Origin of the sequence: Wenzhouxiangella psychrophila (genome assembly GCF_042310375.1) — a bacterium.
Classification (GTDB): domain Bacteria; phylum Pseudomonadota; class Gammaproteobacteria; order Xanthomonadales; family Wenzhouxiangellaceae; genus Wenzhouxiangella.
The window spans coordinates 1-57,671 of the sequence record NZ_JBHJMQ010000007.1 but is presented as its reverse complement, the minus strand read 5'-3'; the positions used below and the strand labels follow the sequence as shown (position 1 = coordinate 57,671).

Genomic DNA, 57,671 nt, shown 5'->3' with positions numbered 1-57,671 from the left:
GCCCGAATTGCCGATTTCATCGAGTCCTCTCCCGCGGGATACGACGCACGCGTTGGCGAGCGAGGCATTCAACTTTCTGGTGGTCAGCGCCAGCGAATCGGCATTGCCCGGGCACTCTACCGTGACGCTGACGTCCTGATATTTGACGAAGCTAGCAGTGCACTTGACTCGGATACGGAATCTGCTGTCATGGATGCGATCAATGGCCTTTCACCTGATCTTACTATGGTTCTTATCGCCCACAGAGTTGCAACCCTGAAGGACTGCAATCTGGTCATTCGGCTTGATTCAGGCCAGATCTTAGAAAGGGGCAATCATTCGGCGGCAGCAACCTGATCAGGTCGCAATTGAAGTAAGGACTACCAAGGTCCTTCAAAACTTCGCCAGCTTCATGCCATCTGTTGATTAAGACCAAATGCGACGACGAGCAATACCGGTGAGGGCCCTCGTAGTTGCAGATCTATTCGAGGTCCACCTTTCGCTGTAAGTGCTACAGTAACGTACATGAAAAAAATGACAGGCAGAAAACACAGACAATGATCTATCTTGAAGACCCTAATATTCTTTTTCTTAAACCATTCAAAGTCGCAGGAACGTCTTTCGAAATCGCACTCTCAAAATTTGCTGGCGCCAACGATATCATCTCGCAGCTCCGTAAAGACAATCACATTCGTCGCAATCTGGGGCTTCAAGACGGGTCTAATTACAAGTATTCATGGCGCGAACGATTATCAATGCACCCCAGGCGGCAACTCAAGCTTCTGTACTATAAGCATAAACGGATCAAGTTTCCTCAACACACGAGCGCAAAGATGGCTCGCAACCTCCTTGGCGAGGAGGCCTTCAGCAAGGTATTCAAGATCTCGATCGTTCGGGATCCTTTCGATTACCTCATTTCCTACTACTTCTGGCGCAATAGAGAGCACGTAAAACCCAGGCCGACATTTGCTTCGTGGATTAGACGGAACCCATGGGTGCTTACCCATAACCATCAGTTCTACTACCTCAATGGTCAGGATATCATTGACTATTATGTGCGGTTCGAAAACCTACTGGAAGATACCAAAAAGCTTGAAAAGATGAAACCCGAGCTCGAAGGGTTGACTCAGACTTTCAGCGAAATCTCTGCGAAATCCAGCATTCGACCAAGTGACGCGACCCGTGAAACCATGTTCAAGGATCAACCGCTGCTAGTAGAAGTGGTAAGGTTCTTCCAGGGCGACCACATGGAACGATTCGGTTACCATGCGCCTCCGGCCACGACAGCCGCCCAGCGCACAACAGATTGAGTCTTTCATCCAGGCTCTGCATCTAAGCAGTCGACTACTGTCAACTGAATGGCTGCCGCCAGGCTAAAACTTGTAATTTGCGAAACTCTCCCGCGGTTCGAGTTTCCTTACGTTCAATGAAAGTTCGGGACCCTGCAGGGTTGCAATCTGATTCTTCGGCTAGACTAGGGTCAGACTTCCGAGCAGAATCCCAATGCAGTGGTTATTGATTGACCGGCTATCATAGAGTCGGGTTTGACCTGCCTTCGATGAAGGCTCGTTGAGATCAAATCCTTGCTTGAATAAAGTAGATCGTGGTACGCCCACAACGCGCAACTCGTCATTCGCTCGAATTCCGACTAAAGTGGAGGGCTTAGGAAGGCGATGTCACAAAGCAATACGAGCAGCACCGCCGAATGGCAAGCCTCAGACCTGATTTTGCGCACCAGACTTACGTCATTCCTCAGCGCACAACATCTTTTCGATATATGGCAGAAAGCAGAATGAACATTTTTGTTGTGGGCTCCAAGCCGGATGCGGTTTTTCCAAACGTCCAACCTGACAGGGTATACGCTGTGAACGGTGCCATCGCCCGCCTCGAGAATATTTCTGAAACGACAGAATCAATCGGCGTGATCAGTTGGAGTGTGATTTTTTCTGACGAGCCACAGGATGTGGAGACCCGGCGCCAATGGTCGGGAAGGCATGTAGACAGGCTGATTATTTCGGGCCAAGGCGCTAACTTCGAACAGGAAGCGCCCGAGCTGGAGGTGAGGTTGCGGGATCTGGGTTTGCGCTTCGCGCGTCTCTCGGCAGTCGGCAAGCAGTGCAAAAGGATTGTAGTCAAGAGCAGGCGCAAAAACCGACTGTTGATGGAGGTAGCGATTCGGCTTCGATCCGCTTGGCCCAGTTCCCTACTGCTGGAACTGAAGCGAACCAAGTTGCTACCTGAAATTGGCATTTCAGGAGGTGTTCGTACGCTGGTCATCGCCAACCAAGAAGCGCCGCCTGGCGCCAAACTCTACTTGATCGGCGTCGGCGCCCGAAAATCCAGGGGGCATTTCTATGACTCTGAGGCGGCGTTCGACAAACACGCTCTCCAAGACCGCAACTTTCTCATTGATTTCAGCCGGAAGAATCCGGGACGTCTAATTGCGACAGATCCAGTTCTCTGGAGATTTCTCGAGAGATATGCGGCACCCTAGTGATTGGACCGCTGATCAAGCGGCCTGCAAATGGAAGTTACCGAGAAATTGCTCGTGGCATACTGACCTGAAAGACACGCCCAGACTAAAGAGCTGTCAGCTACAGCCATCTAGTCTCCTTAAAAGTTGGAGTTCCCTTTCGGTCCGTGTAGGTTTAATCTGAAAGTAACTAATGATTTCTAATCTGAAAAGAATGATAACCAATCGGCTTCTGTGGAACTGCAAGAACCAAGGAGATTTCGCCCATCGCGCGACTGCTCTGTGCAAACTTAAGAAGCGCTCTACGCGAGTTTCATGGGACGAAGAAAAGAGCCTTTTTCTCGTGTGGAGTAGTACTGTTCCTCCAATTTATGTCGCGCGTCGCAATCGGGTGAAAGAGAAGTATCTCCGTGACGTTGACCGACCACGGGAGATATTCGAAAAGTACCTTTTACCCCAAGTGCCGTTTCAAAAAGATGACATTATTATTGACGTTGGAGCAAACATTGGCGAACTCGCACTTCACCTTGCAAGGACTTTCGATGTCCGGGCTATTTGCCTGGAGCCTGATCCCGTTGAATTTGCCTGTCTGCGAGCGAATATGCAGGACCCCAAAGCAACTCTCATCAATGGCGCCCTCTGGAACACGAAGACCCGATTAGAGTTCTCAATGTCCAATGACAGCGGTGACTCCAGCCTTCTACCCTCTAATGACCGGTCTCCGAGGATGGAGATCGAAACCTCTACACTTGACGATATCGGCCATGATCTGGGGCTTCTGATTCCGAACAGTACAGTTAAGCTCCTGAAGCTTGAAGCCGAGGGGGCAGAACCTGAGATCCTGGAGGGTGGTGCGTCATTGCTGCGTAATGTTCAATTTGTATCTGCGGACCTTGGACCGGAACGCGGAACAGATAAACAGCACACCATTTGCGAGTGTGTAAATCTGCTAACCCAAACCGGCTTCAAGCTTGCTGGAGTAAACTTCAGAACGCATGTCTATCTATTCAGGAACGAATCATTAGTACCCACCGAGTGAAACCAGACTTTTACCAAGAAGGGTTGTAATGAAAACTGCGTCAGACCGTCAACTTATCGATAGCGTGAGGGTCCTGAAGGGAGAATTTCCGTCTTCGGAGATCTGCGTCTTCTCAATAATGAAAGATGAGATGTTCTTTTTGAGGTCCTTTCTGGATTACTATCGAAGCCTTGGAGTTGATGAGTTTCTGATTCTTGAAGATGGCTCCCATGATGGGACGCTGGAGTTTTTGCTCGAACAACCGGATGTCACAGTTTTGAAAAGCAGCTTTTCTTATGGAGAAGAGTTTCGACGCCGCTCAAGGCTTCCGTGGCGGTTGAGCAGGATGCGGGCCGGAATACGACTCAAGACGTTGATTCCAGATGCATATCTTCGTCGAAGATGGTGCCTCTGTGCAGATGCTGATGAATATTTGATTCTTCCACCTCAATTCACTCAGCTGTCAGAGCTAACACAAGAACTGGAGGCTCTTGACATACCAGTTCTCATTGGCTCTTTGATTGAAACCTACCCTCGAACTTTCGCGGATTTAGCAACCCCGGTCCCCGCACCAAGGGATTTCTCGGAACTGATTTCGTTGAGCCCTTATTTCGATGATGTTAAGTTGCTTGAGGTCAAGGATTCCGGCGACATCTTCAGGCTGAACCCTTCGGCATCTGGTCGCTTGTTTTCTGCTTACAATATTCCGTTCGGATCTAAACAGGAAGTCGCTACCGTCGAAGAGGTTGTTGCTTCTGGACGCAGGAAGAATCTTGCTATTGGATCTGCGATTCATAAAATGCCATTGATACGCCCAAGTCGCAAGATTAGATACACATCAAGTCACTTTGCTAGCTCCAAGCCGACGCCCGCCGCTGGAGTCGCGCTTCTTCACTTCAAATTCACGGTTGATCTTCTGAGGCGTTTGGACCTAGCAATTCGCTCAAAGGCCTGGAGCGGCGGCAGCAAAAAGTATTCAAAATACGAATGGCTTTTGTCCAGAATGAAATCCGCGGACGGAACGTTTCTGGGCCCGAACTCAGCCATCTACCAGTCTGCTAGGCAGCTTGTTAACTCCGGCAATCTGTGGTGGGATCTAGATAAAAGCTTATAGTTCCCCTAGCCTTTTGGAGCTGATCATCTCATTAACTTATAGCCACAAAATTTTGATCCTAGAGCGTTCTGATTCGCGGCTGTCTCCTGTAGTGCCGCTCTTATCGAACGCCATAGCGTTGCATTCCAATCATGAGTAGAGTTTCAGTCTATGTCCCGTCGCGAAACTACGGTCGTTTCCTGCGCCAGGCCCTCGAAAGCGTCTTTGGCCAGACTTTTACAGAATGGGAACTGCTCGTTTTTAACGAGGGCTCTGATGACCAGACCTCGACGATTGCGCGTGAGTTCGTTATGCGTGCGCCCGACCGAGTCCGCTTGGTGGAGCACGAGCGAGCTCTGGGCCTGCGGGCCTGCGCGAACGAAGCACTGGATCTGGCACGTGGCGAGTACATCATTCGCCTGGACGCAGACGACTATTTCGACCCCAGCGCACTACTAGTGCTTTCGGACTACCTGGATCGGCACCCGGAAGTTGGACTGGTCTACCCTAACTGGATTTATATAACGGAGTTCGGCGACGTGATCGGCGTCGAGCGTCGAAAGCAGATTAATGATGAGGTCGAGGTTCTCGATCTGCCTGCGCATGGCGCCTGCACCATGATCCGAAAACGAGTTTTGAAGGCGGTCGGTGGGTACGATACCGACTTCGACTCACAGGACGGACATGAGTTGTGGCTGAAAGCCTTGCACCGGTTCAAACCGGGTAACGTCCAGACCCCGCTCTTCTATTACCGCAAGCACACCGCTTCAATGTCGACTGACTTCGATGGGCTACTCGAGGCTCGCCGCAAGATCAAGAAGAAGGTGGCGGGGGCATATACGGGCCCCGTGCGGCCGAGAATTGTGGCCATTGTACCGGTCAAGAATACCTACGAGCACATGCCCAACATCGCACTGGAACCCTTGGCCGAACGCCCCTTGGTCGACTACACGCTGGACTGCGCGCGTGCCTGTGACGCTTTCGATCTGATCTATGTTACTACCGACGATCGGGCGGTCGTTGATTATTGTGCTGAGCAGGAGGGCGTCGTTGCCCATCTGCGAGATATGCGCCTTTCCGATCCTGACGTGCAGCTTCAGACCGTCATCGAAGACGCCCTGAGCCATCTGGAGGACGAGATGGCATTCTTTCCTGATATCGTGGCCATTCTCAATGTGCATGCCCCCTTGCGGCGTGTGGCGCACGTTCAGGAAGCACTGGATACCTTGCTGGTATATGAAGTGGATCAGGTGCTCAGCACGTACGAGGATACCGACCTGCACTTCCGGCACGGCCGTCGTGGGCTGGAGCCACTGAATTTTGGCGCGACCAAGACACTCAGGCTCGAGCGCGAGGCACTGTTCGCTTGGAATGGCGCTGTACACGTGTTCTGGCGCGACGTGTTGCGCACCGAGGCACTTTATTCAGGTCGGGTAGGACACATCATCATGCCGCGGATCGACAGCGTACAGGTCAAGTATCCGGAAGCGCGACAGCGCGTCGAGAACATCATGCGAGAACGCGGTGACATCAGCTAGCGCTACCGATAGTCCCGCATGGTCTGTCAGGTCACGACCTGTGATGATTGCCGAGATCGGCGGCAATCACGAGGGCGACTTCGACTACGCCGTAAGGCTGTGCGACCTGGCGATCGGCTCCGGCGCCGACTATGTCAAGTTCCAGCTCTACACAGGCGACAGCCTGGTGAGCCCGGTCGAGTCGCCGGACCGTCACGAGCATTTTCGGGGCTTCGAATTGACCCGGGACCAGCATCTGGAGCTGGGCCAGCGTTGCCGTGCCGCCGGCGTCGGTTACCTCGCATCGGTCTGGCACCCCGACATGCTCGATTGGATTGACGACTATTTGGACTTCTACAAGATCGGTTCCGGTGACCTTACCGCCTGGCCGGTCCTCGAGAAATTCGCTGAGCGCGGCAAGCCAATGCTTCTTTCGACCGGATTGGCGACCCTGGAGGAGACGCTGGCGACCATTTCATTTCTGGAGCAGTGCAATCCAGTCTATCGCGCAGCCGAACAGATCGCCCTGATGCAGTGCACGGCCATGTACCCCATCGAAGAACGTGATGCACACCTGCGGGTGATGGATACACTTCGCACTACTACCGGACGTCCTGTCGGCTACTCCGACCACACCCGGGATACTCTGGCGCTGGAAGTCGCGGCCGCCCGGGGTGCGCAGGTGCTGGAGTTTCATTTTACCGATACTCGAAAGGGCAAGACATTTCGCGATCACAAGGTTTCGCTGACGCGAGAGGAAGTGATGGCCTTGAGAGCGCGACTCGACCGTATTCAGGAACTACTCGGAGATTCCGACAAGCGTCCGCTGGAATGCGAGATTGAGACTGGACACGTCACCAGCTTTCGCCGCGGCCTCTACTCTCGCGTTGACCTCAAGGCCGGCGATCAAATACAGCCGGAGCACCTCGTCGCCCTGCGCCCCAATCACGGCATCGACGCCAGGCGATACCGCGACATCGTCGGCAAGCGAGTCAAACGCGACACCCGCGCATTCCAGGCACTGGAGCTGGAAAAATGAGTCTTACCGGAACCCGGAAACAGGAAACCGGAAACCGTTGTTTAATCCCCCAGACCAACCTGCAGCTCTTTCGGCAGATGCTTTCGCTCGGATACGATGAATCGAGTGTTGAACTAGCGAACCGGGCTTACCTGTTTGCAGCGCATCAGACCTGCAGAATTCTGAGAGGTTCCGGAAAGCCCTTCGTCTGTCACCTGGTTGGCACGGCCGGCATTCTAGTCGAGGCTGGTCAGGACGCAGATTGCATCGGAGCGGCCCTGATGCATGCCATGTATCAGGACCGAATTCCATTTCCGGACGACCGAGATTTGAAGCTGCGCCGCGAATACATCCGGCAGCACTTCGGAAAGAGCGTCGAATCCTTGGTCCACGACTACCATAATTTCGAAGTTGTGCGCCTGGACCAATTCAGCCTCGAGCAACTACGTAAACGGCGCACCGTGGTCATGATGCGCCTGGCCGACGAACTCGAGGACTTGCTCGACCACGGGGTGGCCATGCACGGCCAGCCGGAAGACGACGAAACGGTCGGCGGTAGCGCCGCCAGCCGCCGGGTCCAGAAAATGCAACTAGCCTCGGAATATCAACGCGCCGCACGCGCCATCGGGGTGAGCACTATTGAACAACATCTCGAGTACTGGCTGGAACAAACCGCCAGCCCCCAATGGCCCAGGTCGCTACGAACCGGGGCCTATTCGAGTTATGAAGTTTCCGGTCACAATGAAGATCGCCCTGCTTAACGACACTGAATGTTTCGAGAACATCGGGTCTCAGCTGACCAGTGGCTGCCTCAAACGTGCAGTCCTTGAAGCTTTCTCGCACCAGGCCTCCGAGGTTGCAATGGAAAGTTGGCCGTGGAAATGGGGGAAGCATTCAGCGCGCATACGCTCGTTTCTGACCTCCCTACCCTTCTTCCTGGGCGGAAAAAGAAATGATGCTTCGTTCCTGCGATGGCTAAAGGTGCTGTCCAGAAATGAATATGGTCGGGCCGCTTACGGTTCCGCCTTGAGCTCCGACGTCGTGATATTTCAGCCCGAAGGCAGCTTTTATGAATGCGATGACATACACAAGCTTACGTCAATCCTTTCTCTCCCAACTCTTTGTCAAAGACTTGGAAAGCCAGTAGTTTGCTTGAATGGAACGTTTCCCGAGTATCGCGATTCAAGGGCTATTTTGATCAGCTCTTTTCTTCGTGAATGTCGATGGGTTGCCCTACGAGATCGATGGTCTGCCGAATACTACAAAGCCGACTTCATTCCAGATCTTGCCTTTTCCTACCGCCCTCAGATACCAAACTCGGGGCGGGCCACACGCCGATCGAACTCTGTCCTGATTACAACCGGTGCAAGGTTCAGCAAGAAACGAAACATGGAGTTAACGCGAGTCGCACTGGACTTCTGTCGCAAAGAAGACTTGCAGCCACTGGTTTTGACCAAGCTAGGATTTCATGTTGAGGGACTACGTTCAGAGATCGAATCTATGAATGGACGCTTGATCCTCCGCTCCAACCTATCAGATGCAGCGACATTAGTAGATCAATGTTGTTTGCACATAGGCGGAAGGTATCACATGGCCATCCTTGCGCTTACGCTTTCCATACCAAGCGTACTGGTTCGAACAAATACCCACAAGAACGAGTGGCTATCCAGTGAGATCACAGGAATCGAGCTCGCACAAACTGAAGCACAGATACCCAAATTGGGGAAAAGGCTCCTGAACCAGTCACATCGATTCAAAGCTGACATTTCGAAAGACCTTGAACGAATGAGGTCAGCCATAGCAATCAATATGCCGCACCTTCGCGCACAACTGCGGAATGACGGCACGGAACACCATGAAGCTGTGACGTTGAATGACGGCCGGAGCCTCGAAGAACAATTGGAGCTTTCGACTCTGGCTGGCGCCCTTGTCAGGGATCAGAAGATGCGTCTGCACAAGACGTTTCGCCATCTTCGCATGAAAGTTTTATTGGCCAAAAGAAAGGTTGTGCCATTTTCAATCTTTCGGGCTGGGCAGGCCTGAACCGATGGCTTCAACCGGAATTTCCAGTCTGAGATTGGTCAAGCGGTGTCCGCTTTGCGGCTCTACAGACCGTAGGCAGCACTCCATTCCAGAACATAATTTGTATTCCGAGAAGCTGACTGAACAATTGGCGTGTGATCCTCACGCATTATTGCAAGCAATGCGCAATTTTCAATGCTGGAATTGCGACTTGATCTACAAATCCAGATGGTTTTCTCGCGAGTCCCTGACGACGCTTTTTTCCAGACAAGTGCCCGCCCACCCCAAAGGATGGGATGTTCTGTCGAATCGTTTTTCTCCTGAGAACTTTGAGGCCGATACCGAGGCATATAGCAAGGCCCTGCAACAAAGCGACACGAGCCAGATCAATCGCTATCGACGAGCGTTGTCGTCCATCATTGACTCGATACCCGAGCTGGAGGGTTCGCAGGAAGAGAAGGACCTACTGGAAGCCATAGAATCTGGCGACATAGAGACACTGCGAGAAGCCACCCCTCTGCTATGGCGTGTAATTGGCGAACCCACGCCTTACAAGCGGTTCTCGGGCTTCTCCGCCGAAGGGCTTTGGCAATACATCAACACCACTCTGGGCAACCTGCACTCCTGGGCCGAAGTCGGTTGCCCGCTCTGGGGCCTTCTCTCCCGCGCGAAGCGGAATGGCGTCGATGCGACCTATCTAGAAAGATCGGAGCCCAACTATTGGTCAACTGGCTGTCGCAACAATGGCACCCACTGCATCGACCATCTTGTCCGGACCACCGGAGTCAGGGTCGCCAACTGGAGCGACCAGCCGCAAAAAATCTGGGACGCCATCGGCGCCTTCCAGTACCTCGACCACCTCGAGAATCCCCTGGAGTTCATGGACGAGCTATTCACCCGCGCCCGCTCCTGCGCGCTGATCCTGGATGATTTCAGCCAGCCCACCGCCATCCAGCATTTCACGGGCTGGACACCGGAAGCAGTCGAGTTTCTGGCCGAAAAGTTCGCGAAGCGTGTCGATGACGGATTCGAGCCGATTCGTGCCTCCGGAAATCGCCTCTACCTTTTGCACGAGTGAACGGGTTCCGGGCGACAGGAGTCAGGCGACAGGAGACAGGAGACAGGCAATGGGTGTGCGGACAGCAAAGGAGCTTACGGTCTATGAAAAGGCCTATAAATTATCCATGGACATTTTTCGAGTAAGTCAGTCGTTTCCAATTGAGGAGCGCTACGCATTGACAAGCCAGATTCGACGGTCATCTCGGTCGGTTTGCATGAACCTCCGAGAAGCCTGGGCAAAGCGTCGATACGAGGCCAACTTCATATCGAAATTGACTGATTGCGATGGAGAAGTAAACGAAACCGATACGTCTCTAGACTATGCACTGGATTGCGGTTACATGACGAATGAGCAACACCAGGATTTTGCGACGAGATGTAGCGAAGTCGGAGCAATGCTCGGCCCCATGATCAGAAATCCGCAGCCGTTTTTGACTTCTGACTCCTGACTCCTGTTTCCTGTCATTTGGCAGCAGATCTTTGCTCCCTGACTACTGGCCCCTGTTCCCTGGGTCCTGTTTCCTGGCCCCTGCCCCCTGTTTCCTTACCTTTAACTCCCATGCCACCTTGACTAAGAACGACAAAAATCAACCAATCGGCGAACAGATCCACGCCCTCGCCCGCAGGCTGTGGCCGATCAATCGGTCCATATCGGGAGCGGGATTGCGCGAGACCTTGCGCATCATTCAGGAACTGCTCCCCGACCTGAGGCTCATCGAGGTCCCGTCAGGCAAACAGGTGCTTGACTGGATCGTCCCTGAGGAGTGGGAAATTCGCGAAGCCTGGCTCGAGGGGCCGGACGGCGAGCGAGTTGTCGACTTTTTCGACAACAACCTGCACGTCATTGGCTACTCCGAAGCGGTCGATCGCGAAATGAGCCTGGAGGAGCTGCAGGGGCACCTACACTCTCTGCCCGACCAGCCTGATGCCGTTCCCTACGTGACGTCCTATTACAACCGCACCTGGGGCTTCTGCATGTCCGATCAGCAGCGCCAGACCCTGAAGGATGGGACGTATCGGGCCTATATCGATGCGCGGCACTTTGAAGGCAGCATTACGCTCGGAGAACTGATCATTCCGGGCGAATCCGAGCAGGAAGTCCTGCTGTCGACTTATTGCTGCCATCCATCGATGGGGAACAACGAACTTTCGGGGCCCTGTCTGACTACCTACCTCGCCCGCTGGCTCCAGTCCAGCAAGCGCCGCCACACCTACCGAATTGTTTTCGTGCCGGAGATGATTGGCTCTATCGCCTACCTTGACAGTAATCTTGATGCCATGAAGGATCGAACCATCGCGGGCTTCAATATCACCTGCGTGGGCGACGAACGGGCCTGGTCCTTCCTGCCGTCCCGCAAGGGCGACACCAAGGCCGATCGAGTTGCCCTTCATGCCCTGCAACACGCAACCGACGGCTTTGAAGAATATTCCTGGCGAGACCGCGCAAGCGACGAGAGCAACTACTGCGCGCCGGGCATTGATTTGCCGGTCACCAGCGTCATGCGCTCCAAGTACGGCGAGTACCCCGAGTACCACACGTCACTGGACGACCTGGAGCGAGTCGTTACTCCGCGGGGATTTGCCGAATCCTTTTCGCTGTACCAGAAGATGATCGAACTGATCGAGAACGGCTGCCGGCCGCGCACTCGAGTCCTGGGCGAGCCCCAACTGGGCCGTCGTGGCCTGTATCCGTCGATCAGCAAGAAGGGCAGCACGCGCGACGTTCGCACCATGCTCGACCTGATCAGCTGGGCCGATGGGGACCATTCCCTTCTGGAGATTGCGGAACTCTGCGGAGTGCCCGCCTGGCAGCTCCTGCCAATCCTTGACACCCTCTGCGACGCAGGCGTTCTGGAACGGGGACGGCTGCAGTGAAGCCGCGGACCGGCATCATCGTATTTGCGCGCATGAGTTCCTCCCGGCTGCCCGGCAAAATGCTGCGCGATCTGGGCGGTCGAACCCTGCTCGAGCGTGTCATCGAGCGCGCGCGCTGTGTTCATCCGGATGTTGTGCTTGCCACCTCGCAGCGTCCCGACGACGACGCACTCGCCGATGCAGCCGAGAAGCTCGGCGTACCGCACTTCCGGGGCAGCCTCGACGACGTTATGGGCCGAGCAGTTCGGGCGGCACGAGAGCATGGTTTCGAGGCCTTTGCCCGACTCTGCGGAGATCGGCCCCTGTTCCCGCTCGACGACATGCGCCGCGGACTCGCCCTGATGGAAGAATCGATGGCATCTGGCCAGCTGACCGATCTGATCACCACGCATGCGCCAAGACCGGTTCCGGCCGGACTCACGACCGAGATCATCCGTACCGAAGCGCTGACAGACGCACGATCACAGACCGAGGATGCACGCGACCTGGAGCACGTCACGACGTATTTCTACGACCATCCAGAACGCTTCGAGATCGTGAACTTGGAAACCAGGATGCGCGACTTTTCCGGCCTCCACTTCTCGATCGACCAATCGGAAGATGCCCGACGCATCGGATTGGTATTCGAGAAACATCCGGAAGTTGACCTTCCGGTAGAGCTTGCGGCGTCGGTTCTCAGCGGTGCCAGCAAACAGGCGAACGAAGCAAATGCCTGAAGATCGCCACTTCCTGGGTGGGCCTGTCATCGACCCGATCGACTACAGCAAGCTTCGGGACAACTCGGCAAGCATAAGGTTTGACGACCTTGGTCGTCCGATCGGCTTGTTCTTCAGCTCCGGAATTTCGATCGAAGCGCGTGACGAAGAGAGTTTCTCGGCGGCCGTGGAACGATTTTCGAAAAAGACAACGCCGTCCCGGGTCCAACCAAGCAAGGCCTACAGGGCCTTCTATGCTGACCCGGCGGGCTGTGTCCAACGAGCGGCTGATCGCATACTAGACTCTGTCGAACCATGAGCACGAAATTGCGCATCGAGTCGATCTCCAGCAATCGAGCGAAAGCGTTTTGGCGTGAGTCTCCCCAGGCCACTGCGTTCACGCAACCCGAGATCCTCGAGCAGTGTGCAAGTCAGGTCGACTGGTGGGGTGCCTGGCGGTCCGATGATCTCGTTGCTGCCTGCCCGGTGTGTCGCTCGCCCGACGACGTCAAGCCGTTTCGCCCGACTTTCCTGTACTACGTCGGACCGATGTTCAGCGGAGAAATCCATGCCTTCAAGTACCACCGATTCCAGGCTGTTCGACAGCAGGCCCTGGATGCCTTGATTCCTTTTCTCGTGGATCGCTATCCGCGGCTTCGCTTCTCGATGCCGCCGGGAGAGACCGATGTTCGGGCGTTCGAATGGTGGAACCATGACAACCCGAAGGGCCCCGCGTTCGTATTCAGGGCCCGTCACACGGCCAGGATTCACGACCTGGATCGGCCGGTCGAGGAGATCCGCGAAGATTTCGCACGCAATCGGAAGCGCGATTTGCGAATGCTGGTCGACGCACAGCCGATTCGGTCCGATGACTGGCTAACGGACGAGCTGATCGAATTGCATGATCGGCCACTGTTGCGGCAGGGAATCAAAGTGCCCGACGAACGCACTCGCGCTCTGCGCAACGTCGTCAGTGCGGCTGCGCAGGGCCACGGCGATGTCCTCGCATGGAGAGACCCCGAGGACGGCAGCCTGGCCTCGTTTATCGTGCTGCTGCATGGCCGCGACGAGAGCAACGATGTCTTATGCGTTGCTTCCGACAAGTGGCGCCAACGGGGCCTGTCGGCATGGACGACCTGGCAGGGCATTCTGCATGCTCGCTCGCTGGGCAGGAAGATCTTTGATTTCAACGGCGCCAACAGCCCTCGCCGCGCCGCCGACAAGCATGCCTTCGGTGCACGGGCCGAACTGTATTTCACGCTGGACATGGACGGGGGCTGGGATGCTGTCGTCTGACGAGAAGAACTCGAACCCATGGGAGACCGAAGTCTATTCCCAAGGCAGACAGATTAATCGGTGGCCTCATACCGAACTCGTATCGCGCGTGCTTCACGCAACGGCCGGACAGGATCCGAGCAAGATCAGTGTTCTCGAACTGGGCTGCGGCACCGGAAACAATCTCCGGTTCCTGGCCGAGGAAGGTTTCCGCACCTACGGCGTCGAAGCATCGCCGACAGCCGTCAAGAGAGCACTGCAGCTGCTTGAGAAGGATGGCCTGACTTCGGAGATCGAGATAGGCGATATGGCGTCTCTGCCGTGGGCGGATGGCCACTTCGATCTTATTCTCGACCGCGCCGCGCTGGTCCACAACGCCCGCGATCGCATTCACTTGATCTTGCAAGAAGCCTGGAGAGTGCTCAAGCCCGGCGGCCGTCTCATTTCGGTCGGTCTGAAGAGTGTTCGACATCCGGAACTGCGTTTCGGGCAACAGTCAAGTGAGGGGACATGGACCTGTTTCAAGAAGGGCAAGTTTCGGGGACTCGGCGCAATGAGCTTCTGCCACGAGAGTGAGATCCAGGATTTGTTCCGCTGCTTCGAGATCGAATGTGTCGAGAGAATGACGCGCTCGAGCCCACAGCAGGATATTCTCGATGAGGAATTCGTTGTGGAAGTGGTTCGACGATGACGCGCCTGGCCTGTTCAGCATGAACCCGTTCGTGAAAATACGCACACAGGTCGGGAATCGCGTGATTCGGACGTCCGAGAAGATCCTGAACAACCGTGTAAGCCGGCCAATCCCCTGCGATCGGGGCCGCATGAAACTGGCCCGATTGCTGCCGGATGGCGGCACCGGAATCGAGCTTGGCGTCGCCGCAGGCTACTTCTCAGACGCCCTCCTCCGGTGCTCCAACCTGGCAAGGCTGTTCTCGATCGACGCCTGGGCCGATCATCATGACAGCGACGAGTATCTCCTCGCCGTCCGCCGCCTGGCCAAGCATGGCAACCGCAGTGTAGTCCTCCGCATGTTCTTCGACGATGCGATCGGCCTGTTCGACGATGAGACCATCGATTTCGTTTATCTGGATGCATATGCTCACGCGGGACAGGAGAACGGGAAACTGCTCGACCACTGGTGGAGAAAACTTAGGCCCGGCGGTCTGTTCGCTGGCCACGACTACGATCTCAAGTGGCCGAAGACGGTTGAAGCCGTCGATGCGTTTTGCGACAGCAAGGACATCGAGCCAAGCATCATTTCCGGTGTTCGGACCGCTAACCATCAGGATTCGTATGCGAGCTGGTACGTCTTCAAGAATGACTGAGTATGACCGTGCGGATCCAGAGTTCGGTCCCGACTGGAGGACCGCACATGACCTACCGGATCAGGCGCTGATCTGCGGTTCGGCGCCATGCCTGTTCGAGGAGTTCGAGGAGGCTTCGGCAATACTGCCGGACGCCGCCGTGCTTGTAGTTAATGAAGCGGGCCGAGTCATCCGCGGAGATCATTTGATGACCCAGCATCCAGAGAAGGCTTCGTGGTTCCGAGAGCGGAGCATCAATCCGGCGATCACGATTCACACGGGCAAGCCCAGAGAAAGAGCGTGCCAACCTGATATCGATGTGTACTGGCCCGACTGCGTGACACTTGCCACGAGCGGCGGCAGCGCAATCGCGATAGCTCTCCGCATGAGCTTCGAAAGGATCGTTCTTTGCGGCATGCCGATGAACGGCGGCGACGGCTATTTCAGTCAATCCGCAATGGAGACGGACGAACCTCGATTTGGACTGGAGTCAGCCGAATCAGATTATATACAGGCCTACAAAGACAGGTTGATCGATTTTGCTGCGACACATCCTGAGGCATTGCAACGAGTTCGGAGCCTCAGCGGCTTCACTCGCGAGATCTTCGGCGCCCCGGAGTGGCAAGCATGACGCCAGACTCCGTGCAATCTCCTACAAACCGGTTGACATTAGTCCGCTTATGAGAGCCGCTACAATTCCAAAACTATCCATAGTCATTCCCATGTTCAATCGCGAATTTCTTATTCGCGAAACAATAGCGTCTATCCAGCGCCAGGAGGAAGAGAACTGGGAGTGCATTGTTGTAGACGACGGCTCACAGGATAGATCCCGCGACGTTGTTCAGCAGTTTGAGAAATCCGATCAAAGAATAAAACTTTACCAAAGGCCGCTGGATCAACCCAAAGGCCCGAGCACCTGTCGCAACCAAGGATTCTTGCACAGTAAAGGGGAATGGGTATGGTTTGTCGACTCTGACGACCATTTAGCCGAAGGAGCAGTAGCCAGAATACTGAATGCTGACCTTGATGAGTCAATCGACCTACTCGTCGGAATGTATGAATACATGGAGAACGACGAAAACAGCGTTGGTCCTAAATGTTGGAAGTTCAGTCCTGAAAGCGCTTATATTGACCATGTTACGAAAAGGTGCCCAATTTTGCCGTTCATGGTAATTTGGCGCAGGAGATATCTACAAAGCAGAGAGCGCCAACTCTGGCACCCCAAGGTGTTATTTCATGCAGCGTATGAGTTTCATGCGCGCATTCTTGCAGAGCGGCCAAGTATCAAGGTCATCAATAAAGTCCTTTACGAGTACCGCCTCCATGATGGCTCCCAGTCCCTTTCCATCTCAAAGGGCCAGCTCGATCATGAACAAATGGCCGAGGTTAGACTCGGCAAGCTGGATTCGAGGCTTAGGGTACTTGAGGGACTTGCCGAGAAGGCCGAGAAACCGGCCGAGAAGAAGGCTCGCGATCAGTTAAAATGGCGCGTACTTGTCCAGATGAAGCGCGATGGTCGCCATGTTCAAACGCAGAAAGCCATAGCAAGGTTCAGAACGTTGCTTTTGCAAGAGCGATCCCTCCGAGGCTTGCTGGGGTACTTCCTGGTCCCCGCAATACTCAGAACCGGTCGTGGGTTTCGGATTATCGGAACCGCGAGATCTGATTGACCCCTCTCTCAACCGTATCTCCCGCAAAGGGCGACAACTTTATCAGGCTTGGGGGCAGCGAAGAATGAGTTCTCTGGTAAATACCTACTTCAAGATCTTCCCTTGGCTAGCCAGAGCTCCGATCCGAAGTGGCTTGGTAAGCGGGCTGGCCCTCGGCTTGTTCGACCGAGAAGACTTCCACTATCTCGACCAACTGAATGCCGGCCGTAGCGGAAAATGGTCCTCCGAGCGCCATAATCTGCGGGGACTCTTACCCTGGGAGAGAGATGCAATCAGAACCTGGTTTCCTGCCTCAGGCAGGCTGCTGATCACCGCAGTTGGCGGTGGGCGGGAGGTTCTGGCACTCGAACCCATGGGCTATGAACTCGAAGCCTTCGAGTGCAACCTGCAACTGGCCGAGGCAGCCAATCAGCATTTGCGCAATCGGGGTTTCCGCAGTCGCGTGTCGACTTGTCCCCGAGACTCAGCACCTCAAGTGGATGGAATGTTCGACGGCATCATCGTCGGCTGGGGCTCCTACACGCTGGTGATGGGGCGAGATACCAGAATTGCTTTCCTGCAAGCACTTTCACAAAGCATACCCGAGGGAGCCCCTCTGCTTCTGAGCTACTTCAAACGCGAGAATCCCCCCGTGATTTCTGATCGAGTTCAACACAAGATTGCGTCCTGGATCAGGAGGCTTCGAGACGCTTCGTGCCTCGATGAGAATGACGTCATGGATTGGAACTTCCGTCATCGATTCAATGACGACGAAATCGAGTCCGAGCTCGCTGCCGCAGGGTTTCGAGCGGTGCATATAAGTGACGAAGACTATCCTCATGCGGTAGGTATTCGACAAAGCATGTCGGATTTCTGAATGGCTCCGAGAAGCAAAGAAAGTATCCGGCCTTCATTCAGAGCGGCTGGCGGGGCGCGCGTCTACCTGCACCTGGGCAGCAGCCTCTGGAGCGACGTGATCCCCCTGATGAAAGACAGAGGGCTTTGGCAACACGTCGTCTGGGATCAGTCCTCCCGACGCGGCGGCCATCCGGGCCATTGCGAGCAACGCCGGCGACTGGGCCCGCACACCTATCGGAGCATCGAACCCAGGCTGTACGACCAGCTCCATCCCCTGGTGTACAGGTTCATGAGCATGTATGCTAGAAACACGCGCATGAACCAGGGGGGGTATGGCACGAAAACCATTCATGATTTTCTGGACATATTCAACATTCAGGTCAGCTACTACGCCACGGTTTTTGTTGACGAAAGCATTGAACTGATTCTATTTTCCAGGGCCCCGCACACGGGGGCAGACTTCGTCGCCTACCAAGTGGCACGGGCACTCGGAATCCAGACACTGATCCTTCAGAAGAACCGCCACCTCGGCGAGCGCTTCTTCCACGTCTTCAACATGGAAGATTTCGGTATCTACGAAACCAGCCGTGTAATCACCGAGAAGCAACCATTCCCGATCGAACATCGCTTCGAGAAAGAGCTCGACTACATGACCGACTTCTATGCCCGAGACGGTTGGCGCGACCGTATCCGGGACTGGCCCTTCTATCAGTTCTGCTCCAAGGTCTGGCGGTGGCGCGCAGTGGAGGAAGCCTGGATCCAGTACCAGTGTGAGAAGACATTCAGGCATTTCGACAGCAAATTGACCAACCCGAACCCCGACCTCGAAGGGGACTTCGTCTACTTTCCGCTCCAGTATCAGCCCGAAGGCAACACCACGTCCTGGGGCGGAGTTTACGACGACCAGCTCCTCGCCATCGAGCAGCTTTCCTCGAGATTGCCACCGGGCTGGCGAATCCTGGTCAAGGAGAACCCCCAACAAATCGGCTACCAGCGCGGAAAATGGTTCTACGAGCGACTCGCGGGCATTCCGCAGGCGGAACTGGTTCCGCGCTCGATGGATACCTACGAACTACTGCGCCGGAGCCGCTTCGCTGCGACAATCACCGGCACAATCGGCTGGGAATCCATCACCGGGGGAAAGCCGGTACTGATTTTCGGACCGGGCGCGTGGTACCGCAGCCTGCCGGGCGTGATATTGTTCACAGAAAGTTTTCGGATTGAGGACGTGCTCGATTACGAGTTCCAACACGCGGACCTCGAAGAAGCCATGAGCCATCTATTAACACGATGCGGCCACGGCCACGTGTTCTGGAAGGATGTCGAGCGAATCGCCGAATCGGACGGATCCGCAAACGCCCGCCGAGTTGCCGAATCGCTGACAAGGATTCTCAGCTAAGTACAAGCAAATCATAAAGAGGGGTCATGACCAGCAAAGCGCAAGCACGAACCGTGCTGACTTATGGAACATTCGATATGTTTCACGTGGGCCATGTGCGCCTCATTCAGCGTCTGACGGAATTGGGTGAGAGACTAATCGTGGGCGTATCCACCGACGAGTTCAATTTACAGAAGGGAAAGCGCGCGATATTCACCTATCCCTACCGCGCAGAGATCATATCTTCCCTGAAGGGGGTGGACCACGTCATCCCGGAGGAGACATGGGATCAAAAGCTCGAAGATATCCAACGCCATGATGTTGACCTGCTTGTCATGGGCGAGGATTGGGCTGGAAAATTCGATTACCTTAGCAACACATGTGAAGTGCGCTACCTGCCGCGAACTCGAAACGTATCGACTACCTCCATCAAAGCAGCCATCGATCGACTATCCAGCATCGGCGACAGTGACCTGGTTTCTGCAGTCGAAATTCTCGAGTTTTTGAATCGGGACCTCACCTGATCTCAGTCCGTATGCAGTTTTTTCGCTTCCTGCTGATCCCGTTCTCCTTCTTCTTCCGCAAGAACGTCGTGCTGTTTTACGAAACGCATCACGGTTCCGGATCGAACGTATTCTCACTGTATTCGTCGTGGTCATCTGATTCGTCGTTCCCGTTCACCTGTTACCTGATTCGTCGCAAAGTAAGGGGGCTCCGGAGTCGTCTGCAGAACGAACTTCTCTTGCTGAGAGCCCGCTGGATCGTTCAGGATCATGGCGGCCGAGCCTGGTATCCCGGCCAGCAGGTCATCGAGCTTTGGCACGGAATCCCACTCAAAGGAATGGACGGGATGGATGCGACCTATCAGGATACGATGGAGCCAAGTGAAATCATTCGTCGCATGCCCGAACTGGTGCTTTCTTGTGGTCAGATGTATGAAACGCTTTTTTCGGCCTGCCGTTACGTGCCGGGTGCACGCTATCGCCGATTCGGATTTCCGCGCTTGCGGTGGCTGCAGAACGATCGATCTAACGCGCGTGCAACGCTTTCGAAGGTACTCGGCCGCTCGATCGACGACAAGCTGAAGGTGCTGTTGTGGATGCCGACCCACCGGAAGATCAAATCCAATGGCAATGGCAATGGCACGGCCCGGCCCGATGGTTCGTCGTCCCGGTTGCCGGCATTGCTGGATTCCTGGTTGTCGCCGGAACTGGAGCGCGTCCTCCAGCAAAACGGTTGCCTGCTCGTAATGAAGCCTCACCCGAACGACGAAGGCCTGGTACGGAGTCGCACGGATGCCCTCGGATCACAGGTCGTCTTGCTAACCAGCGATGACTATTCCGAGCACACCGAGGATCTCTACTGCCTGCTGCCAGCGACTGATGCACTGATTACCGATTACTCCAGCGTCTATTTCGATTACCTGCTACTCGACCGTCCGATCGGTTTCGTCGTGGAGGACCTGGATCGGTATCGACAACAGCGGGGGTTTCTGCTCGAGCCCGTCGAGCGCTGGATGCCGGGTGAGCACATCCGATCGGTGACTGACCTGGAGGAATTCATTAGCTATGTTGCAGTCGGACGCGATCCGCATCGCCCACATCGCCAGGAAATGTCCGATATGTTCTTCCCGGCAGGCATTCAGGACACCGCCACCTTGCTCGCGGCCCATCTCCTGGATCAGCACAGAAAGGGTAGCGCGGGCCGGTGAGTAACCGGAGCAACACCTCACAGCCTCTCGAATCGGATGATTCGATTTCGAGACTGCTTCGGCGCTTCGTGCGCCATGTATCGAGTGCAAGGCGGCGGCAGTTCCTGGGCCTGATGGCCCTGATGCTGATCGGTGCCATGGCCGAGATGCTGACCCTGGGCGCCGTTATCCCGTTCGTTTCGCTCCTGGCCGATCCGGCAACGGCCTTCGAGTTCCCCGGCCTGCAGGCGCTGTTCCAGGGGCTTGGATGGCATGATCCGGAGGCCATCGTCACGCCGATGACGCTGCTATTCATCGGGGTGATCGTCCTGGCCAGTAGCATACGGGTGCTGCTGCTGATCACCAGTACACGTTTTATCCACGCACTTGGCGCCGAAGTCGGGGTCACCATGTATCGCCGCATCCTGCGCCAACCGTATCGGTTCCACGTGGCCCAGCACTCCAGCGAAGTCATCGCCGCGCTCAACAAGGTTCAGTCCATGCTCAATTCGGTCGTGAAGCCGGCGCTGGACGGTCTGATCGCACTGGTGCTCGGCCTGGCCATTCTTGGCATGATGGTCTACCTCCAACCTGTCGCAACACTACTTGCCGTTGTCACACTCATATTGTTCTATTTCGGCATCGCTGGCGCAGTTCGACATCGACTGAAGGGCAACAGTCGGACGATCGCTCGGACACAGTCGAGACGAGTCCGGAGCGTTCAGGAAGGGCTTGGTGGAATCCGGGACATTCTCCTCGCGAATCGGCAGGATCGTGTTGCGGGTGCATTTGCCCGCGTAGACCGGACACTTCGCGACGCACAGGCCACGAACACCATTCTCAACCAGCTTCCGCAGCCACTGATCCAGACCCTGGGCATGGTCCTTGTCATCGCTTTTGCCTGGTTTCTGGCACAGCAGAGCGACGGAATTACCCACGCGCTACCGATTCTCGGTGCACTTGCGCTTGGTGCTCAAAGGCTTTTTCCGATGCTGCAGAGACTCTACTCTGCCTGGTCACGTCTCACGGGTAACCACCAGACATTCGCGGACGTTCTTGGGTTTCTCGAGCTCGACGAGGAGAGAGGCGGGACCGGCCAGGCGTCAACTGCACTCGCCTTTCGGGACTGCGTCCGTCTCGAGCGAGTATCCTTCCGTTATCCGGGTGCCGAGGAGGACGTGCTTAGTGAGATAACCCTGGTCATTCAAAAGGGGCGGCAGATCGGCATATGCGGTCCCACCGGCGCGGGAAAATCCACTCTGGTCGACCTCGTTATGGGGCTACTGGAACCAACCGGCGGTCGCCTGTGGGTCGACGGCACGCTGGTCGATGCAACCAACCGACACCTCTGGGGTCAGCGGATCGCCCACGTTCCGCAGGACGTCTTCCTGCTGGATGCGAGTTTCGCCGAAAACATCGCACTGGGAGATTGCGACGAAGAAGTCGATATGACCCGCGTAACGGAAGCCGCTCGGGCCGCCCAGGTCAGCGAGTTCATTGAGGCACAGCCGGATGGCTATCTAACGCGCATCGGGGAGCGTGGCGTACGCCTATCAGGCGGTCAACGGCAGCGCATTGCGCTGGCGCGCGCACTCTATCGCAATGCGGAGTTCATCGTGCTTGACGAGGCCACCAGCGCACTCGATAGCGAGACCGAGGCCTCGGTAATGCGCGCCGTTCACCAGATCGAAGGCGTGCGTACGCTCCTTGTCATCGCCCATCGGCAGGAGACGCTTTCATTCTGTGATGAAGTAATCCGACTAGACGGCGGCTCTGTTGAGCCAGCCTACCCGAACGACCGGCACATATTCCAGCAGACATGAACACGCTTCCATGTCGAATCTTTACCTATTGGCATCAGGGCTTCGACGATGCGCCCGAACTCGTTCAGGCCTGCCGGTGGACAATGAAGCGCTACACACCGGGATGGTCGCACCACTTCCTGGATGCCGAAAGCGTGCAGCAGTGGATCGAGCCGATCCCGATTCCGGAACGTACCTGGAACCGGCTTTCGCTAGCGCATCGGTCCGACGTGATCCGCACCCAGCTTCTGATCCGCCATGGCGGCGTCTGGGCCGACCCCACCGTGCTGCTTACTCAGCCGCTGAAGGACTGGCTGCCTGAAAGGATGGATGCGGGAGTTTTCCTATTCCATCGGCCCGGGCGGGACCGCGCGGTGTCCAATTGGTTCATTGCGAGCGAAGCGCACCACCCCCTGCTTATGCGTCTTTATGAGGAGCTTTGCCGATATTGGACCGACAATGAGTTCCACAATTTCGACCGGCCGATGAAGCCACTGGCCAGTTTCGCCGGTCGGGTGCTCAACCGGAATCTCGAACTGCCACGCCTGTGGCTCCGGAAGCCGTTCATCCGGCTCCTGAAAGCCTATCCTTACATGATCTACCACTACATGCTGTACCACCTTGTGCGCTCCGACCCAGCCTTGAAGTCACTGTGGGAGCGGATGCCCAAGGTATCGGCTGATCTCCCCCATTTCGCGGTGCATCGAGGCCTGCTGGAACATCTCGATGACGAAGCGAAGCGATTCATCGACAGCGGCGAAGCACCGCTATTCAAGCTCAGCTGGAAACTGCCTTCGCAGGACGTACCGCCTGAATCGGTGCTTATCTATCTGCTTGAACAGTTCGCGGCCGGGAAGCCGGAACAAAAGGCAAACGCATCATGAGCAGGAACCGCAGCGACCGACCCAGAGTGTTCTGTATCGGCTGGCACAAGACTGGCACAACAACACTGGGCCTGGCCCTGATCGAACTCGGTTACTCGGTATTGGGTTGCCGGCTGGACATGGTCCACCCGCTGCGCCGCGGCGATCTGGACACCGTGCTGAAGACGGCGGGCGAGTACGACGCCGTGCAGGATGTCCCGTGGGCCGCACTGTTCAAGGAACTGGACGAACGATACCCCGGCAGCCGGTTCATTCTGACCGAGCGCGAGGAATCGCTCTGGCTGAAGAGTGCCCGCCGCCATTTTGCCGACGCCTATGTGCACCTGCACGAATGGCTGTATGGCGAGGGAGTGCTGCAGGGCAATGAGGAGCTGTACCTCGAACGCTTCCGGCAACACAATCAAGAGGTCCGAGACTACTTTCGCGATCGAGAAGACGATCTGCTGATCATGAACCTGCAGAATGGCGATGGATGGCAGGAGCTGTGCAGGTTTCTAGGTCATGATCTGCCGAATCGCCCATTCCCCCATGCCAACAAGGGGCCGCATAGCTACACCGTCCGGGACCGGTTCGTCGCAGGAGTTCGCCGGATCGTTCCGCTGACCGTGCGCAAGACTATCTTCGCCCTCCGGCAGGGCGTTCGTGATCGCTTGGGACTCCCGGATCCTCGAAATCGGTTCAACAATTTCAGGCAGAATCGGGCGGAACTGGAACGCATGCGAAAGCGCGAATCATGAATACGAATGCTAGAATGGCCGCGCCCCTGCGTAAACCGCTTGGAGTGTCGCCGCGCCAGATTATCGGGTCGGTGCTGATGGCCGCCACGTTGCCGGCCCTGCTGGCGGTAGAGTTCTGGAGAACCCGATCCGAGCGCTACCGCCAATGGCTACTGACGCTTTTCATGGTTGTGCTTGGTTTCGTTGTGATCATCGAAGCCGGTGATGCATTAGATCACCTGATGGATGTTGAACTGGTCTACTCGAGAATTTCGTTTGAACTGTTTCTGAACGACCTCTGGCGAATTCTGACGTTTCGAATCACGGAAACCGGCACCAAGGATGTCTACAAACATGTAGTCGCATACTTCTTCGGTGGCATCCTGGGTATGCCACAGCTTTTTTTCCCGTTCGTTGCGGGTGTGTACGGTTACTTTTTCGCCGGCTCCGTCCTCCATGTATTGCGCCATTTTTCGCCTGGACGCGCTAACTACGTAGTACTTGCTTTTGTATTTGTCTTTCTCATGTTGAAGGGTGTCGACGGTTACTTGTCCGTTCGCACTTGGACCGGCTTTTGGGTTCTGGTCTACGCCTGTCTGAAGTACCACGAGCAGCCGCGCCTGCGATACCTGCTACTGATGTTCGTACCACCGTTCATCCACCTCGGCTACTTCCTGCTGGCCATACCGGCCTGGTTCGTGCTGGTCTTCGGTAGCCGACCGTTTGCCTATGTTGTGATCTTCGCACTCTCATCGGTTACGACGATCCTTCCGCAAGAGCAGATTACCCAGCAGATTGCTAGAACCGAACGTGGTGCAGCTCAGATCCAGGGCTATTACACAGAGGAACAGAGCTCCGCCATCGAGGAGTTCATGGGTCAGCGCCAGCAAACCAACTTCTACAATGCCTATCGGCGAGCCGGCCTTCAGCGATGGGCGCCAACCGTACTCGTCATCACGCTACTTGCTTGTGGGATGTACTTGAAGTGGATGACGCGCTATCAAAAGAAAATATTCTCGATTGGACTGCTGACGCTGGCCTTCTCGAACGCCACCTGGTTTCTCTTCGCCGTTCACAACCGATCTCTGACGATCGCCATGGTCTTCATCTTGGCCGCATTCCTGATGGCACGTCTGGATCCGCACACACGGGATCGTTTTCGAGGGCTGCCGGGCTACTACAAATGGGGCGCCCACCTTTCACTGCTGCTGTTTGCTCCGCTGATTATGTTCACAGCTTCCATTGTGATCGAGCGATACGGTTTCTACAGCCTGGGGGCACCATTTATGGCCTGGGTCGAACCAGGATCGAACGTCGATTTCAAGCAGGCCATTCGTTTCCTGCTCGGCCGGGGTTGAAGCCGGTGCAGGGAGTCCACTACCGCATACTGATCGTGCTGACGCCAGCGTTTCGGCCAACGGCCGGCGGAGTGCAAATGTCGACCCTCAAGATGGGGCGGCGCTTCGCCGAATTGGGGCATTCGGTCGGGGTCTTCTCGTTCTCCAACCACGGTCATGATGTCTGCGAGTTCGGCAAGCTCCACCACGCAACAGAACCGGGCGGTCACTATCTTTCTGGGAATCTCGACGCGCTGCAGGAGGCACTATTGTCCTTTCAACCGGACATTGTCATCAACCAGATGCCATATGAGCACGAAATCGGGCAGTTGCTCAAGGAAAACAAGCGCTACCTGCTGCTGGGCTGCCTCCGCAACACACTCTATTCTGTGCGCGGCAATATCCAAGGCTATGTGGCCCGAACAGCCCCTGGTCCGCTCAAGAGGCTTTCTAGATGGCGGCTCGTTCAGCAAGCATTTCTGGCACTACACCGCAAGCGCCACCGGGCCGACCTGCTGAAGATCCTTGACACATACGACCGCTTCATTATGTTTGGCCCACCAAACCTGGAGGAGCTGCGCTACTTCGTTCCGGATTTCAGGGAGGACAAGATACGCCTGATTCCCAATTCCATTCCTGAAGTGGCCCCTACCCCGCCGAAAAAACAGAAGCGACTACTGTGGTTGGGCCGAGTGGCCCACCAGCAGAAGCGCGCAGAACTGATTCTGCCGATCTGGGCACGAGTCAGCGAGGCGCTGCCGGACTGGGAGCTCGACATTGTTGGTGATGGCCCACTGCTGGACCACTTGCAGCGCGAAGCTAAAGAGCTTTCATTGCCGCGCATCTACTTTCACGGCCGCCAAGTTCCAGATGAGTTCTACCGTCGTGCGGCGATCTTTTTCATGACGTCCGCATTCGAGGGCTTCCCGAACACGCTGGTGGAAGCGCAGAGCCAGGCGGCGATCCCGGTAATCTTCGATTCATACCCGGTGGCGCGCTGGATCGTTCAGGACGGCGCCAGCGGTGCCCTGGTGCCACCGTTTGATGTCGACGCCATGGCTGACGAAATCATCGAACTCGCCGAGAGCCCTGATCGCGCGCGGTTCGCCGAGCAGGCCCTGGAAAGCGCGCGTCGCTTTCACATCGATCGGGTCGGTCAATTGTGGCAGGAGTTGTTCGAGGTCGAAGCGCCGAAGTATGCCAGGGCCGACCGTGCCGAGAGGCTGGTCAACGTGCAATGAATATGCTCGTCCGGGCAGAGGCGCCGACTACGCGGAGTTACGCTCAATGTGCGGCCTGACGGGATTTCACCTGAGGGACGGCGGCACGACATCCGACGCGGTCACGATCCAGTCGATGTCCCAGGCCCAGTCCCATCGGGGCCCGGACGATGCCGGCCACGCCGCGATAGATTGCCGATCCGGCAGCATCGAGCCCCTGGAAGGTAATGGTGCGACGTCGTTCCGGACCTCGGCAGACCTGTTCTTCGGCTTCCGCCGACTGAGCATTCTCGACCTGTCGCTCAATGGCCACCAACCCATGGCCAGCCCGGACGGCCAGGTTCTTCTCATGCTCAACGGCGAGATCTACAACGCTTTCGACTTCGTTCCGGAGCTGGAATCGGAGGGCTACCGGTTCCGGGGCAAAAGCGATACCGAAGTCGTGCTCAATCTCTATCTGGTCCATGGGTTGGAAGGAATGCTGTCCAGATTGAACGGCATGTTTTCCATCGCGATCTACGACTCTCGCCTCGGGCGGCTCTTCCTGGCACGCGACCGCTTCGGCATCAAGCCGCTTTATATCCTTGAGAACGAGCGGTTCTTTGCGTTCAGTTCCGAGCTCAAGAGTTTCGGCTATTTGCCCGGGTTCCGGTTTTCGCTGGACCAGAAGGAACTCAGTGAGTTCTTGATGTTTCGTCACAACCGGGATCGGACACTGCTAGAAGACATTCGACAGTTGCCGCCGGGAATGGTCCTTTCCTATGATCCCTCGACCGGCGATTCCAGATCGACTACATACCAGACCGAAGCGTCGACGAACGCGATCGAAAGCCCCGAGCAGTTCGCGGTCTGTCTTGAGCGGGCCATCGAGGCGCAGTTGATCAGCGACGTGCCGCTGGGCTGCCAGTTGTCGGGTGGCGTGGACTCCAGCCTCGTGACGCACTTTGCCGCGCAAAGGGCCGGCGCGGACATGAATACCGTGTCCGTCGTCTTTGCCGACGAACGGTTCTCCGAGGAAACCCACATCGATTATGTCGAACAGACTCTAGGCGTACGCGGCCATCGATTCCAGCTGTCGCCGGAGTACTATATCCAGCGCCTGGATGCCGCCACATGGCACCTCGAACAGCCGATCAGCCACCCGAACACGATCGGTGTTATGCTGCTCAGCGAGCGCGCACGGGAATTCGTGACAGTACTCCTCAGTGGCGAGGGTGCCGACGAGCTCCTGGCCGGCTATTCAAGATTCCTCGCACTGTTGCATCCCTGGGGCAAATCTCTGCTTTCGCGACTCCGTGGTGTGCGGGGCAGCCGGTTTCAGGAGCTGCTGGCCTACCGGGACCCCGCCTGGCGCGCAGTCACGGCTACCCTGGTCTCGCGCGCCAGCGTTGCGCGGCGGGTCTATCCCGCGCTTGACGAATCAGCAGCCATCGAGCCTCGGCTCGACCTTTACCGGGCGACGGCGGGATCGCCCCTCGAACGTCAGCGCCGCTATGAAATGGCCACCTACCTTCCCGATCTGCTGCTGCGCCAGGACAAGATGTCGATGGCCGCAAGCATTGAGAACCGTGTGCCGTACCTGGACAACCCGCTGGTCAACGCAGCGTTCACGATTGATCGGGAACAATTGATGGGGCGTGGCCCGAACGGGCCTCACGGTAAGCTCATTCTCAAACGGATATGCGAGAAGGTATTCGGCCGTGATTTCACCTACCGGAAGAAGCAGGGCTTCGGCATTCCACTTCGCCAATTCATGGCCCGGAGCTCGTTCCAGAACGAACTGCACGACCGGATTCTGCCCGGAATCGAGAAACGGGGAGTATTCGCGGTCGAAGTACTGCGCAGGACGGCACGCAACATCAAGGCTGCAGAGTGGGCCGACATCGAGCTGCTGTGGACCATGGTGGCGTTCGAATCGTGGGCGCAACAGTTTCTGGATGCGGACTTCCAGTCCGGGATCGACCGAACGAGCGGTGCCTGACGATGCGGGCTCCTGATCTGGCAGCACTTCGATCCCGCCTGGGGGCCATCCGAGCCAATTGGCGGGGCCGTTCGGTCAAGGGCCGACTAGTCGTGATCGAGAGCGATGACTGGGGTGCGATTCGAACGCCATCGAAAGCCGCATTGGGCGAGATGCGCGCGCGTGGTCTTGTTGCCGAGAACAGCGTCTACTGCAACGACGCCCTCGAGACGAGTGACGATCTCGAGCGGCTCTACGAAGTGCTCTCTTCCGCAAGCGGCGCCGATGGCCGGCGGGCCGTGCTGACCGCCAACACGATCATGGCAAACCCGGATTTCGAGGCTATCCAGGCATCGGGGTTCAAGCAGTACGCCTTCGAGCCCACGACGGCAACTTGTGCACAGAATTCCGCAACCCGGGGTGTGCCTGCCCTCTGGCGCCAGGGTATGGCCGAGGGCTTGTATCGGCCCCAGTTCCATGGTCGCGAGCACCTTCATCATCGACGCTGGTTGGCCCGACTCCGTGATGGCGATGAACTTACTCGCTTCTGTTTCTCGCTGGGCAGTACATCCTCGGGGCAAGGCGACTACGCTTTCATGGAAGCCCTCGACTGGGATTCCGCGGACGAAGTGCAAATGCAGGCCGACGAGTTGGTGAACGGGCTGGAGCTGTTTCGTGAGATCTTCGGCTATTCATCGAGTAGCTTCATCGCACCCTGCTACACTTGGGATCCCAAGCTGGATCCCATCCTGTCGAGCCATGGAATTCGATGGATTCAGGGGGTTCGAGTTCAGCGGCGCCCGACGGGCCAGGCGGGTGCCCATACCATCATTCGGCATTTCTTCGGTCAGCGCAACGCGCATGGCCAACGTTACAATGTTCGGAACGTGCATTTCGAGCCGGTCATGACACCGAATTTGGACATCGTCGATCGCGCGCTGGCACAGATTGCCATTGCCTTTGCCTTCCGGCGGCCGGCGGTCATCAATACCCATCGCGTCAATTACATCGGCTCGATCGAGCCGAAGAATGCCGACCTCGGGCTATGCGCCCTGAAATCGCTTCTGAGGATCATCACGAGAAGGTGGCCGGACGTGAAGTTCATTTCCACCGACCAGCTCTCCGATCACCTTCAGGGAGACGATTGATGTCGACGAGAATCGCATTCACAGGGGACTTCTGTCCGATCGGTCGGCTCGATCCGCTCGTCCAAAAGGGCCGAGGGCTCGAACTTTTCCCGGGGATTCAGGAGTTCTTTCGGACGTGCGACCTGGTCGTCATGGACCTCGAGTGCCCACTGACCGACGCCGGCGAGCCGATCACGAAGACCGGGCCCCACCTACGGGGATCACCCCGCGCAGCCAGGGTGATGAAGGAGCTGGGCTGCAATCTGGCGGCGACGGCCAACAATCACTTCATGGATTTCGGTTGGCAAGGTGCCCAGGATACCTTCAAGGCGCTGGAGCAGGATGGGATGGGCTGGTTGGGCAGCGGTCGGAGTATGACGGATGCCTCCCGGCACCACGTCATCGAGCGAAACGGCCTGAAATTTGCGTTCATCAACATGACGGAAACCGAGTGGTCGACGACGCAGGGCGAAGAACCCGGCTGCTGCCCGATCGATTATCCGACCGCGCTACGCGAAATTGCAGGAGCACGCGAAGCGGCGGATTTTGTGTTCGTAATCCTTCACGGCGGGCACGAGCATTACGAACTACCCAGTCCGCGAATGCAGCGGCAGTTCCGATTCATGATCGATGCAGGCGCTGATTCCGTCATCGGTCATCATACGCATGTGATTTCAGGCCATGAATGGTACCGTGGAAAACCGATCTTCTACAGCCTCGGCAACTTCTGCATCGATGACGGGGTGCGCTCGAACAGCCCATGGAATCGGGGCCTGATCCTCGTGCTCGAAGTCGACGACTCCCGCCAGCTCGATTTCACTCTGCACCCCGTCGTGCAGAATGACAAGACCCCGGGAACGCGATTGATGTCAGAGGCCGAGGCGGAGCAGGCAATTTCGCAAGTGGAATGCCTTTCCTCGATCATTGCGAATGAGGATGCCTTGGCGAGTGCATTCGACGACTTCTGTCGAGTGAAAATGTCAATCGTGCGCAGCCAGATCCAACCGTACCGGAACCCCCTTCTGGTCGCGCTTCATCGGCGAGGCCTGCTTCCAAGCCTGATCGGACGCCGGAAACGTCGCCTTCTGGCGGCCTTGTGCCAGTGCGAATCGCACCGTGAGGTGCTCTTGTACGCGCTCCGCGACGGGCAAGAAAGCCAATAGCGTGACCGAAGTCGAAATGCTCGCCATCCACGACTCAAACTCCGGGTTCCATCCACGCTGGATTGCCTACTGCGAGCGTGAGCGCATCCCGTATCGAAGGGTCAACTGCTATGCCAGCGACATTATCCAGCAGCTGGATGGCTGCAAGGCGCTGATGTGGCACTATGGCCAGTCGCACCCCAAGGACATTCTTATAGCCCGGCAGATTCTTTTCGCCGTGGAACATGCCGGCATAAGGGTGTTTCCGGATTTCCGCACGGCTTGGCACTTCGACGACAAGGTGGCGCAGAAGTACCTCTTCGAAGCGCTGGATATTCCAGCTGTCCCGGCCCATGTGTTCGTTGATCGGGAAGAAGCACTGACCTGGGTGGACAGGGCCGAGTTTCCCAAGGTGTTCAAGCTACGACGGGGCGCCGGGTCGGCTGGGGTTCGACTGGTCAACAGCCGGACGCAGGCCCGGCGACTGATCAAGCGGGCGTTCGGCCGCGGGTTCCCGATCTACGACCCTTGGGACAACCTAAAGGAGCGTATGTACAAGGTCCGTATGGGCAAGCTGCCGCCCAACGAGATCGTCAAGGGGCTGATCCGGTTTGTCTACCCACCGCGATACTCACGTATCCTCGGGCGCGAGCGTGGCTACATCTACTTCCAGGACTACCTGCCGGGAAATGACAGCGATATCCGTATCATCATCATCGGGGGGCGAGCCTTTGCCATCCGCCGCCTGGTTCGCCCCGGCGATTTCCGTGCTTCCGGTAGCGGACGGATTACCTACCAGCGCGGTGATTTCGACGAGCGATGTGTGGACCTGGCCTTCGAGACGGCGGAAAAGCTTGGAGGAGGCTGCGTTGCGCTCGATTTCGTGTTCGATGAAACAGGACAGCCGTGGATACTTGAGGTCAGCTTCGGCTTCAGCCCCGAAGGATATGATCCGTGTACCGGCTACTGGGATCGATATCTCAACTGGACTGCCGGGCCGTTCAATCCGCAGGGATGGATGGTCGATTCAGTCAGGCGGAAGACCGGGAATCTCTCCTCGTGATATCGTGGCTGAAATGCAGGCTCTATTCCCTGGCACTCACTCTCGCCCCTGCATTGCTCTTCCGTTTCCAGCACCTTCGTATGCACCGACGCTTTGGTTCGCATTGGTATTGGGCCCAACTGCGACGACCGCGCACATTCAATGAACACTTGCTGCGCAGCAAGCTGGATGGCCAGCATGCTGCGATGACGCATTTGGTCGACAAGGCCGAGGCCAAACGTTGGGTTTCCGAACGCATTGGCGAGCAGCACATCATTCCAACTCTGGGTGTGTATGAGAAGCCGGAAGACGTGCCCATCCAGAAGTTACCACGCCCCTGCATACTAAAGCCCACGCATACCTCCGGTCATGTTCGGATCTTAAAAGGTGTGGATGAAGAACCGACACCAGGAGAAATCCAGAACGAGCTAGCCAGTTGGCAGCGCATTAATCACTACCTGATCAGTGGCGAGCCGCAGTACCGCGATATCTGCCCGCGCATTATCTGCGAACCCCTGCTTGGGGCTGGGCAAGACGATTTGCCCGACTACAAGTTCTTCTGTTTTTACGGCAGGCCCACCTTCGTTCAAGTGGATTTAGATCGTCGGACGCACCACGTTCGTCGCTTTTACAACTGCCAATGGAAACCACTGGACTTCACCCTGCGCTACTCCATGGCCCCTCGCGAAACACCCCGCCCTACTCAGTTCGACCAAATGGTGAATATCGCAAGCAAGCTCTCATCGGGATTTTCGTTCGTGCGCGTTGATCTCTATGCCGTGGATGACCGCATCTATTTCGGCGAGCTCACTTTCCACCCGGAGTCTGGCACAGCGCCATTTTCGGACTTTCAGGCTGATTTGGAGCTGGGAAAGAGTTTTACGCAGTGAGCCGGATCTGCCTCGTTTGTATCTCACTACGCGCCGGCGGCACCGAGCGAATCGTATGCCGAATTGCCAACCAGCTGAACCTGAAGAATGAGATTTCCATTCTGTTGCTATCACGCAACAAACCCTTTTACAAGCCAGATGCTGATATATCCGTTATTTGCCCCCAAGCATCAAAACGCAGCGAGGCCGGTTGGCGTTGGTATCCAACAATACTTCGCTACCTATGGAGGGAATTGGGTAAGGTAGACCCTGACCTCGTGCTGTGTTTTGGCGAGCTCATTGCGCCGGTCGTTCTGCCGACCGCTCGACTACAAGGCCGACGCACTTTGATGTTTAATCGCGCAAGCCCGTTGACCTGTCTTCGCGGACGAAGGGGAATCATCAACCCGCTTACCTACCCGCTGGCTCACAGGGTCGTTGTTCAGACCGAACGCTCTACAAGATTACTGCGAAATCGATTTCGTTTCTCCAATTTCGAAGTTTTACCAAACCCTGTTGAAATCCCCCAACATGTCCGACCTATCACGCATCGACAGAAGCGTGTTATCAACGTAGGCACTCTCGGTGGACATAAGAATCAACAGGCACTTCTACGCGCCTTTTCTGAAATTAGGTCTGGAACTGCGTGGTCTTTGGAATTCGTAGGCGACGGTCCAAATCGTCAGGAACTTGAGAGCCTGCGATGCAGCCTAGGCCTTCAGGACTCCGTCCATTTTTTGGGTCAAAGAAGCGACGTAGGCGAACTGCTTCAGGACAGCCCTATCTTCGCGTTCACATCGTTGACCGAGGGGTTCCCGAATGCACTGGCGGAGGCCATGGCCGCCGGCTGCGCCTGTATCAGCTATGACTGCCCAACAGGACCATCAGAGTTGATCGAGCACGGCGTCAACGGATTCCTTGTCGAGCCCGGCAACGAAACCGAGTACAGTAGGCTGCTTCAAGAACTGATTGAAAAGCCCAACCTTCGAACGATGTTTTCCAGGAATGCAAGAAGGTCAATGAGTCGGTTCGAGGCGGGCACGGTAATGAGAAGGTTGGAGAAGATGATTGAGCAAGCGGTCGGTTTAGATCAGACCTAGCACTCATGACACTTGGTCGACGCAATGAACCAAAGGATTGCGCATTAATTGCCACTTCGAACTGGGCCAACCGGTGCTTTTTCCTTCAGCTTCTTCCTTGCCCGCGCCGCTTGAATCTTTCAGCTAGAAAGCAATGCGCCTACTGATCAACACCTCACTCCTCCGCTTTGGCGGCGCGGTACAGGTTGCCCTGTCCTTCATTTATGAGTGCAGGCGACATAATCGACACGAGTATCATGTGGTGGTCGGACCAGGTGTCGGCGCGGTGCTCGATCCGGCGGAGTTTCCGGAGAATTTCCGTTTCCATCACAAGAGCTTCGGGGTGATGAAGCTGCCCAAGCTGCCGCGGGTACAACGGGAGATGGCGGCTATTGAGCGGCGGGCTCGACCCGATTGCGTGGTAACCTCTTCCGGGCCTCCATTCTGGCGCAGTCATGCACCGCACCTGGTGGGCTTCAATCGGCCACTGTTCATTTACCCGGAATCACCTTACCTGCAGAATCTTCCACACACCCGGAAGGCCCGGCTTGCGGCCGAACGCTGGTTGCATTGCCGCTATTTTCGGCGCGATGCCGACGCATTGATCGTGCAGACAGACGATGTCAACCAGCGTGTACGCCGGCTGTTGCGCACGGACCAGGTATTCACTGTCACCAACAACCATAATGGCTGGTACAGCCAGCCCGAGGAGCATCCGGCGCGTCTAACGGAGCGAAAGGATGATACGTTTCGGTTTCTTACCTTGACCAGCTACTATCCGCACAAGAATCTCGAACTGATCCCTCGGGTCATCCAGGCTTTGCCTGCAGCATTGCGAAAAAGAACGGAGTTCGTGCTCACGCTCACCGAAGCTCAGTACCGAGAGCGGATCGGTACAGAGATCCCCGCACAGGTACGCCTGATCGGGCCGGTGCCGCCTCCGGAGTGTCCGTCACTCTACCAGGAATGCGATGCAATGTTCCTTCCTACCCTGGCTGAGTGCTTTTCGGCCTCCTACCCGGAGGCGATGAAAATGGAGAAGCCGATCGTCACAACGGACCTGGGCTTTGCCCGCAGTATCTGTCAGGATGCCGCACTGTATTTCCAGCCCTGCGATGCGAACTCGGCGGCCAGGCAGATTACCCGCCTGATCGAGGACCCGGCCCTCCAGGGCGAACTTCGGGAACGTGGGCGACACCGTCTTTCCGACTTCGACACCCCTGTACAGCGCGCCGAGAAGATCCTGTCAATCTGCGAAGACCTGGTTGTCGAGCGCAGCGGAAAGGCTTATGTGAAGAGCCTGGGCGTGTGAGCACTAACACAAGCAAGGCGCGCGGAAGAAACCTGGTGATCCTCAACCAGGCCGCCAACTACCTCACGGTCGGATTCGCCAATGCCTTCAACCGCAGGTTCGATTCGGTCACCCTGATCACCGGCAGCGTGCACGTGCAGGGCGAAAAACTCGGTGACGACATCCGGGTTCACACCATCAACCGCTGGCATGAGCGCCCGACTCGAAAAAAGGCCCTGTCCTACGCTTTGGGGCTTCTTCGGATGTGGTGGCTGCTGATGACCCGTTACCGGCACCACGAGGTGCTGTTCGTCTCCGTGCCCCCCATGGGCTACCTGCTCAACCTGATCCTTCCGCACCGTTTCAGTATGGTGATCTGGGACGTTTACCCCGATACGCTCCGGATTACCGGCATGCCGGAGTCCCATCCCGTATACCGAATCTGGGCCTGGCTGAACCGTCGCTCATTCCGCAAGGCCTACCGGCTGTTCACCATCAGCGAGGTGATGGCAGACGCGCTCTCGAAGTATGTTGATCGGGAGCGGCTGATCATCCAGCCGATCTGGTCCATCTTCCAGGGCGACGAGCGGATTCCAGTGGATCGCAATCGATTCCTCACGGAGCACGACCTCGGGAAACGCTTCATCGTGCAGTATTCGGGGAACATAGGCCTGACACACAATGTCGAGCTGTTGGTCGACATTGCCGAACGGTTGCAGGATCGCCCTGATATCCTTTTCCAGATCATCGGCCGAGGCCCGCGCGAACCGTACATTCGGCGGCTGGTCGACGAACGGGGACTCTCAAACGTGCAGATGCTGCCGTTTCAGTCCGACGAGATGTTTCCGCACTCGCTATCGGCTGCTGATCTCGGCGTGGTCATTCTCAACGACCGCGTCAGCCAGGGCTCGGTGCCGAGTAAAGCATTCAACCTGATGAGTTTCGGGATCCCTTCGCTTTACGTATCGTCCCCGGACAGCCAGTTGGCGCGCTACGCAGAGAAATACGGCCATGCCCGCTGTCTGACCCATGAGCAGCTCGACGATATCGGTGACTTTATTACCAAAGTGGCCGCCCGGACCGACCTCCGCGAAGCCATGAGCGAGCGGTCAACAATTGCCGCTGAGGATTTCCGGCGGGACAACGCGGATCGTTTTGCCACAGCCTATTTTCAGGAACCTGTAAAAGCCACATGAATCGGATACTCTCCGACAATCTAAAGAACCTTCGCGGCTGGCGCACGCCAAGAAAACTTGTAGCCTTTGCCGTGGATGACTACGCCAACGTGCGCGTGGCCTCCAAGGAAGTCCGGCAGCGGCTAGTGGATGCCGGGCTGGACCTGTCCCATCAGATGGACCGCTATGACGCTCTGGAGACCCGGCAAGATCTGGAAGCCCTGTTCGATGTGCTGGACTCAGTTCGCGACAGTCGGGATCGACCTGGGAAGTTCACGGCCTACGCGCTCTCGGCCAACCCGGATTTCGCACGAATTCGTGCTGACGGTGAGCACTATCACGGTGAATCCGTGCCGGCGACCTTCGCGCGCCTGGAATCCGAGCAGCCTGCTGCCTACCAGGGTGCCTGGGCGCTGTGGCAGGAAGGCATGGCGCGGGACCTGCTGCAGCCACAGTTCCACGGGCGTGAACACCTGAACGTGGAACTGTTCGAGCACAAGCTTAGATCGGGCGCGCCAGACCTGCTCGCCAACATCGAGCAGGACAGTCTCGCGGGTATCGCTGATGATCCGGCGATGCCGGGGGTGGGTTTCACGCATGCCTTCGGAATGCACGACGACGCCGCCCTGCCCGGCCATCGGGAGATTCTTGCCAACGGTCTGGATCTCTTCGAACAAGTCTGGGGGATTCGCTCGAAAACCTTCACACCGCCGGCCCAGAAGCTGCATCCCTCACTATATGAAACGGCGGAATCCGGTGGTGTCGTATCTATCGACAAGCCGTTTCGCTGCACCAGAGCGATGGGCGACGGCACATCTCGCCGCGAAGTCAACCGCAGCGGCCGTCAACGCGGCCAGAATCATCTGACCGTGGTCCGCAACGTGGTCTTCGAGCCCGGCAAGGATATGGGATTCGATCCGGTCGAGCGCGCGGTGCAGCAGGTCGCCGCGGCCTTTCGCTGGCGCAAGCCGGCCATCATCAGCTCGCACCGCGTCAATTTCTGTGGTCACCTGGACGAGGCTAATCGCAAGCACGGGCTAGCGGCATTGCAAAGGCTATTGGACCGCATTATCACTCGTTGGCCCGATGTGGAGTTTATCAGTATCGATTGTCTAGTCTCGGACATGGCGTAGCTCAATCGATATAAGCATTCAAGCGAAGGGTAAAAATGATTGATTGGTTGGCATTCACGGCACGGCGACCCCTTTACAACACCTATATGGGTTATTGGATGTACACCCATGTACTGCTCAACCGACGTCGTAAAAGTTTCGCCAAGCTTCGAAAGCTCGTAAACAGGGAGAACCGATTTTTTCTCACCGGCTACCCTCGTTCTGGAAACACGTACCTCACAGGTCTGGTGCGTCAAATTTTGCAGGTCAATGACTTCGGCCATCACCTTCACACCCCGCTCAGCCTTAAGATAGCAATTGACAAGAGATTGAAAACGTACGTGATTTTCCGGTCACCTATGGAGAATGTAATGTCCTTGGGCCTGCTAAATTCAAACCAGGCGAGGCGCTTTGTGCGGTTTCGTTGGATGGAGAACGCCTATGCACTTCAGAAATCGCTATTGCTGCTATATTTGCGCGAATACATTCACTACCATGAATATGTGCTTTCCAGATCAGACAGGATTACTCTCTTTTCATCTGATCAGGTCTTTTCCCAAACTCAGGATGTACTTAGACGTATTGCCATTGACAACGGGCTGGATGTGTCGCAGGTTGATGATGAGAATTGCGCCAGAGCTAGAATAGATTTCCTGAAGCACAAGGGGAGTGACCAGAATGGACAGCTTACTGCTGGCGTCCCCAATCCTCAGAAAGATCTTGCCAAACGCAAATTGCGAGAGAAAGTTGAGGATCATCCGCTCATGTATCGAGCGATTAGCATATTCAAGCGTATGGAAGATGAGTCTCTTAGTGCGACGAACTTGTGAACAACTTGCTGATAAGGTCGGATACTCCCCCAATATTGGGCGCGACTCACTCAGTTTGCCTTTTAGACAAGTTCCTGAACAGTAGGAACCGATTTGAAAACGCTGCGCAGAATCGTATACCTGGCCTACTACTTGCGACACATGAACTGGCCGATTTTGAAGCGCTTCATGGGCCATGTTCGCGAACGGGACGGTATCGGCCACACACAGCAGATACTAGCGTTTGTGATGGATTCCCTACGCTACAACATCTCACCTCTGGAGTGGTACCAGTTCGGATTCGTGTCGCTGACGCCGAAAGAAAAGACCGCTTGGGCCGGCACCGGCACCATGTACGAATTCCAGTTGCGCGCCAATCCTCCGGAAAGTCGAGGCATTCTGGACGACAAGCGGCGCTTCCACCAGGCCTATCGGCCATTCTTTCGCCATCCTGTCTGGAGCCTGGAGGAACTGGCCTCCGACACATCGCTCATTCAACGCATCCTGAAGGAGTACGACCAACTGGTGTTCAAGGATGCAACGGGCAACTGCGGCAAAAACGTACGAATACTGGAAACAGCAAGACTGGACGCAGATTCGCTGACCGACTGGATGAAATCGGAAGGATTCGACCTGGTTGAAGGCTTCGTAGAGCAGCACCCTGATCTGCAGGCACTATCGCCCTCCGGCGTCAACACAGTTCGCATATTCACACTGATCGACCGTCAGGGCGAATACCACCTCCTGGGCTGCCGGCTGCGCATCTCGGTCGATTCGCCGGTCGATAACCTGGCTGCCGGCAACCTGGCCGCCCCCATCGACGATATCAGTGGAATCGTCACCGGGCCAGGACTGTACTCCGACATCACCCGGAAGCCCGAAGTTGTCCACCCGGTAACCGGAACCCCAATCAATGGATTCCGGGTTCCCCACTGGCAGGAGACTCTGGATCTTGTAGAAAAGGCTAGTCGCAAGTACCCCGAAAACCGCTCGGTTGGCTGGGACGTGGTCATCACGCCTGATGGCCCTGGCCTGATCGAGGGAAACCATGACTGGTGCAAACTCTTATGGCAACTGCCGGTGCAGACAGGGCTGAAGCACTTGTTGCGCCTGAGCCCAACTTCCCGCCATAAGATCAAGTCTTACTAACCTGGCACAGGACACCGAACCGCGCAATATTCAATGTTGCCACAATGCACCCGACCATTCTGCCATGCTTCTTAGCCCCACTAGAATTGTACTTATGGAGATAAACATTGAGTAATAACGATCAGAAAACAGAAAAGCAGACGTCCTTTTATAATGAACGCAATGCATCGACCTACGATCAGATACGCTTCTCCTCGCCAAGCGGAAAGGTTATCGACGAGCTTGAAGGGCTCCAGTTGGCTCGAAGCATTGATTTCCTGAAAGCAGGATCAAAGATCCTGGAAATTGGCGCAGGAACAGCCAGGTTTTCAATTGATTTAGCCAAACGAGGGTTTGAAGTGACGGCCCTTGAGCCGTCCACCGCAATGCTTGCAAAGGCAAAGGAGAAGGCAAGGGGATTACAGAACATTGCCTTTGTGGAGGCGCCCGGGGAAGACACTGGATTGCCGCCCAACACTTTTGATCTTGTATTCTCCACTAGAGTTCTTAACCGGCTTCTTACAAAGGAAACCGCGATTGCGGTAATCGAGGAAAAGATTCGAGTCTGCAAGCCAGGGGGCCTGATTTCCATTGATTTTGCCAGCAGCGAGTTTCTCCTGAAACGGCCGGCGACCCCCGTCGTCTTCTCTTGTCAGGAAGTGCGGGATATTGCGACGCGAAATAACTGTTCGGTTATCCGAACAAACGGTATGTTCATTCTTGGCGGGAGCTTTGTAAGCAAGCTTCCAAAACCCCTTCTCCCCGCATGGAAAAAGCTTGAAATCGGCATATCCAACAAGATTGTTAGGCGCAGTTCAAAGGTAACGATGATCCTGAAGAAGCAGTGAAGCAAAATAGCATCTGCCGCCTCCCTACAACATCACTCGCCCCAAGTGCTGCAATTGACTAGAGGCCAAAAACTGCAATGGCAACGCTAACTGGATACAAATGATCACCCGCGTTCTAATATTCATAAAGCGACGACTTCCTTGGGCGTGGGTTCCGGTTGACCGGGCAAACGGCTTCTGCTTTCGTTTCCTCTACAGTAAACGAATGCTGAAACAGGTTGAGCGGGCATTTTCAGAGTTTGGGCTCGATGGATTCACTTTTGCTCCCCTCAAGGAAGATAACCTGCCGGACGTTCGCGCTCTCATCGAACGCCAAACCCCAGATCGACTGGAGCACTTTCAACCGCACGCTTTTGATGAAAGTACGCTCAGGTGCTTGCACAAAAATCCCGCATTCCTCATGTTTGGAGTATTTAGCGGTGCGAACCTGGTCGGATACTTTTTTCTACGCTGCTTCTCTAATCGCCGATGCTTTGTTGGCCGACTCATTGACGAGCCTTTCGAAAAGCAGGGAATCGGGCGTGTCATGAATCAGATCTTGTATCACAGTTGCTGGTGGTCCGGATTTCGCTGCATGACGACAGTTTCGAAGAGCAACGCTGCGGTCATTCGATCACATGAGCGCAACCCATATGCCCGAGTTCGTCATGCTCTGTCGGATGACTATATGCTTATTGAATTCTGCCCTGACTCTGAGAGGCGGGGCAACACGCCACACTGAATTCGCTCTGCGCACCCCCGGGGACTAACCCACGTATTTGAGGACTAGAAGTATCAATGATGAGGAAAAGGAAGTTGGATACGCTAGCCCGAAAAGCTAGAAATTCTATGCTTCCCGTAGCGCTAGATTCTGTCTCAATGATGCTCTACGTATCACGGAAGGTAATTGACCCCCTGGCACCATACTTTATTCGACCTATTTACGTTGATCCTTTTGAGATCAAACATTCTATAGAGCCCAGTGACTTCGTTCGCCGAGGCCGATATCGACTTTCTGGCACTGTTGTGTCAGAAGACTGGGATCCCGTCATTGAAATGCCCCCAAAGCATAGATTGCTATCTATGGCATTTAGTGCTCGGTTTCTGCATCAGATAGACTCAACAAACGAAGCAATTAGGGCTTTTGCAATTCGTGAGGAAGACGCGCATGAGTTCCAGCGTATGTTTGACGAAGTTCAGAAGGAGCGTTATTCAGTACTGTTTGAAGGAATACGAAAAAGCGGATTCAGGATCGCTAGCTTCGGAAGCACGGGGGTGGAGCCCTTCCACATATGCATAGAAGAAAATGGAGACCTATTGTTCACGACGGGAAAGCATCGGCTGGCAATTGCCAAAGCGATTGGTTTCGACACAATCCCTGTCCGCGTCGCAGGTCGACATACTGGGTGGATCCGGTACCGCCAGGCCTTCCATCGTCGACTTGCCGCCGATTGTCTTAGCGACTTGGACCGCGACCGCTTGGCGCATCCAGACCTGCAGGATTTGATCTACCGTGCCGCGTGACTCAACTCCAAGAGTGCAGGGTCAGCATTGATAGGACAGCGCTCCCTACGCAGGCACCGATTCAACCAATTGCTCAATCATTCGATCGACCGCGAATCGCCGGCCGATTAGACATGCAAACGTGTATGACCAAGATTCTTGATATCCCAGATCGACCGAGCTACTGATGGACTGGCTAATCCACATTGGTACGGAGAAGACTGGCAGCTCGCATATCCAGTCACTGCTGGCTTTATCGCGTGACAGCCTCACTCCTAGTGGAATCGCTTTCCCCCGCGGAGATCTTCACGATGAACGCTGCATGCGGAAAGGGCAGATATCAGCCGGCAACGCCAAGTCACTGGCCAAGGCGCTAAGCATCAGCGACGAAGCCGCCGCAAAGGCGCAAGTCCATTTGGCGAGAAGGTCTACTGTACGGGAGGGTCTGAATCGTGTCGTTCTTTCGAGCGAGTGGCTACTCTCGTCGCTGGCAGAGGGAGACAATGCTCGCAGGCTTGTAACGCTGTTAAATGATGCCGACGCCTCATCCATCTCCTTTCTACTGGTATTGAGGGATCCTCTGGAGCAGTGCCTATCCTTGTATAAACATCGCGCAAAGGGCGGCACTGCCGGCACAATCGCTGACTGGCTCAAGACTGGCTATCAGCTACCTTTCGAGCTCAGAGCCGTCCGCCAGAAGCTTGATGAGCTGGATTGCGAGCTTGTCGTGCGAGGCCTAGGCAAGGAGCCGGGCACGCTCGAGCGATTGTTCTTCGACGACTGGCTCGGGGTTCCAGCGCCTGCTGTGGAGCTACCTGCCACGGTCAATCCCTCCCTCACGCTGTCAGAGCTCGTGCTAATCAGACAAATGGCCGAAGTCCGCCCCGACCTGGTGCCCTCCCTATACGATGCGCTAGTAGCAGTTCCCGGAGACGACAAGATCCAAGGCGAAGCCCTGGAAGCACACGCGCGCGCGGTTGCCGCGCAGGCCGTGGCGATGCATGCCGAGGAATGGTCAGCCTGGAACGAACGCCTGCCACAAGACGAACAACTCTGCATTCCCGATAGTCCCGTGCACATGCCTCCTGCGCCCAAGGAGCTGGGTTTGAGTGAGCGGCAAATGCAAGCGGTCAGCGCGCTGTTGGGCAAGGCGGCGACACCACAGTTCATTGCTCAGGTGTTCTGGCGCTCACAAGTGCGGCCCGCACTAGGCCGCATCAAGAGGCGTTTGCTCGGTCAATAGCATCCGACCTCCCGGGTTTTGTTCCATCGTGGACCTCGCTTTCTCCCTGAATATTCAACCATCGAGCCTCCAATTCAATGTCTAAAGTTGCACTAATCACCGGCGTCACCGGCCAGGACGGCGCCTACCTGACCGAGTTTCTGCTGAACAAGGGCTACCAGGTCCACGGCATCAAACGCCGGGCGTCTTCTTTCAATACCCAGCGGATCGACCATCTTTATCAGGACCCGCACGAACCCGATCCGCGGCTCGTACTGCACTACGGAGATCTGACTGATTCCACCAATCTGATCCGAATCGTTCAGCAAGTGCAGCCCGACGAGATTTACAACCTGGGCGCGCAGAGCCACGTGGCCGTGTCGTTCGAAAGCCCCGAGTACACGGCCAACAGCGATGCCATGGGCACGCTCCGTCTGCTCGAAGCCATTCGGATTCTGGGCATGGAGGACAAGGTTCACTTCTACCAGGCCTCGACCTCGGAGATGTTCGGTAAGGTTCAGGAAGTGCCCCAGCGCGAGACCACGCCCTTCTACCCGCGCTCACCCTACGGAGCGGCGAAGCTGTACGGGCACTGGATCACCGTCAACTACCGCGAGTCCTACGGGCTCTATGCCTGCAGCGGCATTCTGTTCAATCACGAGTCACCGCTGCGGGGCGAGACCTTCGTGACGCGCAAGATCACCCGTGCGCTGGCCCGCATCCACCTGGGGCTGGACGACTGCCTCTACCTGGGTAACCTGAATGCATTGCGCGACTGGGGCCATGCTCGCGACTACGTCGAAGCGCAGTGGCTCATGCTGCAACAGGACGAGCCTGATGACTACGTCATTGCCACCGGCGAGCAGCACTCGGTGCGCGATTTCGTCATTGCCGCGGCCGGCCGCCTGGAGATTGAGATCGATTGGCGCGGAGAGGGCGATCAGGAGCACGGCGTGGTCGCAGCGGCTCCGGAAGACAGCTGCGCAAAGCCCGGTGATCGCATTGTGGCCGTGGACCCACGCTATTTTCGGCCCACAGAGGTGGAGACGCTACAGGGCGATCCATCGAAGGCGCGGGAGAAGTTGGGCTGGCAACCTACGATCAGTTTCGGCGAACTTGTCGCAGAAATGGTTGACAAGGACGTCGAGCGAGCACGCCGTGATGCGCTGATTGAGAAGCATGGTTACCAGGCGTATCGGTTTAGGGAATGAGTCAGGTCAAAGGTCAAAGGTGAAAGGTGAAAGGTGAAAGAGGAAAGAGGAAAGGATGGAGTTTCGATGACAAGTAAGGGATTTGAATCGGGCCGCGGTTGCATTTTTGTGGCCGGAGGGGGTGGCATGGTTGGTGGCGCGATTTGCCGGGCGCTGGACAAGGCCGGGCACGAGGGGGTTCTGGCGCCGCCACGCTCGGAGCTAGACCTTGGTGATCAGAAGGCGGTGGACGATTGGTTTGCTGAGAATCGGCCGGATCACGTTTTCCTGGCCGCGGCGAAGGTGGGTGGCATTCATGCCAATGAAACCTACCCGGCCGAGTTCATTCACGACAACCTGGTCATCGAAACCAACGTGATTCACTCTGCGTGGAAATACGGAGTGAAGAAGCTGTGCTTCCTGGGCTCGTCGTGCATTTACCCGAAACACGCGCCGCAGCCGATGAAGGAGGAGCACCTGCTTACCGGGCCGCTGGAACCGACCAACGAATGGTACGCCGTTGCCAAGATCGCGGGCATCAAAATGTGTCAGGCATACCGGCGGCAGTATGGATTTGACGCGATTAGTCTGATGCCGACCAATCTCTATGGGCCGGGCGATAACTTCCACCCGAAGAACTCGCACGTACTGCCGGCGCTGATCCGGCGGTTTCATGAAGCCAAGGAAGCGGGCCGGGACGAAGTCACAATCTGGGGCACCGGAACGCCTCGGCGGGAATTTCTGCATGTCGACGATCTGGCGGATGCCTGCCTGTTTTTGATGAACAACTATTCCTCGGAGGAGATCGTCAACGTCGGGGTCGGGGAGGACATCACCATTCTCGATCTGGCGCGGCTGGTGGCCGATGTGATTGGATTCGAGGGGGAGATTCGCACCGATCCTTCGAAGCCGGATGGGACGCCTCGCAAGCTGCTCGATGTTTCTCGGTTGCAGAAGCTTGGGTGGAGTGCTTCGATTGGGTTGCGGGAAGGGGTGCGGGAGACGTATGAGTGGTTTTTGGCGAATTGGGGTGAGGTGCGGTTGTGACAGGTGAAAGGTAGAAGGTGAAAGGTGAAAGGTGAACCACCCAGGAAGTCGAACCCTGCCTCGCATGCGCGTTGGGCGGTGGCGGTTGCAGCGATCCTGGCCATTCTGCTGGGCTCACTTCTGCCCGGTGGCACGCTTGTAGTGCCGATCGACATCGAGCCGCCCACCAAGCATTTGCTCGCCTACGGCCTCCTCGGCGCCTTGCTCGTGCTCGCCACGGGCGCCGGCTGGCTCAAGGCGCTTTTGCTCGCCGCCATTCTGGCGCTCGCGGGCGTTCTTATCGAAATCCTCCAGCTTTTTATCCCCGATCGCTCCTTTCTGTGGATCGATATTCTGACCGGCTGCCTGGGCGCGCTCGCCGGCGTGGTCCTGGGCCGATTCATTCAATGGTTCGTTCGCTGAAGGCTGGCCCCGAACGCATTCCGGCCCATGACGTGGCCGGACAACTGCGCTGGTTGCGCGAACACCGGCTCGTCGCTCTCTCGGGGCTGCTCCAGCAACGGGGGATGATTTCCGCGGACGTGGCATCCCTGGCCCGGGGATTCGAAGCGAACAAGCCCACGGTCGGCGAGGCACAGATGGCCGAGGAAAAGCGCGTGTTCGCGGGCCTGGCGTCCGCCGCGGTGCCGGCGCTGGCACTCAAGGGCGCGCGGCTGGCCTGGAGCATCTACGACCATCCGGCGCAGCGACCGCGCACGGACATGGACGTGCTTGTCGCGCCCAAGGCCGTGGCGCAGGGGCGGACTGCGCTCGAGTCGCTGGACTACCGTCCGCTCAACCCGGTCGCCGGCGGCACGCCCATCGAGCAGGAAGCCTGGATTCACGACGGGGCGCACGGGCGCAGCATGGTCGATCTGCACTGGAAACTGCGCAATCACCCCTGCCTGCGCGACCGCCTGGATTTTGACGAGCAATGGGCCGAGGCCATCGCCCTGCCCGGCCTATGCGAGGGCGCGCGCGGGCAAAGCGCGGCGCACGCCTTGCTCAATGCCAGCATGCACTGGTTCGACAGCATCCACGGCGAGCGCTACCCGCTGGTGTGGCTGCTGGACAAGGATCTGCTCTGGCGCGGCATGAACGAGGAGGAACATGGCGCCGTTTGCGAGCTGGCCGGTGAGCGCGGCCTGGCTGGCCTGCTGGCAGAAAGCCTGCGCCTGACGCGAGCCGCATTCGCCACGCCCATCGACGACGATGTAATCGACCAGCTGATCCGGGCTGGCCAGGGCCGCACGCCGACACGGCTGATCGCGCTGCGCCACCGCCGCCTGCGCGCCTTCTGGTTTGCGCTATGGTGCGAAAAGGGCCTGCGCGACAAGCTCTGGCGCCTGCGCCAGTCGGTTCTTCCGCCGGCGGAGCACATGCGGCGGAGATTCCCCGGGGGTTCGCGCCTGGGCCTGCCCGGCCTGTACTGGCAGCGCATCCGGCGCCGCCTTGAACGGCACCGACGGCTCCGATAAGAGCGACGGATAGGCGGGCTATCGCACGAGGGGCTGCCTGGTTCATTCAGGCATTCCAACGTCAGGCACTTCCCGGAGAAGTCTGAAACAGCAAATTGCAATGACCTGGCAATTGCATTATTTTCGAGACCGCTGGTGGCACCTGGGATGAGTCGGTTGTGGGCTCAGCCTGGTCACGCCGGAGGGAGTCAATCGAATTGGTCTCGACCGATTCCAGACAGGGGACACACATGAAAGAATCCGCAAACGCTTTGATCGGGCGCCCGGCCCGCATCGGCCTCGCCCTGGTCGCATTGCTGCTATTGGCAGCACCGGCACTGGCCCAGCAGACCCGCTTCGTGGCCGTCGGCGGCAACGACGCCGGGGATTGCACCGATGCCGGCACGCCGTGTCAGACCATTCAGTACGGCATCGATGAGGCCGACGGGGGCGATACCGTATCCGTGGGTGCCGGCAGCTACGCCGAGGCGCCTTTCATCGACAAGAGTCTGACGCTGGTCTCCGAAGACGGGGCCGCGACGACCACGATCGACGCCGACGGTGCCGAAAACGCAGTCTCGATTGGCGATATCGACGGCTCGTTCGACTCCGAGGGGGGTATCTACCCCGACAACGTGCGGGTGGAGGGCTTCACCGTCGTTGGCTGGACCCGGCGCGGCATCGCCCAGCGCCTGGGGACCGGCACCGTCGAGATCATCGACAACGTCGTCGAGGCCACCGAGGGGACGACGACGACTGCCATTGGCATCGCCGGCGGCACGGACTCGGTAATCAGCGGCAACCTGATCCAGGTCGCGGCGGCCGCTCGGGGTTCATCGAGTTCCAGCATCCTGGCTGTCGGCTCGAATGAAGCGTTGATCTTCGACAATACGGTGTCGGGAGGCGATATCGGCATCGCCCTGGCCGGCGGCCTCTCGAGCACCGATCCGGGCTGGGCCCAGTCGAACGCGGTCGAAGTCCAAAACAACACGATCGGTGGCACGAGTACCGGCATCGCCCTGCAGGGCAACGTCGTGGACGCGCTGATCGAGTTGAACGAGATCAACGGCGTCGGCGGTCGTGCGATATCGCATAGCCCCTACGACGATCCCGCGATCGTGCCCGACAGCATCACCATTGCCGAAAACACCGCCAGCGAGTTCGGAACCCGGGGCTTCAGTTCCGGCCAGAACCCGATGAGCGACTCCATCATCCGCGACAACGATTTCAGCTCGACGGTTGACGGTGCCTGGGGCGTCCAGATCGGCGAAGGCAGCAACAACATCCTGATCGAGGGCAACCTGGTCAGCAGCGACGCCCCCGCGCTCAACCTGCGCGGCATGACCGACTCGAGTGTGGTCGACAATGAACTGACCAGCAACGTCGCCGGCGTCGTGATCCAGCAAAGTGGGCATGCCAACAACGCGCTGACCGCCAACTTGATCAACGGCGGCGTGGTGGTTGGACTCGGCGGCAACACCGACGGCGCGGTGCTGCGCGACAACCAGCTCATCGGCACGCCGCTGGACATCGGTATATTCGTTCAGGGCGATGCCGACACCAGCGGCGGGCCGCTGGATGCCACCTGCAATTGGTGGGACAGCGCCAACGGTCCGTCCGGCGAGGGAGACGGCGGCGGCAGCTCGGTGAGCCAGGACGTTGACTTTCTGCCGTGGAATCTCACGGCCGGGGGCGACTGCCGCGGCGGCCTGGTCGCCGAGGAGCTGGTTGCCGCCAGCCCGGTGACCATCGGCGGCCTGGCCGGACAGCCGGTGGCAGCCGCCGACCTGCCCACCGCGCAGGTGCTCGACCAGTTCGGCGAGCCTTTCGCCGGCACGACGGTCGGCTTCGAGGTCACCACCGGCGACGGCAGCATCGGCGACGCGGTGCAAGTCTCGGACAACAACGGCCTGGTCCAGCTCGGCAGCTGGACGCTCGGAAGCGCGGCCACCCAGGAGGTGAGCGCGACCGCGCCGGGGCTGACCGGCAGTCCGGTGACTTTCGTCGCCGAAGTCGAGCCGGTGGTCGAACTGGGTATCGGTATCACCAATTCGCGCAGCACAAGCGACGCCGGCTCGCGCAATACCTATGTGATCACCGCCGACAATTCCGGTCCCAGCGCAGCCGAGGGCGCCGAGGTCAGCGTGACCTTTCCGCCCCAGCTCGACCCGGCCAGTGCGACCTGGACCTGCTCTGCCGGCCCGGGCAGCGCCTGCACCCCCGTCGGCAGCGGCGAGATTATCGACAACGCGGTCGAGATCGCGGCCGGCGGCGCGGTGACTTACGTTCTGGAAGTCGACGTCCGGCCCGATGCCAGCGGCCTGCTCGTGGTGCCGGCCGAAGTCGTTGCCGGTGACGAAACCGCCAGTGATGTCGACGAGACCGAAATCACCGGCGTCGTCGATGTACTGTTCCAGGATCGGTTCGAAGCCCAGGACTGATCCTGGTAAGCCCGGCGATTCTCCGGATTAGCGCGCGCTTGACCGGGCACACTCGTGTGCCCCGATTCCGATAAATGAGATACGCACCTTGATGACGACCACGATCGAACACTTGAGCGAGGCCGTGGTCGAGCATGTCCGCGGCCTGCACGCCACCGACGATTTCATTCCCCTGCACCGCCCGGTGTTCGCCGGCGACGAGAAGGCGATGCTGGCCGAGTGCATCGACTCGAACTTCGTCTCCTCGGTGGGCAAGCGCGTCGACGAGTTCGAGCAGCGCATGGCCGATTTCACGGGGGCGCGCTTCGGGGTGGCGGTGGTCAACGGCACCAGCGCGCTGCAGGTGGCCTTGAGGGTGGCCGGCGTCGAGTCCGGCGACGAGGTGATCACCCAGTCGCTGACCTTCGTGGCCACCTGCAACGCCATTGCGCACGCTGGCGCGCGGCCCGTGTTCGTGGATGTCTCGCGGGAGACGCTTGGGATGAGCGCCGAGGCGCTCGAGCGCTTCCTGGCCGCCCATGCCGAGCCGCGGGTCGAAGGCTGCGTCAACCGCGGCACCGGCCGGCGCATCGCCGCGTGCATGCCCATGCACACCTTCGGGCACCCTTGCGAGATCGAGGCCATTGCCCGGATCTGCGACAAGTGGAACATCGCCCTGGTCGAGGACGCCGCCGAGTCGCTGGGCAGCTACCGCGGCGAGCGCCACACCGGCACCTTCGGCGCGCTGGGCGTGTTCAGCTTTAACGGCAACAAGATCATCACCACCGGCGGCGGCGGCATGATCGTCACCGACGACGAAGCCCTGGCGAAACACGCCAAGCACCTCACCACCACGGCCAAGGTGCCCCACCCCTACGAGTACGTCCACGACGAGCTCGGCTACAACTTCCGCATGCCCAACCTCAACGCCGCCCTGGGCTGCGCGCAGATGGACCAGTTGCCGGGGTTTCTGGCCGCCAAGCGGGAGATCGCGGAAGGGTATCGGCGTCTTTGCGCGGACCTGGGTGTCGCGTTCATTTCTGAACAGCCCGAAACCCGCACCAACTACTGGCTCAACGCCATCGTGCTCGACTCGCGCCAGGCGCGCGACGCGTTCCTGAAAGCCACCAACGACGCCGGCGTCATGACCCGGCCGATCTGGCGGTTGATGAGCGAGTTGGCGATGTTTTCGGGGTGTCAGAATGATGGGTTGGAGACCTCTGAGTGGCTGGAGGAGCGGGTGGTTTGTTTGCCTTCCTCCGTTCCGGAGGAGGTTAAAGGTTAAAGGAGAAAGGGGAAAGGGGAAGGTTGGAGGTTGAAAGTGAGCAGTGGATCGAGATCGAGGCCAACAGGGTGATAGGCCGTATCAGCCTTGCATCAAGGGTTCGGGTTTCAGGTTGTGGGGCTGGCGCTTTGCGCCAGGGTTGGATCGCATGTCGTCCCGGCCGGAGCGAAGCGGAGAGCCGGGACCTCGCACATTTGGCGCGGCACGGCCTGGCTGAGTGCCAGCGGAAAGGTGCGAGGCCCCGGATCAAGTCCGGGGCGACAAGTTCGCTGTCGTCCCGCCCTTTCTGTCAATTTCATGGATTTTGTGTAATATACGCATATTCTGCATTCCAGAGAGTGGCCATGTCTCAAGTCAAAGCAACGGATGCCCAGCGCAAGTTTGGCCAGGTTCTTCGCGATGCCCAACGCGAGCCGGTGGAGATTCTCAGTCACGGCAAATCGGCGGCCGTTCTGATTTCCTCGCATGAGTACGCTCGGCTCAAGGCCCGGGATCGTCGGGTTGTTCTGGCGGGCCGGATGGATGAAGAAACCGTCCGCCTGATCGAGCAGGCCGAGGCACCGGCCGAGGCCGCCGAGTTCGACCACGAGGTGGACTGATTGGGCGACACCATTCCGGTCAAGCCTGGTGACGTCATCCAGTACGCGTATCTTTGGGCCTACGAAGAGCTCGAAGGCCATGTCGAAGGTCGAAAGGAACGCCCCTGCGCCGTGATGATTGTTCACGCAAGCAAGCATGTTGTGGGGGTGTGCCCGATTACGCATACCCCTCCGAGGGCCAATCACGGTGTTCAGCTTCCCGCACAGACCTGTGAACGCCTGGGCCTGGATGACCAGGCACCTTGCTGGGTCGTTACAACCGAGTTGAATCAGTTCGTCTGGCCAGGGCCGGATATCCGAAGAGTCCCTTCTGGCCAGCACAGCTACGGTTTGATGCCTGCGGCACTGTTCCAGAAGATCAAGGCACAGCTGCTAGCCAATCATGCGCAAGGCCTGGAGGTTGTGTTCAGGACTGACGAGTTAGATTGATGTGTTCCGGTTCGGGGTTTGGGAAACAATTGCTGTCGTCCCGGCCTCCGGATCAAGTCCGGGGCGACACTGGGTTCTCACCTGTCGTCCCGGCCCGCGCGAAGCGAGGAGCCGGGATCTCGCACGCCGATGCCCTGCACGGCCCGGCTGAGTGCCAGCGGATAGGTGCGAGGCCCCGGATCAAGTCCGGGGCGACAAGTTCGATGTCGTTCCGGCCCCAGATCAAGTCCGGGGCGACAAGTTCGCTGCCGTCCCGGCCTCCGGATCAAGTCCGGGGTGACACTGGGTTCTCACCTGTCGTCCCGGCCCGAGCGAAGCGAGGAGCCGGGATCTCGCACGCCGATGCCCTGCACGGCCTGGCTGAGTGCTAGCGGAAAGGTGCGAGGCCCCGGATCAAGTCCGGGGCGACAAAGCCGCTGCCGTCCCGGCCTCCGGATCAAGTCCGGGGTGACAGGAACTATCAGGAAAGCAGGAGGCTGACGGTCGGTTTGGGGCGATTTGGGAGGCTTCGCGGTGTCAGGGCTCGACGGGTTTAGCCAAGTTGCCTGGACTGGTCAGCGACATGCTCCCAGAATTGAAGGAGGTCGGCTGCGCTTCGCACGAACTGATTTAGCGCGGCGGCCTTTAGTTCAGGAGCGTCGGGATACTCGTGGGCGATGGTGTTGCGCGCGATTCGCAGTTCGCGCCATTGCTCGACCGACGGGATGATGCCGATGCGCTCCAGGCGTTGGAGTTTTTGCGCAAACGGCGCGTCCGGAGCCAGCGGCTCCTCCGCCAGATCAAGCAGCATGGGAAGCACCTGCTCCCCCAAGGTGGCTTGCAATTTCGTGAAGCGGTAGGCCATTTGGTCCAGCAGCCGCAGCCGAGCCTTGCTCAATGCCTCGATGCTTGCCGCCGAATACGCGGGTTCACCGTGCTCGTGGAGATCTTCGGCAAGAATTTCCACGTGTAGCTCGCATTCCCTGAACGCTGAATCGAGCTTGCTCCGGGCGGACACGTTCACAGCCGAACACCTTCGAGTCTTGCAACCCGGTCGATGGCCCGCGGTTCGCGGTGCAGTGGTGTGGACAGCACGACATCTACTTTTTCGCCTGCCAGTGCCTTGCTCCTGTCCAACTCGCAAAGAAATTTCAGCTTTGCGCGGTTAAGCCAATCGGCGTCGTCGGAATCGCACTCGACATACAGATCAAAATCGCCGCCCTTGCGCTGGTCGTTCGTACGCGAGCCGAACAGCCGCACCGTCACGTTGGGCCCGAAGGCACGACGCGCAGCGGAGAGGATGACCTGATGTTGCTGTTCGGTGATGCGCATGGGGAGATTATAGCGAACTGGGGGGATTGGGCGGTGGCAGAGGGCCGGCTGAGTGCCAGCGGAAAGGTGCGAGGCCCCGGATCAAGTCCGGGGCGACAAAGTCGATGAAAGGGGAAAGGGGAAAGGGGAAAGGGGAAAGGGGAAAGGTTAAAGGATTTTTCTCGCGCTAAGGCGCAAAGACGCTAAGGGAAAGACGCAAACCATTAAACGTCATAATAAGGTATCCCGCGGAGGCGATAAGGGAAAACCCTTTGGGAATTTAGTTGGGCGGCATGTTTTGCCTCGAGCGCCTTGCTTGGCCTGGGGTTCTCTTGTACAATTATATGTACGTTTAAACGTACTTAGGTGGTTTCCCATGCCAAGAGTTCGATTGGATGAAGATATTCGTCCTCTGTCTGAATTTCGTGCAGCGGTTGCGACATTTGTAAAGCAGCTTCATGAGAGCCGCCGTCCCATGGTGCTGACGCAAAGAGGTCGTGGCGTGGCAGTACTGGTGGATGTTCACGAATACGAAAAGATGCGAGAGCGTCTGGAAATACTGGAAGAGGTGTACAGGGCGGAAGAACAGATCGCATCCGGGGATGGTATTGCGCATGAAGAGGCGAAGGCCCGGATTTTGAACGGGCTGGCCCAATGAAGATCGTCTGGTCCCCGCTTGCCCTGGAGCACGTCGAGGACATAGCCCGGTATATTGCGGAAGATAACCCGGATGCCGCCGTACGATGGGTTGACGATTTATTTGTCGTGGTAGAGCGGCTAGCTGATCTCCCTGAGAGTGGGCGCATGGTTCCCGAAGTGGGATCACGTCGCATCAGGGAGCTGATATTCGGCGCGTATCGGGTTATTTACAGCACCAAAGATCAGGTTGATATTCTGACTGTGCGTCGCAGCAGTCAGCTACTGCGAATGCGCAAGTTGCCCCGCATCTCGCCGACGGGGCATTGTAGCTTTCTGCCGGCGCCAGCCCGGCCGGCGACATCGGAGAATCGCATGAGCCCGAAACCTACCTGATCCCTCATGTTCTTCGGAGAGAGAAAATCAATTGGTTTCTCGCTAAGGCGCTAAGGAAAAATTGGACCGTTGAGAGTCAAAGGCGGATATCCCGCGGAGGCGCTGAGGCGCGGAGGAAAAGAGTTGATGAATATAGTGGGGTTCTCAGGGGTGCGGTGGCCTGGCGGGTTGGTGCTGGTTGGTCAAATGGGCGTTGATTAGCTTTCGCCAAGGCGCGAAGCCGCCAAGACAACCAAATTCGTAATTCAGTTTGAAAGTATTGCCCGATTCTCAAAACTTAGCGCCTTAGCGCCTTCGCGAGAGGCCAGATTTTCTTGCCAAGACGCGAAGAGTAGATAAACGCGAACGATTTTATTTTCATTCGTGGCGCCTTTGCGGCTTGGCGCGAGTATTCAGCCATTTTTTCCTCAGCGCTTCTGCGCCTCTGCGGGATAAACGGCTCTTGCACGACATTGCAGCGATTGATATCGTGATATCATATTGAAGGTCGGAGTTTGCCGGAGGTGATCATGGCGCAGTTTGTGGTTCGGAATCTGGATGAAGATTTGAAGGCGGCGTTGAAGCGGCGGGCGGCGGCGAATGGTTGCAGCATGGAGGAGGAGGTGCGCCGGATTCTGCGGCGGGCGGTGACGGAGCAGCCGGCGGCCTCGACCGGGCTGGGATCGCGCATGGCCGCCCGGTTTTCCGATGCGGGGCTTGACGAGCCGCTGCCCGAGATGCGGGGCCAGGAGATTGATCCGATCGACATGCCCGAATGATCCTGCTCGACACCAATGTGTTGTCGGCCCTGATGCAGCGCCGGCCCGAGCCTTCTGTGGTCGCCTGGCTCGATGTTCAGGCGGCCGAGGCGGTGTTCATTACCAGCATTACCCTGTTCGAGGCCCGCTACGGCCTGGCCGTGCTGGCCGAGGGCCGGCGCAAGGCGAGGTTGCAAAAACAGCTCGATGCGCTCGTTTCTGAAGACCTGGACTACCGGATCGCGGTGTTCGACTCGCGGGCCGCAGATCGGGCGGCCGAACTGGCCGCCGAGCGGAAGCGCTTGGGTCGACCGGTGGATATCCGGGACACCTTCATCGCCGGCATCGCCCTGGCCCACGGAGCGACGCTGGCCACACGCAACACGCGCCACTTTGACGACCTGCCCGTACCGGTGATCAATCCGTGGGAGGCTGGGTTAGAGGCGTGAAGGATTTGTGGCCTGGCGGGTTGGTGTTGTTGGCGCCGATGGTGTTGAATTAGCTCTCGCCAAGCCGCGAAGCCGCCAAGAAGATCAAATTTGTAATGCAGTTTATTGAAAGTATTTTCCGACTCTCAAAACTTAGCGCCTTAGCGCCTTCGCGAGAGGCAAATTTTTTCTCGCCAAGGCGCGAAGGCGCCAAGAATTGAATGATCGAGAATAGGCCTGAGACGATCCATGGCCTGGAGAAAATTCGCAACAATGGAAAACCAGTTTTTTCTTTACTTTGCGCCTTTGCGCCTTTGCGAGAGTAATCTCGAATGAACATACTCGAAATAATCGGCCGGGATCGGGAGCTGTTCGCGGCCGATATTGCCGCCAACGAGGATCGGCTTTCGGAGCTGGTCGCCGCCTCCCGGTTTCTGGTCATCGGCGGGGCCGGGTCGATTGGGCAGGCGGTGGCTCGGGAGATTTTCAAGCGCAATCCGGCCGCCTTGCATGTCGTCGACATCTCGGAGAACAACCTGGTCGAGCTTGTGCGGGATATCCGCTCGACCCTGGGTTATATCGACGGGGACTTCCGGACGTTTGCGCTCGACTGCGGCTCACGCGAGTTCGAGGCCTTGATGGCGGCCGGGGACGGGTACGACTACGTCCTGAATCTCTCGGCGATGAAGCACGTGCGCTCGGAAAAGGATCCGTTCACGCTGATGCGGCTGCTTGAGGTCAACGTGCTCAACACGCTTGCCACTCTCGCGCAGGCGCGCGAGCGGGGGGCGAGCAAGTATTTCTGTGTCTCGACCGACAAGGCGGCCAACCCGGTCAACATGATGGGCGCTAGCAAGCGCATCATGGAGATGTTTCTGATGCGCGAGAGCACCTCAATCCCGATCTCGACAGCGCGCTTTGCCAACGTCGCCTTCTCCGACGGCTCGCTGTTGCACGGCTTCAACCAACGCTTCGCCAAGAAGCAGCCGATTTCCGCGCCCAACGACGTGCGCCGCTACTTCGTCACACCGAAGGAGTCCGGCGAGCTGTGCCTGAGTTCCTGCCTGCTGGGCGAAAACCGCGACATCTTCTTCCCCAAGCTATCGGAGGCCCTGCACCTCACACGCTTTTCCGACATCGCCGTGCGCTACCTCCAGAATCTGGGCTACGAACCCCACGAGTGCGACTCCGAGGACGAAGCGCGCGGCCGCACCGAAGAGCTGATCGCGCAGGGGAAATGGCCGGTGTACTTCTCCGAATCCAATACCACCGGCGAGAAGGACTTCGAGGAGTTCTACACCGGCGAGGAGGATCTGGATATGGAGCGTTTCGAGACGATCGGGGTAATTCGGAATCCGGTGGGCTACGACGAAGTCAAACTAGAACATTTCCTGGCCGCAATCGAGCGGATCCGGAGGCAGCCTGTGTGGGACAAGCCGGAGATTGTGGCGTTGTTTAACTACATGATTCCGGAGTTCAAGCACTTGGAAACTGGCAAATACCTGGATTCTCGAATGTAATTCTTGATTGCTCTCGCGAAGGCGCGAAGACGCTAAGGTTTGAAAATCGGAACATGCTTTCAATAAACTGAATTACAAATTGGGTTCTCTTGGCGGCTTCGCGGCTTAGCGAGAAATATTTTCTCCTCTCGCGAAGGCGCGAAGACGCTAAGGTTTGAAAATCGGAACATGCCTTCAATAAACTGAATTACAAATTTGATTTTCTTGGCGGCTTCGCGGCTTAGCGAGAAATAGTCCTGCCTCTCACAAAGACGCTAAGCTGCTAAGCTTTAAAAAAATTAGGAAATTCCTTCAGGAAGAAAAAGCGTATTTTAATTTCTTGGCGGCTTTGCGGCTTGGCGAGAAACATTTTTCCTCTCGCGAAGACGCTAAGGCGCGAAGATTTGAAAATCCGAACAAGCCTTCAATAAACTGAATTACAAATTGGGTTCTCTTGGCGGCTTCGCGACTTAGCGAGAAAATGCGCTCTCTCCCGAAGACGTAAAGCACGAAGGAATAGGGTTATGGATCCGTCACTCATCCCACCCGAAGAGAAAATCGGGAAAGCCGTGGTGGACTCCGCGGTTATGGTGCATCGGGAGCTGGGATCGGGCCTTCTCGAGTCTGTCTATGAGGCGGCCCTAGCAGCAGAACTGGGGTCGCGCGGCCACATTGTCTCCCGCCAGGTTCCGGTCAGGATCAACTATCGCGGCATGGTATTCGAGGAAGGGTTTCGTGCTGATATCATTGTCGACGAACTGGTCCTGCTGGAACTCAAGAGCGTAGAGCGCCTGAACAATGCCCACAAGAAGCAGCTCCTGACCTATCTTCGCCTGACAAGCCTCAAACTGGGCTATCTGCTCAATTTCGGCGAGTCGTTGATGAAAGATGGCATTATCCGCACAGTAAATGGTCTTTGACAAGTTTCATTGTCTTAGCGCCTTAGCGCCTTCGCGAGAGGAAAGAATGTTTCTCGCCAAGCCGCGAAGGCGCCAAGAAAACCAAATTTGTAATTCTTAGACCTTTCCCCTTGAGCCTGTCCCGATTTCTGTGTAACCGCCCATTCTCATAGATGATCGGTCACCCGATCTTCGAACTGGATAATAAATTGGTTCAGGGCACCCTTCCAGT

At 57.3% G+C, this 57,671-nt stretch carries 57 protein-coding genes (1 of these 57 running past the window's edge); 55 read left to right on the top strand and 2 right to left on the bottom strand.

Translation table 11 applies throughout. The annotated features are described in order from the left end of the window. From ACDC66_RS10365 to ACDC66_RS10125, 49 genes are all read left to right on the top strand, one after another. Positions 1–336, top strand: the 3' portion of a protein-coding gene (locus ACDC66_RS10365; protein ID WP_376696644.1) for an ABC transporter ATP-binding protein. It extends 1,362 nt beyond the left edge of the window; 336 of the gene's 1,698 nt are visible here — the last part of the coding sequence; its start codon lies beyond the left edge, outside the window; it ends in the stop codon at positions 334–336. Positions 337–536: 200 nt separating this feature from the next. Beyond that, positions 537–1,289, top strand: a complete 753-nt coding sequence (locus ACDC66_RS10360) for a sulfotransferase family 2 domain-containing protein (RefSeq protein ID WP_376696643.1) — start codon at positions 537–539, stop codon at positions 1,287–1,289. A 395-nt stretch (positions 1,290–1,684) separates the two neighbouring features. Further along, complete coding sequence (locus ACDC66_RS10355) at positions 1,685–2,473, top strand: hypothetical protein (protein WP_376696642.1); 789 nt, start codon at positions 1,685–1,687, stop codon at positions 2,471–2,473. Between the two features lie 172 nt (positions 2,474–2,645). Further along, a complete protein-coding gene (locus ACDC66_RS10350; RefSeq protein ID WP_376696641.1) occupies positions 2,646–3,491 on the top strand; it encodes an FkbM family methyltransferase in 846 nt (281 codons plus the stop codon). A 118-nt stretch (positions 3,492–3,609) separates the two neighbouring features. Continuing rightward, positions 3,610–4,584, top strand: a complete 975-nt coding sequence (locus ACDC66_RS10345; protein WP_376696640.1) for a glycosyltransferase family 2 protein — start codon at positions 3,610–3,612, stop codon at positions 4,582–4,584. Between the two features lie 131 nt (positions 4,585–4,715). Next, positions 4,716–6,101, top strand: a complete 1,386-nt coding sequence (locus ACDC66_RS10340) for a glycosyltransferase family 2 protein (protein WP_376696639.1) — start codon at positions 4,716–4,718, stop codon at positions 6,099–6,101. A 43-nt stretch (positions 6,102–6,144) separates the two neighbouring features. Next, the gene (locus ACDC66_RS10335) at positions 6,145–7,119 is read left to right on the top strand and encodes an N-acetylneuraminate synthase family protein (protein ID WP_376696638.1); all 975 of its coding nucleotides are present in this window, start codon (positions 6,145–6,147) and stop codon (positions 7,117–7,119) included. Next, positions 7,116–7,859: an HD domain-containing protein gene (locus ACDC66_RS10330; protein WP_376696637.1), complete on the top strand. Its 744-nt coding sequence runs from the start codon at positions 7,116–7,118 to the stop codon at positions 7,857–7,859. The genes ACDC66_RS10335 and ACDC66_RS10330 overlap by 4 nt, the downstream gene beginning before the upstream one ends. Then, positions 7,840–9,141, top strand: a complete 1,302-nt coding sequence (locus tag ACDC66_RS10325; RefSeq protein ID WP_376696636.1) for a polysaccharide pyruvyl transferase family protein — start codon at positions 7,840–7,842, stop codon at positions 9,139–9,141. The genes ACDC66_RS10330 and ACDC66_RS10325 overlap by 20 nt, the downstream gene beginning before the upstream one ends. Before the next feature lie 100 nt (positions 9,142–9,241). Then, complete coding sequence (locus tag ACDC66_RS10320; protein ID WP_376696635.1) at positions 9,242–10,198, top strand: hypothetical protein; 957 nt, start codon at positions 9,242–9,244, stop codon at positions 10,196–10,198. Then, positions 10,140–10,628, top strand: coding sequence for a four helix bundle protein (locus tag ACDC66_RS10315; protein ID WP_376696634.1), 489 nt, complete (start codon positions 10,140–10,142; stop codon positions 10,626–10,628). Before ACDC66_RS10320 ends, ACDC66_RS10315 begins: the two co-directional genes overlap by 59 nt. Before the next feature lie 31 nt (positions 10,629–10,659). Further along, positions 10,660–12,054 (top strand): DUF4910 domain-containing protein, encoded by a 1,395-nt coding sequence (locus ACDC66_RS10310; RefSeq protein ID WP_376696633.1) that lies wholly within the window; start codon positions 10,660–10,662, stop codon positions 12,052–12,054. After that, a complete protein-coding gene (locus ACDC66_RS10305) occupies positions 12,051–12,770 on the top strand; it encodes a cytidylyltransferase domain-containing protein (protein ID WP_376696632.1) in 720 nt (239 codons plus the stop codon). The genes ACDC66_RS10310 and ACDC66_RS10305 overlap by 4 nt, the downstream gene beginning before the upstream one ends. Positions 12,771–13,064: 294 nt before the next feature. Beyond that, positions 13,065–14,045 (top strand): GNAT family N-acetyltransferase, encoded by a 981-nt coding sequence (locus ACDC66_RS10300; protein ID WP_376696631.1) that lies wholly within the window; start codon positions 13,065–13,067, stop codon positions 14,043–14,045. Then, positions 14,032–14,715: a class I SAM-dependent methyltransferase gene (locus tag ACDC66_RS10295; protein WP_376696630.1), complete on the top strand. Its 684-nt coding sequence runs from the start codon at positions 14,032–14,034 to the stop codon at positions 14,713–14,715. Before ACDC66_RS10300 ends, ACDC66_RS10295 begins: the two co-directional genes overlap by 14 nt. Beyond that, entirely contained in the window at positions 14,681–15,349 is a 669-nt protein-coding gene (locus tag ACDC66_RS10290; protein ID WP_376696629.1) for a class I SAM-dependent methyltransferase, read from the top strand. The genes ACDC66_RS10295 and ACDC66_RS10290 overlap by 35 nt, the downstream gene beginning before the upstream one ends. Then, positions 15,342–15,959: a hypothetical protein gene (locus ACDC66_RS10285; RefSeq protein ID WP_376696628.1), complete on the top strand. Its 618-nt coding sequence runs from the start codon at positions 15,342–15,344 to the stop codon at positions 15,957–15,959. Before ACDC66_RS10290 ends, ACDC66_RS10285 begins: the two co-directional genes overlap by 8 nt. A 49-nt stretch (positions 15,960–16,008) precedes the next feature. After that, on the top strand, positions 16,009–16,998 hold the full coding sequence (locus tag ACDC66_RS10280; protein ID WP_376696627.1) for a glycosyltransferase family 2 protein: 990 nt from the start codon (positions 16,009–16,011) through the stop codon (positions 16,996–16,998). Positions 16,999–17,062: 64 nt separating this feature from the next. Continuing rightward, positions 17,063–17,854: a hypothetical protein gene (locus tag ACDC66_RS10275; protein WP_376696626.1), complete on the top strand. Its 792-nt coding sequence runs from the start codon at positions 17,063–17,065 to the stop codon at positions 17,852–17,854. After that, positions 17,855–19,234, top strand: coding sequence for a capsular polysaccharide export protein, LipB/KpsS family (locus ACDC66_RS10270; RefSeq protein ID WP_376696625.1), 1,380 nt, complete (start codon positions 17,855–17,857; stop codon positions 19,232–19,234). A 26-nt stretch (positions 19,235–19,260) separates the two neighbouring features. Then, complete coding sequence (locus ACDC66_RS10265; RefSeq protein ID WP_376696624.1) at positions 19,261–19,737, top strand: adenylyltransferase/cytidyltransferase family protein; 477 nt, start codon at positions 19,261–19,263, stop codon at positions 19,735–19,737. Between the two features lie 11 nt (positions 19,738–19,748). Then, complete coding sequence (locus ACDC66_RS10260; RefSeq protein WP_376696623.1) at positions 19,749–20,924, top strand: CDP-glycerol glycerophosphotransferase family protein; 1,176 nt, start codon at positions 19,749–19,751, stop codon at positions 20,922–20,924. Between the two features lie 113 nt (positions 20,925–21,037). After that, positions 21,038–22,726, top strand: a complete 1,689-nt coding sequence (locus tag ACDC66_RS10255; RefSeq protein WP_376696622.1) for an ABC transporter ATP-binding protein — start codon at positions 21,038–21,040, stop codon at positions 22,724–22,726. Then, positions 22,723–23,589, top strand: coding sequence for a capsular polysaccharide synthesis protein (locus ACDC66_RS10250; RefSeq protein WP_376696621.1), 867 nt, complete (start codon positions 22,723–22,725; stop codon positions 23,587–23,589). Before ACDC66_RS10255 ends, ACDC66_RS10250 begins: the two co-directional genes overlap by 4 nt. Then, complete coding sequence (locus ACDC66_RS10245; RefSeq protein ID WP_376696620.1) at positions 23,586–24,326, top strand: sulfotransferase family protein; 741 nt, start codon at positions 23,586–23,588, stop codon at positions 24,324–24,326. The genes ACDC66_RS10250 and ACDC66_RS10245 overlap by 4 nt, the downstream gene beginning before the upstream one ends. 14 nt (positions 24,327–24,340) lie before the next feature. Then, positions 24,341–25,663, top strand: coding sequence for a hypothetical protein (locus ACDC66_RS10240; protein ID WP_376696619.1), 1,323 nt, complete (start codon positions 24,341–24,343; stop codon positions 25,661–25,663). Between the two features lie 77 nt (positions 25,664–25,740). Further along, the gene (locus ACDC66_RS10235; protein ID WP_376696618.1) at positions 25,741–26,883 is read left to right on the top strand and encodes a glycosyltransferase; all 1,143 of its coding nucleotides are present in this window, start codon (positions 25,741–25,743) and stop codon (positions 26,881–26,883) included. Between the two features lie 46 nt (positions 26,884–26,929). Further along, positions 26,930–28,843 (top strand): asparagine synthase (glutamine-hydrolyzing), encoded by a 1,914-nt coding sequence (gene asnB / locus ACDC66_RS10230; RefSeq protein WP_376696617.1) that lies wholly within the window; start codon positions 26,930–26,932, stop codon positions 28,841–28,843. A gap of 2 nt (positions 28,844–28,845) precedes the next feature. Continuing rightward, on the top strand, positions 28,846–29,970 hold the full coding sequence (locus ACDC66_RS10225; RefSeq protein ID WP_376696616.1) for a hypothetical protein: 1,125 nt from the start codon (positions 28,846–28,848) through the stop codon (positions 29,968–29,970). Continuing rightward, entirely contained in the window at positions 29,970–31,112 is a 1,143-nt protein-coding gene (locus tag ACDC66_RS10220) for a CapA family protein (RefSeq protein WP_376696615.1), read from the top strand. The genes ACDC66_RS10225 and ACDC66_RS10220 overlap by 1 nt, the downstream gene beginning before the upstream one ends. Position 31,113: 1 nt before the next feature. Further along, the gene (locus ACDC66_RS10215) at positions 31,114–32,154 is read left to right on the top strand and encodes an ATP-grasp domain-containing protein (protein ID WP_376696614.1); all 1,041 of its coding nucleotides are present in this window, start codon (positions 31,114–31,116) and stop codon (positions 32,152–32,154) included. Continuing rightward, positions 32,151–33,023, top strand: coding sequence for an ATP-grasp fold amidoligase family protein (locus ACDC66_RS10210; protein WP_376696613.1), 873 nt, complete (start codon positions 32,151–32,153; stop codon positions 33,021–33,023). The genes ACDC66_RS10215 and ACDC66_RS10210 overlap by 4 nt, the downstream gene beginning before the upstream one ends. Next, the gene (locus ACDC66_RS10205; protein WP_376696612.1) at positions 33,020–34,102 is read left to right on the top strand and encodes a glycosyltransferase; all 1,083 of its coding nucleotides are present in this window, start codon (positions 33,020–33,022) and stop codon (positions 34,100–34,102) included. Before ACDC66_RS10210 ends, ACDC66_RS10205 begins: the two co-directional genes overlap by 4 nt. A gap of 133 nt (positions 34,103–34,235) precedes the next feature. Next, positions 34,236–35,393 carry a glycosyltransferase family 4 protein gene (locus tag ACDC66_RS10200; protein ID WP_376696611.1) on the top strand — a complete coding sequence of 386 codons (1,158 nt, stop codon included), beginning with the start codon at positions 34,236–34,238 and terminating at the stop codon, positions 35,391–35,393. Next, on the top strand, positions 35,390–36,568 hold the full coding sequence (locus ACDC66_RS10195) for a glycosyltransferase family 4 protein (protein WP_376696610.1): 1,179 nt from the start codon (positions 35,390–35,392) through the stop codon (positions 36,566–36,568). The genes ACDC66_RS10200 and ACDC66_RS10195 overlap by 4 nt, the downstream gene beginning before the upstream one ends. Next, positions 36,565–37,680, top strand: coding sequence for a hypothetical protein (locus ACDC66_RS10190; protein ID WP_376696609.1), 1,116 nt, complete (start codon positions 36,565–36,567; stop codon positions 37,678–37,680). Before ACDC66_RS10195 ends, ACDC66_RS10190 begins: the two co-directional genes overlap by 4 nt. Positions 37,681–37,715: 35 nt before the next feature. Next, positions 37,716–38,489, top strand: coding sequence for a hypothetical protein (locus tag ACDC66_RS10185; protein WP_376696608.1), 774 nt, complete (start codon positions 37,716–37,718; stop codon positions 38,487–38,489). A gap of 93 nt (positions 38,490–38,582) precedes the next feature. Further along, the gene (locus ACDC66_RS10180) at positions 38,583–39,617 is read left to right on the top strand and encodes a sugar-transfer associated ATP-grasp domain-containing protein (protein WP_376696607.1); all 1,035 of its coding nucleotides are present in this window, start codon (positions 38,583–38,585) and stop codon (positions 39,615–39,617) included. Positions 39,618–39,724: 107 nt separating this feature from the next. Beyond that, positions 39,725–40,444 (top strand): class I SAM-dependent methyltransferase, encoded by a 720-nt coding sequence (locus ACDC66_RS10175; RefSeq protein ID WP_376696606.1) that lies wholly within the window; start codon positions 39,725–39,727, stop codon positions 40,442–40,444. Positions 40,445–41,302: 858 nt separating this feature from the next. Next, a complete protein-coding gene (locus ACDC66_RS10170; RefSeq protein WP_376696605.1) occupies positions 41,303–41,947 on the top strand; it encodes a ParB N-terminal domain-containing protein in 645 nt (214 codons plus the stop codon). Between the two features lie 166 nt (positions 41,948–42,113). After that, a complete protein-coding gene (locus tag ACDC66_RS10165) occupies positions 42,114–43,169 on the top strand; it encodes a hypothetical protein (protein ID WP_376696604.1) in 1,056 nt (351 codons plus the stop codon). A 77-nt stretch (positions 43,170–43,246) separates the two neighbouring features. Further along, complete coding sequence (gene gmd / locus ACDC66_RS10160) at positions 43,247–44,359, top strand: GDP-mannose 4,6-dehydratase (protein WP_376696603.1); 1,113 nt, start codon at positions 43,247–43,249, stop codon at positions 44,357–44,359. A 66-nt stretch (positions 44,360–44,425) separates the two neighbouring features. Then, entirely contained in the window at positions 44,426–45,385 is a 960-nt protein-coding gene (gene fcl, locus ACDC66_RS10155) for a GDP-L-fucose synthase (RefSeq protein WP_376696602.1), read from the top strand. A gap of 24 nt (positions 45,386–45,409) precedes the next feature. Continuing rightward, positions 45,410–45,787: a VanZ family protein gene (locus ACDC66_RS10150; protein WP_376696601.1), complete on the top strand. Its 378-nt coding sequence runs from the start codon at positions 45,410–45,412 to the stop codon at positions 45,785–45,787. Further along, positions 45,772–46,842 carry a nucleotidyltransferase family protein gene (locus tag ACDC66_RS10145; RefSeq protein WP_376696600.1) on the top strand — a complete coding sequence of 357 codons (1,071 nt, stop codon included), beginning with the start codon at positions 45,772–45,774 and terminating at the stop codon, positions 46,840–46,842. Before ACDC66_RS10150 ends, ACDC66_RS10145 begins: the two co-directional genes overlap by 16 nt. Positions 46,843–47,072: 230 nt before the next feature. Then, positions 47,073–49,262 carry a hypothetical protein gene (locus tag ACDC66_RS10140; RefSeq protein ID WP_376696599.1) on the top strand — a complete coding sequence of 730 codons (2,190 nt, stop codon included), beginning with the start codon at positions 47,073–47,075 and terminating at the stop codon, positions 49,260–49,262. Positions 49,263–49,353: 91 nt separating this feature from the next. Next, on the top strand, positions 49,354–50,526 hold the full coding sequence (locus ACDC66_RS10135) for a LegC family aminotransferase (RefSeq protein ID WP_376696598.1): 1,173 nt from the start codon (positions 49,354–49,356) through the stop codon (positions 50,524–50,526). Between the two features lie 344 nt (positions 50,527–50,870). After that, positions 50,871–51,125: a type II toxin-antitoxin system prevent-host-death family antitoxin gene (locus ACDC66_RS10130; RefSeq protein ID WP_376696597.1), complete on the top strand. Its 255-nt coding sequence runs from the start codon at positions 50,871–50,873 to the stop codon at positions 51,123–51,125. Next, positions 51,126–51,554 (top strand): hypothetical protein, encoded by a 429-nt coding sequence (locus tag ACDC66_RS10125; protein ID WP_376696596.1) that lies wholly within the window; start codon positions 51,126–51,128, stop codon positions 51,552–51,554. Between the two features lie 532 nt (positions 51,555–52,086). Here ACDC66_RS10125 and ACDC66_RS10120 read toward each other — a convergent pair. Both ACDC66_RS10120 and ACDC66_RS10115 read right to left on the bottom strand, forming a co-directional pair. Then, a complete protein-coding gene (locus ACDC66_RS10120; protein WP_376696595.1) occupies positions 52,087–52,500 on the bottom strand; it encodes a hypothetical protein in 414 nt (137 codons plus the stop codon). 53 nt (positions 52,501–52,553) lie between these two features. Beyond that, on the bottom strand, positions 52,554–52,865 hold the full coding sequence (locus tag ACDC66_RS10115) for a nucleotidyltransferase domain-containing protein (RefSeq protein WP_376696594.1): 312 nt from the start codon (positions 52,863–52,865) through the stop codon (positions 52,554–52,556). 370 nt (positions 52,866–53,235) lie between these two features. Here ACDC66_RS10115 and ACDC66_RS10110 point away from each other — a divergent pair, with 370 nt between their 5' ends. From ACDC66_RS10110 to ACDC66_RS10085, 6 genes are all read left to right on the top strand, one after another. Further along, positions 53,236–53,502: a type II toxin-antitoxin system Phd/YefM family antitoxin gene (locus ACDC66_RS10110; RefSeq protein ID WP_376696593.1), complete on the top strand. Its 267-nt coding sequence runs from the start codon at positions 53,236–53,238 to the stop codon at positions 53,500–53,502. Continuing rightward, positions 53,499–53,876, top strand: a complete 378-nt coding sequence (locus ACDC66_RS10105) for a type II toxin-antitoxin system RelE/ParE family toxin (RefSeq protein WP_376696592.1) — start codon at positions 53,499–53,501, stop codon at positions 53,874–53,876. The genes ACDC66_RS10110 and ACDC66_RS10105 overlap by 4 nt, the downstream gene beginning before the upstream one ends. A gap of 509 nt (positions 53,877–54,385) precedes the next feature. Beyond that, entirely contained in the window at positions 54,386–54,634 is a 249-nt protein-coding gene (locus ACDC66_RS10100) for a FitA-like ribbon-helix-helix domain-containing protein (protein WP_376696591.1), read from the top strand. Further along, on the top strand, positions 54,631–55,062 hold the full coding sequence (locus ACDC66_RS10095; protein ID WP_376696590.1) for a type II toxin-antitoxin system VapC family toxin: 432 nt from the start codon (positions 54,631–54,633) through the stop codon (positions 55,060–55,062). Before ACDC66_RS10100 ends, ACDC66_RS10095 begins: the two co-directional genes overlap by 4 nt. Before the next feature lie 311 nt (positions 55,063–55,373). Beyond that, on the top strand, positions 55,374–56,561 hold the full coding sequence (locus ACDC66_RS10090; protein WP_376696589.1) for a UDP-N-acetylglucosamine 4,6-dehydratase: 1,188 nt from the start codon (positions 55,374–55,376) through the stop codon (positions 56,559–56,561). 503 nt (positions 56,562–57,064) lie between these two features. Further along, positions 57,065–57,460 carry a GxxExxY protein gene (locus ACDC66_RS10085; protein WP_376696588.1) on the top strand — a complete coding sequence of 132 codons (396 nt, stop codon included), beginning with the start codon at positions 57,065–57,067 and terminating at the stop codon, positions 57,458–57,460. The last annotated feature ends 211 nt before the right edge of the window (positions 57,461–57,671 follow it).

Excerpts from the sequence above, each read along its gene's own strand:
- ACDC66_RS10360 (WP_376696643.1), top strand. The coding sequence starts at position 537 with ATGATCTATCTTGAAGACCCTAATATTCTTTTTCTTAAACCATTCAAA.
- ACDC66_RS10355 (WP_376696642.1), top strand. The coding sequence starts at position 1,685 with ATGGCAAGCCTCAGACCTGATTTTGCGCACCAGACTTACGTCATTCCT.
- ACDC66_RS10350 (WP_376696641.1), top strand. The coding sequence starts at position 2,646 with ATGATTTCTAATCTGAAAAGAATGATAACCAATCGGCTTCTGTGGAAC.
- ACDC66_RS10345 (WP_376696640.1), top strand. The coding sequence starts at position 3,610 with ATGAAAGATGAGATGTTCTTTTTGAGGTCCTTTCTGGATTACTATCGA.
- ACDC66_RS10340 (WP_376696639.1), top strand. The coding sequence starts at position 4,716 with ATGAGTAGAGTTTCAGTCTATGTCCCGTCGCGAAACTACGGTCGTTTC.
- ACDC66_RS10335 (WP_376696638.1), top strand. The coding sequence starts at position 6,145 with ATGATTGCCGAGATCGGCGGCAATCACGAGGGCGACTTCGACTACGCC.
- ACDC66_RS10330 (WP_376696637.1), top strand. The coding sequence starts at position 7,116 with ATGAGTCTTACCGGAACCCGGAAACAGGAAACCGGAAACCGTTGTTTA.
- ACDC66_RS10325 (WP_376696636.1), top strand. The coding sequence starts at position 7,840 with ATGAAGATCGCCCTGCTTAACGACACTGAATGTTTCGAGAACATCGGG.
- ACDC66_RS10315 (WP_376696634.1), top strand. The coding sequence starts at position 10,140 with ATGACGGATTCGAGCCGATTCGTGCCTCCGGAAATCGCCTCTACCTTT.
- ACDC66_RS10300 (WP_376696631.1), top strand. The coding sequence starts at position 13,065 with ATGAGCACGAAATTGCGCATCGAGTCGATCTCCAGCAATCGAGCGAAA.
- ACDC66_RS10295 (WP_376696630.1), top strand. The coding sequence starts at position 14,032 with ATGCTGTCGTCTGACGAGAAGAACTCGAACCCATGGGAGACCGAAGTC.
- ACDC66_RS10290 (WP_376696629.1), top strand. The coding sequence starts at position 14,681 with ATGAGGAATTCGTTGTGGAAGTGGTTCGACGATGACGCGCCTGGCCTG.
- ACDC66_RS10285 (WP_376696628.1), top strand. The coding sequence starts at position 15,342 with ATGACTGAGTATGACCGTGCGGATCCAGAGTTCGGTCCCGACTGGAGG.
- ACDC66_RS10280 (WP_376696627.1), top strand. The coding sequence starts at position 16,009 with ATGAGAGCCGCTACAATTCCAAAACTATCCATAGTCATTCCCATGTTC.
- ACDC66_RS10275 (WP_376696626.1), top strand. The coding sequence starts at position 17,063 with ATGAGTTCTCTGGTAAATACCTACTTCAAGATCTTCCCTTGGCTAGCC.
- ACDC66_RS10270 (WP_376696625.1), top strand. The coding sequence starts at position 17,855 with ATGGCTCCGAGAAGCAAAGAAAGTATCCGGCCTTCATTCAGAGCGGCT.
- ACDC66_RS10265 (WP_376696624.1), top strand. The coding sequence starts at position 19,261 with ATGACCAGCAAAGCGCAAGCACGAACCGTGCTGACTTATGGAACATTC.
- ACDC66_RS10260 (WP_376696623.1), top strand. The coding sequence starts at position 19,749 with ATGCAGTTTTTTCGCTTCCTGCTGATCCCGTTCTCCTTCTTCTTCCGC.
- ACDC66_RS10255 (WP_376696622.1), top strand. The coding sequence starts at position 21,038 with ATGGCCCTGATGCTGATCGGTGCCATGGCCGAGATGCTGACCCTGGGC.
- ACDC66_RS10250 (WP_376696621.1), top strand. The coding sequence starts at position 22,723 with ATGAACACGCTTCCATGTCGAATCTTTACCTATTGGCATCAGGGCTTC.
- ACDC66_RS10245 (WP_376696620.1), top strand. The coding sequence starts at position 23,586 with ATGAGCAGGAACCGCAGCGACCGACCCAGAGTGTTCTGTATCGGCTGG.
- ACDC66_RS10240 (WP_376696619.1), top strand. The coding sequence starts at position 24,341 with ATGGCCGCGCCCCTGCGTAAACCGCTTGGAGTGTCGCCGCGCCAGATT.
- ACDC66_RS10235 (WP_376696618.1), top strand. The coding sequence starts at position 25,741 with ATGTCGACCCTCAAGATGGGGCGGCGCTTCGCCGAATTGGGGCATTCG.
- asnB (WP_376696617.1), top strand. The coding sequence starts at position 26,930 with ATGTGCGGCCTGACGGGATTTCACCTGAGGGACGGCGGCACGACATCC.
- ACDC66_RS10225 (WP_376696616.1), top strand. The coding sequence starts at position 28,846 with ATGCGGGCTCCTGATCTGGCAGCACTTCGATCCCGCCTGGGGGCCATC.
- ACDC66_RS10220 (WP_376696615.1), top strand. The coding sequence starts at position 29,970 with ATGTCGACGAGAATCGCATTCACAGGGGACTTCTGTCCGATCGGTCGG.
- ACDC66_RS10200 (WP_376696611.1), top strand. The coding sequence starts at position 34,236 with ATGCGCCTACTGATCAACACCTCACTCCTCCGCTTTGGCGGCGCGGTA.
- ACDC66_RS10190 (WP_376696609.1), top strand. The coding sequence starts at position 36,565 with ATGAATCGGATACTCTCCGACAATCTAAAGAACCTTCGCGGCTGGCGC.
- ACDC66_RS10185 (WP_376696608.1), top strand. The coding sequence starts at position 37,716 with ATGATTGATTGGTTGGCATTCACGGCACGGCGACCCCTTTACAACACC.
- ACDC66_RS10170 (WP_376696605.1), top strand. The coding sequence starts at position 41,303 with ATGATGCTCTACGTATCACGGAAGGTAATTGACCCCCTGGCACCATAC.
- ACDC66_RS10165 (WP_376696604.1), top strand. The coding sequence starts at position 42,114 with ATGGACTGGCTAATCCACATTGGTACGGAGAAGACTGGCAGCTCGCAT.
- gmd (WP_376696603.1), top strand. The coding sequence starts at position 43,247 with ATGTCTAAAGTTGCACTAATCACCGGCGTCACCGGCCAGGACGGCGCC.
- fcl (WP_376696602.1), top strand. The coding sequence starts at position 44,426 with ATGACAAGTAAGGGATTTGAATCGGGCCGCGGTTGCATTTTTGTGGCC.
- ACDC66_RS10145 (WP_376696600.1), top strand. The coding sequence starts at position 45,772 with ATGGTTCGTTCGCTGAAGGCTGGCCCCGAACGCATTCCGGCCCATGAC.
- ACDC66_RS10140 (WP_376696599.1), top strand. The coding sequence starts at position 47,073 with ATGAAAGAATCCGCAAACGCTTTGATCGGGCGCCCGGCCCGCATCGGC.
- ACDC66_RS10135 (WP_376696598.1), top strand. The coding sequence starts at position 49,354 with ATGACGACCACGATCGAACACTTGAGCGAGGCCGTGGTCGAGCATGTC.
- ACDC66_RS10130 (WP_376696597.1), top strand. The coding sequence starts at position 50,871 with ATGTCTCAAGTCAAAGCAACGGATGCCCAGCGCAAGTTTGGCCAGGTT.
- ACDC66_RS10115 (WP_376696594.1), bottom strand. The coding sequence starts at position 52,865 with ATGCGCATCACCGAACAGCAACATCAGGTCATCCTCTCCGCTGCGCGT.
- ACDC66_RS10105 (WP_376696592.1), top strand. The coding sequence starts at position 53,499 with ATGAAGATCGTCTGGTCCCCGCTTGCCCTGGAGCACGTCGAGGACATA.
- ACDC66_RS10100 (WP_376696591.1), top strand. The coding sequence starts at position 54,386 with ATGGCGCAGTTTGTGGTTCGGAATCTGGATGAAGATTTGAAGGCGGCG.
- ACDC66_RS10095 (WP_376696590.1), top strand. The coding sequence starts at position 54,631 with ATGATCCTGCTCGACACCAATGTGTTGTCGGCCCTGATGCAGCGCCGG.
- ACDC66_RS10090 (WP_376696589.1), top strand. The coding sequence starts at position 55,374 with ATGAACATACTCGAAATAATCGGCCGGGATCGGGAGCTGTTCGCGGCC.
- ACDC66_RS10085 (WP_376696588.1), top strand. The coding sequence starts at position 57,065 with ATGGATCCGTCACTCATCCCACCCGAAGAGAAAATCGGGAAAGCCGTG.